The sequence below is a fragment of the Reyranella sp. genome (genome assembly GCF_030651995.1).
In the GTDB taxonomy this organism is placed as follows: Bacteria; Pseudomonadota; Alphaproteobacteria; order Reyranellales; family Reyranellaceae; genus Reyranella.
Genome location: NZ_JAUSBN010000055.1, coordinates 1 through 54777, shown reverse-complemented (window position 1 = coordinate 54777; position 54777 = coordinate 1). Strand labels below are relative to the sequence as shown.

At 65.9% G+C, this 54777-nt stretch carries 56 protein-coding genes (1 of these 56 only partly in view); 34 read left to right on the top strand and 22 right to left on the bottom strand.

What is annotated here, in order from left to right:
• Window positions 1–629 carry the 3' portion of a polysaccharide deacetylase family protein gene (locus tag Q7V45_RS17065; protein ID WP_304854186.1) on the top strand. 286 nt of this gene lie to the left of the window's left edge, so 629 of the gene's 915 nt are visible here — the last part of the coding sequence; its start codon lies off the left edge, out of view; its stop codon occupies window positions 627–629.
• Between the two features lie 15 nt (window positions 630–644).
• Complete coding sequence (locus Q7V45_RS17060) at window positions 645–1883, top strand: adenylate/guanylate cyclase domain-containing protein (protein WP_304854184.1); 1239 nt, start codon at window positions 645–647, stop codon at window positions 1881–1883.
• 135 nt (window positions 1884–2018) lie between these two features.
• Here Q7V45_RS17060 and Q7V45_RS17055 read toward each other — a convergent pair whose 3' ends face one another.
• The 3 genes from Q7V45_RS17055 to Q7V45_RS17045 are packed head-to-tail and all read right to left on the bottom strand — an operon-like array spanning window position 2019 to window position 6130.
• Window positions 2019–3182, bottom strand: coding sequence for a serine hydrolase (locus Q7V45_RS17055; RefSeq protein ID WP_304854183.1), 1164 nt, complete (start codon window positions 3180–3182; stop codon window positions 2019–2021).
• Complete coding sequence (locus tag Q7V45_RS17050) at window positions 3179–5263, bottom strand: S9 family peptidase (RefSeq protein WP_304854182.1); 2085 nt, start codon at window positions 5261–5263, stop codon at window positions 3179–3181. Before Q7V45_RS17050 ends, Q7V45_RS17055 begins: the two co-directional genes overlap by 4 nt.
• A gap of 18 nt (window positions 5264–5281) precedes the next feature.
• Complete coding sequence (locus tag Q7V45_RS17045; protein ID WP_304854180.1) at window positions 5282–6130, bottom strand: HpcH/HpaI aldolase/citrate lyase family protein; 849 nt, start codon at window positions 6128–6130, stop codon at window positions 5282–5284.
• Window positions 6131–6242: 112 nt separating this feature from the next.
• Here Q7V45_RS17045 and Q7V45_RS17040 point away from each other — a divergent pair, with 112 nt between their 5' ends.
• On the top strand, window positions 6243–7157 hold the full coding sequence (locus Q7V45_RS17040) for a D-2-hydroxyacid dehydrogenase (RefSeq protein WP_304854178.1): 915 nt from the start codon (window positions 6243–6245) through the stop codon (window positions 7155–7157).
• A 21-nt stretch (window positions 7158–7178) separates the two neighbouring features.
• On the opposite strand, the gene Q7V45_RS17035 is transcribed toward Q7V45_RS17040, so the two are convergent.
• Window positions 7179–9353, bottom strand: coding sequence for a DUF6600 domain-containing protein (locus tag Q7V45_RS17035; protein ID WP_304854177.1), 2175 nt, complete (start codon window positions 9351–9353; stop codon window positions 7179–7181).
• A gap of 85 nt (window positions 9354–9438) precedes the next feature.
• Here Q7V45_RS17035 and Q7V45_RS17030 point away from each other — a divergent pair, with 85 nt between their 5' ends.
• Window positions 9439–10020 (top strand): hypothetical protein, encoded by a 582-nt coding sequence (locus Q7V45_RS17030; RefSeq protein WP_304854176.1) that lies wholly within the window; start codon window positions 9439–9441, stop codon window positions 10018–10020.
• A gap of 167 nt (window positions 10021–10187) precedes the next feature.
• On the opposite strand, the gene Q7V45_RS17025 is transcribed toward Q7V45_RS17030, so the two are convergent.
• Window positions 10188–11207 carry an LLM class flavin-dependent oxidoreductase gene (locus tag Q7V45_RS17025; protein WP_304854175.1) on the bottom strand — a complete coding sequence of 340 codons (1020 nt, stop codon included), beginning with the start codon at window positions 11205–11207 and terminating at the stop codon, window positions 10188–10190.
• Between the two features lie 23 nt (window positions 11208–11230).
• Window positions 11231–12082 carry an amino acid ABC transporter substrate-binding protein gene (locus Q7V45_RS17020; protein ID WP_304854174.1) on the bottom strand — a complete coding sequence of 284 codons (852 nt, stop codon included), beginning with the start codon at window positions 12080–12082 and terminating at the stop codon, window positions 11231–11233.
• Window positions 12083–12163: 81 nt separating this feature from the next.
• Here Q7V45_RS17020 and Q7V45_RS17015 point away from each other — a divergent pair, with 81 nt between their 5' ends.
• Both Q7V45_RS17015 and Q7V45_RS17010 read left to right on the top strand, forming a co-directional pair.
• Window positions 12164–12619 (top strand): VOC family protein, encoded by a 456-nt coding sequence (locus Q7V45_RS17015; protein WP_304854173.1) that lies wholly within the window; start codon window positions 12164–12166, stop codon window positions 12617–12619.
• Window positions 12620–12691: 72 nt separating this feature from the next.
• Entirely contained in the window at window positions 12692–14188 is a 1497-nt protein-coding gene (locus Q7V45_RS17010; RefSeq protein ID WP_304854172.1) for an aldehyde dehydrogenase family protein, read from the top strand.
• 113 nt (window positions 14189–14301) lie between these two features.
• Here the strand turns inward: Q7V45_RS17010 and Q7V45_RS17005 are convergent, their stop codons facing one another.
• Genes Q7V45_RS17005 through Q7V45_RS16995 form a run of 3 tightly spaced genes read right to left on the bottom strand, consistent with a single transcriptional unit; the run spans window position 14302 to window position 16827 of the window.
• Window positions 14302–15723 carry an amidase gene (locus Q7V45_RS17005; RefSeq protein ID WP_304854171.1) on the bottom strand — a complete coding sequence of 474 codons (1422 nt, stop codon included), beginning with the start codon at window positions 15721–15723 and terminating at the stop codon, window positions 14302–14304.
• Entirely contained in the window at window positions 15720–15920 is a 201-nt protein-coding gene (locus Q7V45_RS17000) for a hypothetical protein (protein WP_304854170.1), read from the bottom strand. Before Q7V45_RS17000 ends, Q7V45_RS17005 begins: the two co-directional genes overlap by 4 nt.
• A 10-nt stretch (window positions 15921–15930) precedes the next feature.
• Window positions 15931–16827 (bottom strand): thioesterase family protein, encoded by an 897-nt coding sequence (locus Q7V45_RS16995; RefSeq protein ID WP_304854168.1) that lies wholly within the window; start codon window positions 16825–16827, stop codon window positions 15931–15933.
• Between the two features lie 183 nt (window positions 16828–17010).
• Here Q7V45_RS16995 and Q7V45_RS16990 point away from each other — a divergent pair, with 183 nt between their 5' ends.
• The 5 genes from Q7V45_RS16990 (at window position 17011) to Q7V45_RS16970 (ending at window position 21075) form a co-directional block, all read left to right on the top strand.
• Entirely contained in the window at window positions 17011–17310 is a 300-nt protein-coding gene (locus Q7V45_RS16990; RefSeq protein ID WP_304854167.1) for an HU family DNA-binding protein, read from the top strand.
• Window positions 17311–17481: 171 nt separating this feature from the next.
• A complete protein-coding gene (locus tag Q7V45_RS16985) occupies window positions 17482–18270 on the top strand; it encodes a YdcF family protein (RefSeq protein ID WP_304854166.1) in 789 nt (262 codons plus the stop codon).
• Window positions 18267–19286 carry an ABC transporter substrate-binding protein gene (locus Q7V45_RS16980; protein ID WP_304854165.1) on the top strand — a complete coding sequence of 340 codons (1020 nt, stop codon included), beginning with the start codon at window positions 18267–18269 and terminating at the stop codon, window positions 19284–19286. The genes Q7V45_RS16985 and Q7V45_RS16980 overlap by 4 nt, the downstream gene beginning before the upstream one ends.
• A gap of 20 nt (window positions 19287–19306) precedes the next feature.
• Entirely contained in the window at window positions 19307–20467 is a 1161-nt protein-coding gene (locus tag Q7V45_RS16975; RefSeq protein WP_304854164.1) for an acyl-CoA dehydrogenase family protein, read from the top strand.
• Window positions 20468–20526: 59 nt separating this feature from the next.
• The gene (locus Q7V45_RS16970) at window positions 20527–21075 is read left to right on the top strand and encodes a hypothetical protein (protein WP_304854163.1); all 549 of its coding nucleotides are present in this window, start codon (window positions 20527–20529) and stop codon (window positions 21073–21075) included.
• On the opposite strand, the gene Q7V45_RS16965 is transcribed toward Q7V45_RS16970, so the two are convergent.
• The gene (locus Q7V45_RS16965; RefSeq protein WP_304854161.1) at window positions 21072–21425 is read right to left on the bottom strand and encodes a helix-turn-helix domain-containing protein; all 354 of its coding nucleotides are present in this window, start codon (window positions 21423–21425) and stop codon (window positions 21072–21074) included. The genes Q7V45_RS16970 and Q7V45_RS16965 overlap by 4 nt on opposite strands.
• Before the next feature lie 106 nt (window positions 21426–21531).
• Here Q7V45_RS16965 and Q7V45_RS16960 point away from each other — a divergent pair, with 106 nt between their 5' ends.
• Window positions 21532–22392, top strand: a complete 861-nt coding sequence (locus Q7V45_RS16960) for an NAD(P)H-binding protein (protein ID WP_304854159.1) — start codon at window positions 21532–21534, stop codon at window positions 22390–22392.
• An 87-nt stretch (window positions 22393–22479) separates the two neighbouring features.
• Here the strand turns inward: Q7V45_RS16960 and Q7V45_RS16955 are convergent, their stop codons facing one another.
• Together Q7V45_RS16955 and Q7V45_RS16950 are read right to left on the bottom strand one after the other, a co-directional pair.
• Window positions 22480–22941 (bottom strand): isoprenylcysteine carboxylmethyltransferase family protein, encoded by a 462-nt coding sequence (locus tag Q7V45_RS16955; protein ID WP_304854158.1) that lies wholly within the window; start codon window positions 22939–22941, stop codon window positions 22480–22482.
• Window positions 22942–23008: 67 nt separating this feature from the next.
• Complete coding sequence (locus tag Q7V45_RS16950; protein ID WP_304854156.1) at window positions 23009–23695, bottom strand: DJ-1/PfpI family protein; 687 nt, start codon at window positions 23693–23695, stop codon at window positions 23009–23011.
• A 163-nt stretch (window positions 23696–23858) separates the two neighbouring features.
• On the opposite strand from Q7V45_RS16950, the gene Q7V45_RS16945 reads away from it, so the two are divergent.
• From Q7V45_RS16945 to Q7V45_RS16925, 5 genes are all read left to right on the top strand, one after another.
• Window positions 23859–24812 carry a GlxA family transcriptional regulator gene (locus Q7V45_RS16945; protein WP_304854154.1) on the top strand — a complete coding sequence of 318 codons (954 nt, stop codon included), beginning with the start codon at window positions 23859–23861 and terminating at the stop codon, window positions 24810–24812.
• 109 nt (window positions 24813–24921) lie between these two features.
• The gene (locus Q7V45_RS16940) at window positions 24922–25680 is read left to right on the top strand and encodes a response regulator (protein ID WP_304854347.1); all 759 of its coding nucleotides are present in this window, start codon (window positions 24922–24924) and stop codon (window positions 25678–25680) included.
• A 13-nt stretch (window positions 25681–25693) separates the two neighbouring features.
• Window positions 25694–27052 carry an ATP-binding protein gene (locus tag Q7V45_RS16935; RefSeq protein WP_304854152.1) on the top strand — a complete coding sequence of 453 codons (1359 nt, stop codon included), beginning with the start codon at window positions 25694–25696 and terminating at the stop codon, window positions 27050–27052.
• A gap of 75 nt (window positions 27053–27127) precedes the next feature.
• Window positions 27128–27970 (top strand): MipA/OmpV family protein, encoded by an 843-nt coding sequence (locus tag Q7V45_RS16930; RefSeq protein WP_304854150.1) that lies wholly within the window; start codon window positions 27128–27130, stop codon window positions 27968–27970.
• A gap of 35 nt (window positions 27971–28005) precedes the next feature.
• Window positions 28006–28743, top strand: a complete 738-nt coding sequence (locus Q7V45_RS16925; protein ID WP_304854148.1) for a VacJ family lipoprotein — start codon at window positions 28006–28008, stop codon at window positions 28741–28743.
• A gap of 24 nt (window positions 28744–28767) precedes the next feature.
• Here Q7V45_RS16925 and Q7V45_RS16920 read toward each other — a convergent pair whose 3' ends face one another.
• The 3 genes from Q7V45_RS16920 to Q7V45_RS16910 are packed head-to-tail and all read right to left on the bottom strand — an operon-like array spanning window position 28768 to window position 32276.
• Entirely contained in the window at window positions 28768–30156 is a 1389-nt protein-coding gene (locus Q7V45_RS16920; protein WP_304854146.1) for an MFS transporter, read from the bottom strand.
• 3 nt (window positions 30157–30159) lie between these two features.
• Window positions 30160–31035, bottom strand: a complete 876-nt coding sequence (locus tag Q7V45_RS16915; protein ID WP_304854144.1) for a TauD/TfdA family dioxygenase — start codon at window positions 31033–31035, stop codon at window positions 30160–30162.
• 11 nt (window positions 31036–31046) lie between these two features.
• Window positions 31047–32276: a serine hydrolase gene (locus Q7V45_RS16910; protein ID WP_304854142.1), complete on the bottom strand. Its 1230-nt coding sequence runs from the start codon at window positions 32274–32276 to the stop codon at window positions 31047–31049.
• Between the two features lie 75 nt (window positions 32277–32351).
• Between Q7V45_RS16910 and Q7V45_RS16905 the strand changes: the two genes are divergently transcribed.
• From Q7V45_RS16905 to Q7V45_RS16895, 3 genes are all read left to right on the top strand, one after another.
• Window positions 32352–33251 carry an SDR family NAD(P)-dependent oxidoreductase gene (locus tag Q7V45_RS16905; protein WP_304854140.1) on the top strand — a complete coding sequence of 300 codons (900 nt, stop codon included), beginning with the start codon at window positions 32352–32354 and terminating at the stop codon, window positions 33249–33251.
• A 26-nt stretch (window positions 33252–33277) separates the two neighbouring features.
• Window positions 33278–34252, top strand: coding sequence for a tripartite tricarboxylate transporter substrate binding protein (locus Q7V45_RS16900; protein WP_304854138.1), 975 nt, complete (start codon window positions 33278–33280; stop codon window positions 34250–34252).
• Between the two features lie 453 nt (window positions 34253–34705).
• Window positions 34706–35200: a hypothetical protein gene (locus Q7V45_RS16895; protein WP_304854136.1), complete on the top strand. Its 495-nt coding sequence runs from the start codon at window positions 34706–34708 to the stop codon at window positions 35198–35200.
• Between the two features lie 13 nt (window positions 35201–35213).
• Here Q7V45_RS16895 and Q7V45_RS16890 read toward each other — a convergent pair whose 3' ends face one another.
• Complete coding sequence (locus Q7V45_RS16890) at window positions 35214–36635, bottom strand: amidase family protein (protein WP_304854134.1); 1422 nt, start codon at window positions 36633–36635, stop codon at window positions 35214–35216.
• Between the two features lie 108 nt (window positions 36636–36743).
• Between Q7V45_RS16890 and Q7V45_RS16885 the strand changes: the two genes are divergently transcribed.
• From Q7V45_RS16885 to Q7V45_RS16860, 6 genes are all read left to right on the top strand, one after another.
• Complete coding sequence (locus tag Q7V45_RS16885; protein ID WP_304854132.1) at window positions 36744–37052, top strand: hypothetical protein; 309 nt, start codon at window positions 36744–36746, stop codon at window positions 37050–37052.
• Window positions 37053–37124: 72 nt separating this feature from the next.
• The gene (locus Q7V45_RS16880) at window positions 37125–38012 is read left to right on the top strand and encodes an MBL fold metallo-hydrolase (RefSeq protein ID WP_304854131.1); all 888 of its coding nucleotides are present in this window, start codon (window positions 37125–37127) and stop codon (window positions 38010–38012) included.
• A gap of 11 nt (window positions 38013–38023) precedes the next feature.
• Entirely contained in the window at window positions 38024–38350 is a 327-nt protein-coding gene (locus Q7V45_RS16875) for an NIPSNAP family protein (RefSeq protein ID WP_295139782.1), read from the top strand.
• A gap of 153 nt (window positions 38351–38503) precedes the next feature.
• On the top strand, window positions 38504–39478 hold the full coding sequence (locus Q7V45_RS16870) for a tripartite tricarboxylate transporter substrate binding protein (RefSeq protein ID WP_304854128.1): 975 nt from the start codon (window positions 38504–38506) through the stop codon (window positions 39476–39478).
• A 2-nt stretch (window positions 39479–39480) separates the two neighbouring features.
• Window positions 39481–40290 (top strand): alpha/beta fold hydrolase, encoded by an 810-nt coding sequence (locus Q7V45_RS16865; protein WP_304854126.1) that lies wholly within the window; start codon window positions 39481–39483, stop codon window positions 40288–40290.
• Between the two features lie 37 nt (window positions 40291–40327).
• Window positions 40328–41689 carry an ABC transporter substrate-binding protein gene (locus Q7V45_RS16860; RefSeq protein ID WP_304854125.1) on the top strand — a complete coding sequence of 454 codons (1362 nt, stop codon included), beginning with the start codon at window positions 40328–40330 and terminating at the stop codon, window positions 41687–41689.
• Between the two features lie 34 nt (window positions 41690–41723).
• Here the strand turns inward: Q7V45_RS16860 and Q7V45_RS16855 are convergent, their stop codons facing one another.
• Window positions 41724–42623 carry a LysR family transcriptional regulator gene (locus tag Q7V45_RS16855; RefSeq protein ID WP_304854124.1) on the bottom strand — a complete coding sequence of 300 codons (900 nt, stop codon included), beginning with the start codon at window positions 42621–42623 and terminating at the stop codon, window positions 41724–41726.
• Window positions 42624–42741: 118 nt separating this feature from the next.
• Here Q7V45_RS16855 and Q7V45_RS16850 point away from each other — a divergent pair, with 118 nt between their 5' ends.
• Together Q7V45_RS16850 and Q7V45_RS16845 are read left to right on the top strand one after the other, a co-directional pair.
• Window positions 42742–43722 carry a tripartite tricarboxylate transporter substrate binding protein gene (locus Q7V45_RS16850; protein WP_304854123.1) on the top strand — a complete coding sequence of 327 codons (981 nt, stop codon included), beginning with the start codon at window positions 42742–42744 and terminating at the stop codon, window positions 43720–43722.
• 16 nt (window positions 43723–43738) lie between these two features.
• Window positions 43739–44623, top strand: coding sequence for a TauD/TfdA family dioxygenase (locus Q7V45_RS16845; protein ID WP_304854122.1), 885 nt, complete (start codon window positions 43739–43741; stop codon window positions 44621–44623).
• Window positions 44624–44629: 6 nt separating this feature from the next.
• On the opposite strand, the gene Q7V45_RS16840 is transcribed toward Q7V45_RS16845, so the two are convergent.
• The 4 genes from Q7V45_RS16840 to Q7V45_RS16825 all read right to left on the bottom strand — a co-directional run bounded on the left by Q7V45_RS16840 (window position 44630) and on the right by Q7V45_RS16825 (window position 48252).
• Window positions 44630–45304, bottom strand: coding sequence for an MFS transporter (locus Q7V45_RS16840; RefSeq protein WP_304854121.1), 675 nt, complete (start codon window positions 45302–45304; stop codon window positions 44630–44632).
• A complete protein-coding gene (locus tag Q7V45_RS16835; protein WP_304854119.1) occupies window positions 45283–45516 on the bottom strand; it encodes a hypothetical protein in 234 nt (77 codons plus the stop codon). Before Q7V45_RS16835 ends, Q7V45_RS16840 begins: the two co-directional genes overlap by 22 nt.
• A gap of 71 nt (window positions 45517–45587) precedes the next feature.
• Window positions 45588–46877, bottom strand: a complete 1290-nt coding sequence (locus Q7V45_RS16830) for an MFS transporter (RefSeq protein WP_304854117.1) — start codon at window positions 46875–46877, stop codon at window positions 45588–45590.
• A 148-nt stretch (window positions 46878–47025) separates the two neighbouring features.
• Window positions 47026–48252, bottom strand: coding sequence for an ABC transporter substrate-binding protein (locus tag Q7V45_RS16825; RefSeq protein ID WP_370692616.1), 1227 nt, complete (start codon window positions 48250–48252; stop codon window positions 47026–47028).
• A gap of 124 nt (window positions 48253–48376) precedes the next feature.
• On the opposite strand from Q7V45_RS16825, the gene Q7V45_RS16820 reads away from it, so the two are divergent.
• The 6 genes from Q7V45_RS16820 (at window position 48377) to Q7V45_RS16795 (ending at window position 54595) form a co-directional block, all read left to right on the top strand.
• Window positions 48377–49135, top strand: a complete 759-nt coding sequence (locus Q7V45_RS16820; RefSeq protein ID WP_304854115.1) for an ABC transporter ATP-binding protein — start codon at window positions 48377–48379, stop codon at window positions 49133–49135.
• Window positions 49128–49832 (top strand): ABC transporter ATP-binding protein, encoded by a 705-nt coding sequence (locus tag Q7V45_RS16815; protein WP_304854113.1) that lies wholly within the window; start codon window positions 49128–49130, stop codon window positions 49830–49832. Before Q7V45_RS16820 ends, Q7V45_RS16815 begins: the two co-directional genes overlap by 8 nt.
• A gap of 6 nt (window positions 49833–49838) precedes the next feature.
• Window positions 49839–50720, top strand: coding sequence for a branched-chain amino acid ABC transporter permease (locus Q7V45_RS16810; RefSeq protein WP_304854111.1), 882 nt, complete (start codon window positions 49839–49841; stop codon window positions 50718–50720).
• Window positions 50717–51646 (top strand): branched-chain amino acid ABC transporter permease, encoded by a 930-nt coding sequence (locus Q7V45_RS16805; protein ID WP_304854109.1) that lies wholly within the window; start codon window positions 50717–50719, stop codon window positions 51644–51646. The genes Q7V45_RS16810 and Q7V45_RS16805 overlap by 4 nt, the downstream gene beginning before the upstream one ends.
• A gap of 75 nt (window positions 51647–51721) precedes the next feature.
• Window positions 51722–52456, top strand: coding sequence for an RraA family protein (locus tag Q7V45_RS16800; protein WP_304854107.1), 735 nt, complete (start codon window positions 51722–51724; stop codon window positions 52454–52456).
• Window positions 52457–52468: 12 nt separating this feature from the next.
• On the top strand, window positions 52469–54595 hold the full coding sequence (locus Q7V45_RS16795; protein WP_304854105.1) for an adenylate/guanylate cyclase domain-containing protein: 2127 nt from the start codon (window positions 52469–52471) through the stop codon (window positions 54593–54595).
• Window positions 54596–54599: 4 nt separating this feature from the next.
• Here Q7V45_RS16795 and Q7V45_RS27060 read toward each other — a convergent pair whose 3' ends face one another.
• Window positions 54600–54773: a MarC family protein gene (locus Q7V45_RS27060; protein WP_370692621.1), complete on the bottom strand. Its 174-nt coding sequence runs from the start codon at window positions 54771–54773 to the stop codon at window positions 54600–54602.
• Between the last annotated feature and the right edge of the window lie 4 nt (window positions 54774–54777).

Genomic DNA, 54777 nt, shown 5'->3' with positions numbered 1-54777 from the left:
CGGTATTCGACTATGCGCCGCAGATCGTCGACGCGCTGAAGGCCCGTGGCGACGAGTTCATCGGCCATGGCCGCACCAACGCCGAGCGCCATGGCGGCATGTGGGAGGCCGACGAGAAGCGCTTCCTCCAGGAGATCAGCGATTCGATCGAGAAGGCCTCGGGCAAGCGGCCGCGCGGCTGGATGGCGCCGTGGATGGCCTCGACCCGCGTCACGCCCGATCTGCTGAAGGAGACCGGCTACGACTTCCTGATGGACTGGCCCAACGACGACCAGCCGATCTGGATGAAGACGCGCTCGGGCCCGCTGATGAGCGTGCCGTATCCGATCGAGGTCAATGACAGCCCGCAGGTGCTGGTGCGTCATCACAGCGGCGAAGAGTTCCGCGATATGATCATCGGCCAGTTCGAGGAGTTGCTGCGCCAGTCGGCGAAGCAGCCGCTGGTCTGCGGCATCGCGCTCCACACGATGATCGTGGGCCAGCCCTACCGGCTGCGGGCACTGCGCGAGGCGCTGCAGCACATCGCGCACCATCCGCAGAAGGACAAGGTCTGGTTCACGCGACCCAGCGACATCTACGATCATTGCGCCGCGCTGCCGGCTGGGACGATGACGCCGCCACCGGCGTGACGCCGCGGTGAAACCGTGACGCCGATCCAGCCTGCAGGCTGGCTGTCGCAGGCCGGCCTGCGCAACATGCCGCTTGAGGAGCTGGTCGACGGCTTCGGCCGGCGTCTCAACGAGGCCGGCCTTCGGGTCGAGCGCATGTTCGTGGGCATGAACACGCTGCATCCCATGGTGCGCGCGCGCAGCCTGATCTGGAACTCGAGCGAAGGTGTCACCCGGCATTTCGAGTTCGGCCACGCCGATATCGATTCAGCGCAGATCCAGCAGAGCCCGTTTGCCGCGATGCTGCGCGATGGCATCGCCGAGCTGCGACAGCCTCTCTATGGCGCCGATGATCTGCCCGACATCCCCGTGTTCGACGAGCTGCGCGGCGCTGGCATGACCGAGTGGATGGGCTGGGTGCAGCCCTTCGGCGAGTTGACGCCGCAGGTCGGCAGCCCGACGGCGGCCGATCATGCCGAGCGGCTCTGGCTCGCGGTTTCGGCCGCAACCGACCGCCCGGGCGGCTTTTCCGACGAAGACGTCGCGCTCCTGCGCGAGGTGCTGCCGGTCTTCGCCCTTGCCGTGAAGGCTACCAGCCTGCGAGGTATCGGCCACGGGTTGCTGGCCGCCTATCTCGGCAACGACCCGGCGAGCCGCGTTCTGGCCGGCACCGTGCTGCGCGGCGAGGTGCAGAGCGTCGAGGCCGTGGTGCTCTTCACCGACCTCCGGGGCTTCACGGCGCTCGCCGACACGATGCCCGGTCGCGAGCTGATCGCGCTGCTCGACGACTACTTCAACTGCATGGTCCAGCCGATCGTTGCACGCGACGGCGAGGTGCTGAAGTTCATGGGCGACGGCATGCTGGCGGCTTTTGCAGTGGTTCTCGACGACCGCGCCAAGGTCTGTGCCGCGGCGCTTGCGGCCGCGGAGGAAGTGCTTGCCCGCGTCGACGCGCTGAACGGGGAGCGGCGAAACGCCGGACAACCCTCGACGTCGCTCGACATCTCCCTGCATACCGGCCGTGTCATGTACGGCAATGTCGGCTCCGATACGCGGCTCGATTTCACGGTGATCGGTCCCGCGGTCAACGAGGCCTCGCGCATCGAGGCGCTGTGCGAGCCGCTCGGCCAGGCGCTGCTGATGTCGCAGGCCTTCGCCGAAGCGGCGACCGCGAGCCGCGACCGGCTGGTGTCGCTCGGCCGCCACCGCCTGCGCGGTGTCCGCGAGGAGACGGAGCTGTTTGGTCTCGCCGGTAGCGGGATGACGGCTGATTAAAGTATTTCGTCGTCTCGACCGGAGCGCGTAGCGCGTAGTGGAGAGACCTTCTCCCCACCAATTGCCGGCAATTGGTTGAGCGAAGGTCTCTCCACTCCGCACCTTCGGTGCTCCGGTCTAGACGACGGGATTTTTCTAACGCCCGTAAACCGCGCTCTCGAAGGCGTAGAAGAGCGGCAGAGACTTCACGTCGGCAAAAGGAAGGATCTGGGTCATGTAGACGCCGCCCAGGCGCTTCCGGCGGTCGATCCAGTAATAGGTGTTGGGCAGGCCGGCCCAGGAGAGGCTCCCGGGCGAGCGGCCGGTCGGTGCCTCTTCGTCGTTGATCATGAAGCTCAGGCCCCACTTCTTCGTGACGCCGGGGAAGAATTCGGCATCGTTGGACAAAGCCGGCATCACCGTCTCGAGCAGGCACACCGTCGAATCGCCCATCGCGTTGGCGGCCATTGCGTCGACCGTCCCGGGCGTCATCACCAGCTCGCCGCTCGCCGACCTGCCGTCGTCCAGCACCATGCGCACGAACTTCAGGTAGTCGTTGGCCGTCGAGTAGAGGCCGCCACCGCCCGCCTCGAACTCGGGCTCCTGCGGGACCTCCCGCTTCAGGTCGGCGACCAGGCTGCCGTCGGCCTTGCGGTGATGGATCCTGGCCATGCGGGCGCGCATCGCCGGCGTGAGGTGGAAGCCGGTGCTGTCCATGCCGAGCGGTCCAAACAAGTCGTCGTGCATCACCCGGCCGAGCTTCCGTCCCGTGACGGCCTCGACCATCTTGCCGGCCCAGTCGATGCCGATTCCGTATTGCCAGCGCGCCCCGGGCTCGAACAGCAGGGGTGTCGTCAGCGACTTGTCGAGGCCGCTGCCAATGGTCGGCACGTCCATGGCCTCGCGATACCGCAGGATCTCGGGATTCCAGATGTCGTATCCGAAGCCCGCCGTATGTGTCAGCAGATGGCGCAGGGTGATGTCGCGCACGGGCTGGCGCAGGCGCGGCTTGCCTTCCGCGTCGAAGCCTTCCAGCACCTGGACCTCGCCCAAGTACGGAAGCACATCCTTTGCCGGCGCATCGAGCTTCAGCGTTCCCCGTTCGACCTGCTGCATCGCGACCGCCCCGGTCACTGCCTTGGTCATGGAAGCGATCCACACGACGGTGTCGGGTGTCATGTCGGCATCCTGGCCCAGGATCGTCTTGCCGAAGCCGCCCTCGTAGTTCGTGCCGTTTACGTCGGTCGCGACCGCGGTGACGCCGGGCACGTCGCCCCGCTGAACGGCCCCCCTCAGCAGCGTGTCGATGCGTGTCTTCATGGAGCAGCTCCCGCAAGTCCCACCGTGTCCAGGGCGAAGGCGTAGGCGATCGCCACTTCATCTAGCCGTGAGAAGCGGCCCGACGATCCGCCGTGGCCGGCGCCCATGTTGGTACGCAGGATCACCGGGCCGCCCGAACTCATGGTGGCGCGCAGCCGTGCCACCCATTTGGCGGGCTCCCAGTAGGTCACCCTCGGATCGGTCAGGCCCGCCATCGCCAGGATCGCCGGATAGCGCTGCGCCGTTACGTTGTCGTAGGGCGAGTAGGAGCGGATGTAGTTGAAGGCCGCCGCGTCGGTGATCGGATTGCCCCATTCGGGCCATTCCGGCGGCGTGAGCGGCAGCTTGTCGTCGAGCATGGTCGCGAGCACGTCGACGAAGGGCACCTCCGCGATGATGCCGGCGAACAGCTCGGGCGCCCGATTGGCAACCGCACCCATCAGCATGCCGCCGGCGCTGCCGCCATGGCCCACAACGCGCCCGGCCGACGTGTACCCGGCCTCGATCAAGGCGCGACCGGCCGCGACGAAATCGTCGAACGTGTTGGTCTTCTTCTCGCGCTTGCCGTCGAGATACCACGACCATCCCTGGTCGGAGCCGCCGCGGATGTGGGCGATGGCATAGACGAAGCCGCGGTCGACCAGCGACAGGCGGTTGGCCGAGAAGGAGGCCGGCATCGACATGCCGTAGGATCCGTAGCCGTAGAGCAGCAGCGGGGCGCGGCCGTCGCGCACCAGGTCGCGGCGGTGCAGGAGCGAAACCCGCACCTCGGCACCGTCGTGAGCGGTCGCCGTGATGCGTGTCGTGACGTAGTCGGCTGGGTCGTGGCCGGAGGGAATCACCTGGCGTTTGCGCAGGGTCCGCTCCCGCGTCGCCATATCGTAGTCGTAGACCTCCGACGGCGTGGTCATCGACGAATAGACAAAGCGCAGGGTGGTGGTGTCGAATTCGTAGCCGCCAACCATGTCGAGCGCATAGGCGGTCTCGTCGAAGGCGATCGCGTGTTCTTCTCCGGTCGCAAGTTCGCGGATCACGATCGAGGGCAGGGCATTGGCGCGCTCCAGCCGCGCGAGATGGCCGGCGAAGAGCTCGATGTCGAGGATGTAGGTGCCCGGTCGATGCGGCACCAGCTCGCGCCAGTTCGCGCGTCCCGGTGCTGCGAGCGGCGCGGTCGCGACCCTGAAATCGATGGCGTCGCCCTCGTTGGTGAGGAAGAACAGCTCGTCGCCGCGATCGGCCACGCTGTAGCGCACGCCCTTTTCACGCGGCGCGACCAGCCGCGGCGTGGCATCGGGTGAGGAGAGATCGATCAGCCATTGCTCGGTCGTATCGTGGTCACCGCCCGAGACGACGCAGAAGCGGCCGCTGGCGCTTTCGCCGATGCGGGTGAACCAGCCGGCATCCTTTTCCTCGTAGACCAGTACGTCGTCGGCCTGCGCCGTGCCCAGCCGGTGCCGGTAGACCTTCAACGGACGATGGTTCTCGTCGACCCGGACATAGAAGAAGAACGAGCCGTCGCGTCCCCAGACGACGCTGCCGCTCGTCTCGCTCAGAGTGTCGGGCAGGTCCTCTCCCGTATCCCAGCGCCGGACGCGCAGGGTGTAGAACTCCGAGCCGAGCAGGTCGGCGCTCCACGCCTCCAGGCGATGGTCCGGCGAATGCCGCGTGCCGCCGAACTTGAAATAGGTCGACTGTTTTGCGAGCGCATCGCCGTCGAGGATCGTTTGCATGTCGCCGCCGTCGCGCGGCGTGCGCCCCATCTGCTGGTGCTGGCCGCCCTCTCGGAACTTCCAGAGATAGGCGAAAGGACCATCGGGCGTCGGCACGCCGGAATCGTCCTCCTTGATGCGGCCGCGCATCTCGGCGACCAGCGCCTTCTGCAGCGCCTGCGTGGGGCCGAGCCTTTCCTCGGCATAGGCATTCTCGGCCTCGAGGTAGGCGCGGATGTCGGGATCGAGCAGCGACGGGTCGCGCAGCACCTCCTGCCACTTCTCGTCCTTCAGCCACGCATAGTCGTCGGTGACCGTGACGCCGTGCAGGGTGCGCCGCGACGGTCGTCGCGGCGCGATCGGTGGCTTCATGCGGTACTCACACAGGAGTTAGTAGTTGCCGGCCTTCGCGGGCGCCTTGGCCGGCGCTTCGGTCTTGCCACCCAGCAAGCCACGCATCTCGGCGCCCTTGGTGTCCCACCAGTCGGCGAGGATGCGGACATCCCAGCCGATGCAGAAATGCTTCACGCCCATGTCGAGATACTTGGCCGCCTGGCTGGGATCGCGCAGCTCGACGCGGGGATGCAGGCCCTTCTTCAGCGCCGTCTCGATCGTTTTCTTCTCGGCCGCCACCACGTCGGGGTGGTTGGCCTGCCCGGTCAGGCCGATGCTCATCGAGAAATCGGAGGCACCGAACTGCACCATGTCGAGGCCCGGCACGTCGAGGATGGCGTCGAGATCGTCCACGCAGGACTTCTTCTCGACCATGATGGCGATCACGACCTCGTTCAGCGCATCGACATAGGCCGGCGAGCCGCCCGTGCGGACCGTGCCGACGTCGCGGCGCATGCCGACGCCCAGCCGGCCGCGGCCGCGTGCCCCCTGGGCCATCGTTGTCTCGGCACGCACCGCGTCGACCGCGGCCTTGGCGTCCTCGACCGAACGGATGTCGGCGAACAGCACGCTCTGGAAGCCCGAGCCGATCGCCCGCATGGCCTGGTGCGTGTACTGGGTCTGCTCGACTTTGATCATGCCCGACATGCCCATCAGCTCGAACGAGCGGCCGAGATTGTCGAGGTCGTGCATGGTGAAGGGCGCGTACTCGGCGGTGAATTCCACATAGTCGTACTGTTTGGAATGGCCGATCAGCTCGACCAGGGTCGGCCAGGCCGAGAGGATGTGCGTGCCGAGCGTCGGCTTGCCCTCGTTCAGACGTTCACGAAGCGGATTGCGGCTCATCTTGTTCCCCCAGGGTCGTCGTTCGCGCTAGTGTGGCACCTAGTGCAGGGGGAGTTCCATGTTTCCGACACGAGATAGGCTGACAATCTGCTTCGCGCATGCGGCATACCAGATGAAGGCGCGGTTCGACGCCCGGAATACCGGCATCAACAGCTTCCAGGTCCGCAGCTATGACGAGTTCGTGCAGCGGATCGGCGAGGCCGATGTCGTCTCGGTCTCGGGCATGTGGAAGAACGACATCGTTCCCCATGCCACGAGGCTCAAGTTCGTCCAGTCGATCAGCTCCGGCATGGACCAGTATTCCAAGGAATTGCTGGGCGCCAAGGGCATCCGCCTGGCGAGCGCGGCCGGCGTGAACGCCCGCGCCGTGGCCGAACATGCGTTGGCGCTGATCCTCGCCGTCTACCGCCGCCTGCCCGAGGCCCGCGACAACCAGCACAAGAAGGTGTGGCGCGGCATGCTGGGCGACCTCACCCAGCGCGAGGACGAACTGGGCGGCAAGACGCTCCTGGTCGTCGGCATGGGCCGCATCGGCAGCCATCTCGCCAAGCTCGCCAAGGCCTTCGACATGAAGGTGATCGGCATCCGCCGCGACCCAAAGGCCGGCACCAATGGCGCCGACGAGATCCATGGCATGGGCGATCTGGTGAAGCTGGTCCCGCAGGCCGACATCGTGGCGCTGACCTGCGCGCTCACGCCAGAGACCACCGGTCTGATGAGTGCGGCGGCTTTCGCGGCGATGAAGCCTTCGTCGGTTTTCGTGAACGTCGCGCGTGGCAAGGTCGCGGATGAGGCGGCGCTGGTCGCCACCATGGAAGGCAACAAGATCTGGGCGGCGGCGCTCGACGTCACCGCGGAGGAGCCGCTGACGGCGGCATCGCCGCTCTGGACGATGCCCAATGTCTTCATCACGCCGCACACCGCCGGCGAGACACGCGCCTACGAAGACAACGTCATCGACATCCTGATCGAGAACCTCGACCGCCTGTGGCGGGGCGAGGCGACGCTCCGCAACCAGGTTCTGTAGGCCTCGGCCCCTGAAGGACGACTACTTCTTGTCGTCCTTCTTGTTATCGTTGTCATTGCGCGGAGGCTGCTGCTGTTGTTGCGGCTCGGCGCTCGGCTGGGGGGCCGGAGCGGGGGTGGCCTGACGCGGCGCTTCCTGGCTGGGTGCAGCCTCGGGCTTCGCGGCACGCTGCGGAGCAGCCTCTCGGGGCTCCTCCTGGCGCGGCTGCGAAGTTGAGGCGGGCTGCTGCTGCTGAGCAGGCTTGGCCTGTTTCGGCTCGTCCTGCTTCGGCTGCGGCGCGGCGTTCGGCTTCTGCTGATCCGGAGTCGCCTGCTTGCGCTCGTCCTGACGCGATTGCGGCTCGCCCGGTTTCCCCGAAGAGGGGGCCGCCTGCTTCGGCTCGTCCTGCTTCGTGTCATCGCGCTTGGCCGGTGACGGGTCGGGAGAGGCAACGGCGGGCTTGGGCGGCGCAGGTGTTGCCTGCTTCTGCGGCGGGGCGGCCGGCTTACCCGGCTCCTGCTTCGCCTGCTCCGGCCTCGTCTTGTCCGTCTCCTTGAGCACCGGCGGGGCTGCACCCTGACGTGGCTGCAGGGGCGGCGTGGCGGGCTTGGCCGTCCTGGGGACAGCCTTATCGCCGGTCGTCATCGTTGCCTTGCTGTCGGTCGAGGCGATCTTGGGGCCCGGCGCGGCTGCCTTCTTCTCGGTTTCCTCAGCCTCGGGCCTGGCGAGGGTCTGCATGTCCCCGACGGCGGTCTTCGACGCCGCGCCGTCCCCCGCCTTGGTCCTTGCTTCTGCCTGGCCCTTCGCCTCGGGCGACGACTTGTCGTCCGCCGGCTTCGCGGTTGTCTTGGCACCGGCCGCGCCGGCGATGGACGCGGTCGGGGCGGGTGGTGCGGAGACAGGCGCGACGGCGGCCTTCGCGATCTGGTCGGCCGTGACCTTCATGGCGGCGCGCTGGACCGGCTGCGAGCGCACGAAGGCCTGCGAGGGCACGACGGTTGCGAAACGCTGGTTGGCCAGGACGGAGTTCTGGCCCGCGACGTAGGCCTCGCGGCGTTGCGCGCGCTGCCAGCGATCCTCCAGATCGCGGTCCTGGATACGCGCCGCGCGGTTGATGCGCTGGTAATAGTCGCGATTCGTGGAATAGGGCGGGACATAGGCTTCGCGCGGTCCCAGCGGGAACCATCCGACCGGTCCGCTATCGCGGCCCTGGCTGCCGAGCTGCGCCGCCAGCTCCAGGCCGCCCACAAAGGCGACCAGCGCCGGCGCGTAGACCGGCCGTTGCTCGCGCTGCGGCGGCACCCAGACCCAGCGATTGTTGCTGTTGGCCCAGCGGCCGTAGTGATAGGGCGCGAAGCCCCAGGGCTGCTCGTCGATCCAGGTCCAGCCCCACGGCTTCACATAGGACCAGTGGCCGGTGCGATACGGGGCCCAGCCGGCCGGCGTCGAACGCGGCACCCAGACCTGGCCGTAGCTGCCATCGTTGACCCAGTCGCCGTAGCCGTTGAGGTCCTCGTAGCCGGTCATGCCGACGGGCAGGTACTCAGGCTGCTGATCGTAGACCACCTGCTTGTCGCGGACAGCCCACGAGGCGGCAGGGGCCGGTGGGGCGGCACGCACGGTCTTGAGCTGCATCGAAGTGCCGTCGCCGTAGACTTCGCCGACTTCACCCGGCCGCACGGCCAGAGTCTGACCGTTCAGGCCCTGGATCTGCGCCGCGCCGACACGCACACCGAGGCGCGTCGGGTCCTCCTGCGAGCCGGCCTCGACATAGTAGTCGCCCTGCTGCTGCAGTGTGATCGTGCCTCGCGGGGTCACGATCTCATAGGGCTGCGTGGAGTCCATCTGGGTGGTCGTCTTCACGTCGACCCGGCCCTGCGCCAGCTGCAGTCGCACCACGCTGTCGTCGATCTGCGACATGTCGAGTTCGGTGGAGCCGTCCATGCGGATGCGCGTGCCGGCCAGCGAGACTTCGCTGCGTGAATTGGGCTCGGTCCAGAGGGCGTCGCCCGTCGTCAGGGGCGTGTTGACGACGGCCTTCGTCCAGCCGTTGTCCTCGTTATCGTGGAACGAAACGGTACCCTCCACGAAGGCGAGACGGCCCACGCGGCCCGGCGGGTCATTCTGCATCTGCGCGAAGACGGTGCAGGTGATCAGGGAAGCTCCGACGAAACCCGCCAGAAGCTTCATCGTCGTGCGTCCAAACACTTCGCCCATACGGGACCTCCTGCTAGGCTGGGTCTCGTGAACGCCCAGCCGACATCCCGGTTGCGCGCCTCGAGCGAAACATGGGGGAGAGAAGATGAGCGCCGCCGACCCGCACCGCGTCGTCCTGACCGGCGAGAACCCGTTCCTTCGCCTCAGCGAGAAGGACGGCGATCCCAATTCAACGGACGCCAGCTACTGGCGGATCCTCTTCTGCCCGGCCGGGCCGGGGCACGTGCTCTATCTCAAGAGCGAGCTGACGCACGGCCACTGGCGGATCTATTCCGACAATATCGCCATGGCGCGCTGGCTGCAGCAGACCGTGCAGGGGATGCTCAATCCCGAGCTGAAGGACTTGTCGATCCCGGTGATCGATGCCGACTTCAGCAAGTCCGGCGACCCTCGCTACTTCTGGACCGAGTATGTGTCGGCGGCCGACGCCGAGATCGCGCTCACCTGGCACGATATCGGCGATCCGCTGCTGATCCACACCGAGCCCAACAAGGAGCCGAACCCGCGCCCCTACGGTGTCTGCACCGTGCTCGTGCCGGCGCTCTCCGGCCGCCTGACGCTGAACGGCCAGCAGGCCCGCGGCAAGCCGTGGCCGCGCGAACGCGAGGGCCGTCCCTTCAGCACCTCTGCGCTGGCCTTCTCCGAAAGCTGGACGGAACAGCGGTAGCGTCTTTCAAGGACGTTCCATCTAACAATATCAACCTCATGCTGAGGAGTGCTCCGCAGGAGCGCGTCTCGAAGCATGGGCACGAGCACCGTGCCTGTTGCCTATCCTTCGAGACGGCCCTTCGGGCCTCCTCAGGATGAGGTCTTGTGGTCTGAAAGAACTGTCGCCTACGGCGCGAAGCCGTAGGCCTTGGCGAGTTCGGTGTAGCTGTCACGGCGGACCTGCTCGTCGTGGGTCCAGGTGACGACGGCCATCTCGTCGACGCCGACGCGCTCCTTCAATTCGGTGATGCGGGCCGCGACTTCGGGGCCGGTGCCGACGAAGGAATCCTTGCGGAACTGTTCGATCTTCGCCGTCTCGTAGGCGGTGAGCGGCGCCTGCGCCGCCTCGTCGGGCGGCAGCAACGGACCCAGGATGTTCTTGTCGCGGTTGATGCGGCTCAGCGCCCGCGACGTGAAGTGATATTGCGCCTTCTCCATCGTCTCGGCGGCCAGCGCCCAGACGCAGAGGGCGGAATGGGGCTCGGGATGGCGCGCGCTGGGGCGATAGGTCCGCTTGTAGAGGTCGATGGCGCGCTCGCCGCCGGCCCCGTCGCTGAAGAACCAGGCATAGCAATAGGGCAGGCCGAACAGGGCCGCGACCTGCGCGCCATAATCGGAGCTGCCCAGGATCCAGACCTCGGGCGCGGTCGGGCTCTGGGGAAAGGCCTTCACCGTTCCGAAGGGATGGCGCTCGATCAGCGGCTCGTTGTTCACCCAGGCGATGAGGTCGCGCACGTCGGCGGGGAAGTGCTCGGGCCGTTCGTTGGCCGCGGGATTGAGCGCGAAGGCGGTGCGGCCGTCGGATCCCGGCGCACGGCCGAGGCCCATGTCGATGCGCCCCGGCGCCAGGGCCTCGAGCACGCGGAAGACCTCGGCGACTTTGAACGGCGAATAGTGCGGCAGCATGATTCCCGCGCTGCCGATCCGGATGCGCTCGGTGGTGGCGGCGATCGCCGCCATCACGATCTCGGGCGCGGTTCCGACGATGGTCGGATGGTTGTGATGCTCCGACACCCAGAAGCGCTCGTAGCCCAGCGCCTCGCAGTGCTTGGCGAGCGACACGGTGTTTCGGATCGACTGGTCCTGCGGCCGACCAGAGACGGCGATCGACTGGTCGAGGACGGAAAGGCGGAAGGGACGCGACATGGGAGTGAGATGGGCCCTTTGGGTCACTCCGGCAAGGTCGCGATCATGTAGAGCGTCTGCAGTTGCTGTGTCGGCCGTGCGTTCTTGCCGAACACGTCGCCGAAGATCGTGGCGATCTGTCCCGACCTGTAGATGTGGCTGAGCGCCCGATCGACGGCGAGGCGGAACGGGCCTTCGCCGAGCTTCATGGCCAGGGCGAAGGGCTCGAGGCTGAGATAGGTGTTGGCCAGCAGGATCTTTGCCGCGTCCTTGTGGTCCTTGATCATCGCGGTGAGCATCGCGCCACCGGCGAAGTAGGCCGAGATCTCGCCCTTCTCCAGCGCCGTCATGGCCGCGGTGAAGTCGGTGAAAGGGACGATCGTAGCGTTGACGTGAATGGAGGCCAGTGCCTTGCGCAGCTCCGCCTCGGTCAGCGTGCCGGCAACCGCGCCGACCTTCTTGCCGGCGAGTTCCTGCAGGTCGCGCGGCCCGTCGTTGCGGATGGCGAAGCTGGTGCCGTCGACGAAGGTCGTGATGGAGAAATCGACCACGGCGCGGCGGTCGAGCGTCTCGGTGAGCGAATCGCAGAGCAGGTCGATCTTGCCCTGCTTGATCATGTCGAGCCGATTTTCGGTGGTGACCGGCACGAATTCGACCTTGAGGCCAGGCAGCTTGAGTTGCTGGGCGATGTCCCTGGCCACCGCCTCGCAGAGCTGGACCATGAACCCGGCAGGCCGGCCATTCGGTCCCTTGTAGGCGAAGGGAGGGGCGTTCTCGCGGAAGCCGCCGCGGATCACCCCGTTCTTGGCGATGTCGTCCAGGGTGCCGGCCCAGGCGCTGCCGGCGACCAGGAGGCTCAGGGTCAGCGGTGCAAGACCCTTCAGGAATCGCTTCATCTCGTCCCTCTTCGAATGACGACGAAACAATCCGATATTCGGTACGTTGTGGCCACTGGAAATCCAGAGGATGCCGACGCAATGGCCCGTTCCAAGATGTCTGCTCCTGTCTCCCGCGTCGTGGGTATCGACCACATCTCCATCCGGGTCAGGGACTATGAGAAGTCGAAGGCCTTCTATGGTGGGCTGTTCGCGTTCCTGGGCTTCGAAATCTCGGACGAGTATCCGTCGACCATCGGTTGGACCAACGGCAAGACGCGTTACTGGATTGCGCCAGCCGAGGGGCGAAAGACCTATCGCGTCGGCGATGTCGGTTTCCATCATTATGCATTCCAGCTGCGCAGCCGGCGCGACGTCGACGCGCTGCAGGGCTACCTGGAAGGGCAGGGCGCACGCATCGTCGATCCGGCCGCCGAGTACTACGAGGACTACTACGCCGTCTTCTTCCTCGATCCCGACGGGATGAAGCTCGAAGGGATGAAATACGGCGAGCTGACCGCGAAGCGAAAGCGCAAACCCTCCAAGAAGAAGGGCTAGGAGCGGGTCGTTCTGCTTGTAGCGCCGCGTCCTGCGGGCCAAACTCCCGCCCTCAAAATCCGGAGAAAGCCCATGGATACCGTGACCCCCACCAAGCTGTCGCCCGCATCGGGCACCTACCAGCCCAAGGGCCAGCTGATCGGCGGCAAGTGGATCGGCAGCGTGTCCGGCAAGGTCATCACGATCGAGAACCCCGGCAAGAAGACGTCGATCGCCCAGGTGCCGCACGCCGGCGCCGCGGACGTCGAGCTGGCCGTGACCGCTGCCGAGAAGGCGTTTCCGTCCTGGAAGAACGTCGTACCGCGCGAGCGCGGCAAGCTCCTGCTCAAGATCGCCGAGGCGATGGAAGCGCGCGTCGAGGAGATGGCGCGCACGATCGCCATGGAGACCGGTAACGCGCTGCGCACCCAGGCGCGCGGCGAGGCCAAGCTGGCGGCCGACATCTTCCGCTATTTCGGTGGCCTCGCGTCGGAGCTGAAGGGCGAGACCGTGCCGCTGGGCGAGAGCGTGCTGTCCTACACGCGCCGCGAGCCGCTCGGTATCGTGGGGGCCATCATCCCGTGGAACGCGCCGGTCATGCTGGGCGCCCTCAAGATCGCGCCCGCGCTCTGCGCCGGCAACGTGCTGGTGATGAAGGCGGCCGAGGACGCGCCGCTCGCGGTGCTGATGATGGCGGACATCACGAACGAGTTCGTGCCGCCCGGCGTGCTGAACGTGATTACCGGATACGGCGAGGAATGCGGCGGCGCGCTCGCCAACCATCCGAAGATCCGCAAACTCTCCTTCACCGGCTCGACCGAGGTCGGCAAGGTGATCATGCGCGCCGCGGCTGAGCGTATCGTGCCGGTGTCGCTCGAACTGGGCGGCAAGAGCCCCTCGATCGTCTACCCCGATGCCGACGAGGATTGGGCGGTCGACGGCATCATCAATGCCATGCGCTTCACGCGCCAGAGCCAGAGCTGCACCGCCGGCTCGCGCATGTTCCTGCATGAAGACATCTTCGACAGCTTCCTCGCGAAGCTCGAGAAGAAGGTCACGGCGCTCAAGATCGGCGATCCGCTCGACGAGGCGAGCGACATCGGCTCGATCATCAACAACAAGCAGTACACCAAGGTCTGCAAGTACGTGCAGGACGGGCTCGACCGCTCCGACGCCAGGCTGGTGTTCGGTGGCCTGCCACCCAAGACCGGCCCGTTGAGCGAAGGCTACTTCACCATGCCGACCGTGTTCGCCGACCGCTCCAATGATTGGCGCTTGGCGCGTGAGGAGATCTTCGGGCCGGTGCTGGTGGCGATCCGCTGGAGCGACGAGGCCGAGGCGATCCGCATGGCCAACGAGAGTCACTACGGCCTCGCGGCCTATGTCTGGACGCACAATATCGGCAAGGGCCTGCGCGCCGCGCATGCGATCGAATCGGGCTGGGTGCAGGTCAACCAGGGCGGCGGCCAGACTCCCGGCATGTCGTATGGCGGCTACAAGCAGAGCGGTCTCGGCCGCGAATTCTCGCTCGAGGGCATGCTCGACAGCTTCACCCAGCGCAAGAGCGTGACGGTCAATCTCGCGGTCTGAGGGGTTGAGCAAAGGTCCCTCGCTGCCGCTCGGGATGACAATTTTGTTGTGATTGGCGCACCGCGCCAATTCCTCCAACGGTGTCATCCCGAGCGAAGCGAGGGACCTTTTTCTTATTGCGGCACTCGCGTGTGAAAGTCGGTCGCGCCCTGATAGGCGTGACCGATGCGGTAGAGCATCGCCTCGTCGAACGGCCGGCCGACGAGCTGCAGGCCGATCGGCGCGCCGTTCGTGTCGAAGCCGCACGGCACCGACAGTGCGGGGATGCCGAGCGTGTTGAAGGGCCGCGTGAGGCCGGTGAAGCCCGCCACCATCTTCAGCACCGCCGGACCGCCCTTGGTCTCGGTGTCCGTTTCCTCGATCGTCGGCAGCGGGAAGGGGATGGCCGGCAGCAGCACCGCATCGACTCCGTCCATCGCCGTCGACAGAAACTCCGTCACGAAATGCGCGCGCAGCCGCAGCGCGTCGATATACTGCGTCGCCGGAATGAAGAAGCCCGCTTCCATGCGCGTGCGCACCTGGTTGGCGTAGAGCTCGGGTGTCTTCTCCATCCATGGCCGGTGCATGGCGGCGGCCTCGCATTTCACCATCACCTCGGCGGCGCGGTAGAGCGCGGTGAAGTCGGGCAGGGTGACGGTCGAGACCTTCGCACCCAGTCGGCCGAGCGCATCGGCGGCGGTCTGGATTGCAGCGCCGATCTGCGGGTCCAGCGGCGCGAGCCCGTCCTTTGGTAAAGCAAGCCCGATCCGCAGTCCGGCGACGCCGTCGTCGAGCAGCGCCTCGTAGTCGGGCACGGGCTTGTCGCTGGTCGTGGAATCGTCGGGATCGTGACCGGCGATCACCGAGAGCATGCGGGCATTATCGCGCACGGTGCGGGTCAGCGGGCCGACATGGTCAAGGCTCCAGGAGCGCGCGACGGCGCCGGCGCGGCTGACGCGGCCGTAGGTCGCCTTCATCCCGACCACGCCGCAGGCCGCGGCGGGAAGGCGGATCGAGCCGCCGGTATCCGAGCCCAGCGCGCCGTAGACCATGCGCGCCGCCACCGAGGCGCCCGAGCCGCTCGAGCTGCCGCCGGTGACGCGGCTCTGGTCCCAGGGATTGCGGCAATGGCCGTGATGCACGTTGTGGCCCGTCGGGCCGGCGGCGAACTCCGCCATGTTGAGAAAGCCCAGCTCGACCACGCCGGCGGCATCGAGCTTGTCCAGCACCGTTGCCGTCACCGGCGCCACCCAGTCGCGGCGGATCGCACTGCCGCCGGTCGAGACCTCGCCCTTGCGGTAGTACATGTCCTTGTGCGCCATCGGCACGCCGTGCAGCGGCCCGCGACGCCTGCCGGCGGAGAGTTCGGCATCCATCGCCTTCGCCTGCGCCAGCGCCTTCTCCCGGTAGACGCGCAGGAAGGCGTTGGTGCGCGGCTGCCAGGCCGCGATGCGCGCGAGACAGGCTTCGGTCGCCGCCACCGACGTGGTGCGTCCCTCGGCGATCGCATCGGCAATCGCGGTGAGATCGTCCAGAGCGAGATCTTCGTTCTTCATGAGCGGGATTCCTTCGCCATGATGCTGGCGAAGGCCGCCGGATCGTCGTCGAAGGTGAGCCGCTGGGCGGCCGCCTTGCGCACGGCCTCGTTCAGGATCTCGACCTCGGCTGCCAGCTCGGCCAGTCGCTTCTCGTCGTACTTGAGGCCCTGAAGGCCCGCGGCGATGCCGGCGGCCGTCTTCGTCTTCTCGTCCATTGCCTACTCCTCAGAGCCTGAGACGACGTGCCTCCATGCGCGCACGATCGTCGGGCGGGAACGTCATGATCTTGCGGACTTTCTGGTCGAACTTCATGCCGACGGCCTCGGCGCAAGCAGCAAGCGTGCCGGTCTCTGCCTCGAACAGGAAATGCGTGAAGGTGATCGTCTTGTCGGTGAAGGTGGCGAGCCCGCTCATCACCACGGCGAGGTCGCCGGCCTGCAGCGGACGGCGATAGTGGTTCAGCATCTCGACCACGACCGAGCCTTCCTGCCGTTCCTGCATCGCGGCGCGGTCGAAGCCGAGATGGTTCCACAGGACCGGCGCGCCATCGGAGTAGCGGCCGAAATAATGGCGCGGCAGGAAGTCGCCGCGCTCGTCGCATTCGTCGGGCGTGATCTGCGTGCGGCCGACGTCGATCAGGCCGACCGACGCCGCCTGGGCGAGATGCAGGTCGGGCAGGGAAAGCTTGCCGACGCTGCGCGGCCGGGCCGTCTCGGGCAATGCGACGCAGGCCGCTTCGGCCCGGGCGCGAAAATCGGCGGGCCAGGCCCCGTCGCAGACGATGCGGCGGCGAACGGTGGCGGCAACCTCCTTCTTCGCTGGATTGCGCACCTCGTGATAGGCGACCAGATCCCGCTCGCCGACCTCGACTGGAGCGGAGTGGACCTCGACCGGTTCGACCACGCGGAACTCGCGCAGGTAGCGAACATGGTCGTCGCCTGCTCGCGTCACGACCCCTGCCGCGCGCTGGGCCCGCGGGCCGAAGCCCAGCTGCGCCAGCAAGCTGGCCGAGGCCTCGTGGGCAAATTCGGTGTAGAATTGAACGTTGAGATGGTTGTTTTCGTCGCACTGCCAGGTATTCACGGCGGTGCTGAAAGTCGGGATCAGGCGGGGGCTCGACACGCTAAACGCTCTCTGCAATCTGTGGATGACTACCTCTGATGGCCTAAAAAGCCCCAAAAATCGACATTTTCCGTGCATTCCGGACTTGCGGGGGATCGATTCGTGGATAACCTTGGCCCCGTCAACGGTGCCCTGGGGCTTCAGGAACGTTGGCGAACCAAAAATGTAAGGGACCCCTCAACCATGGCTACCAAACCCACCACTGTTCCCACCGTACCGCTTTCCAAGGTCGCCGCAGAGCTGGCCGAGAAGACGGGCATGACCAAGAAGGACGCGACCGGTGCTCTCGACGAGTTCGTCGGACTGGTCGTTCGCCATCTGAAGAAGGGCAACAAGGTCCGCATCACGGGCCTCGGCATCCTTCAGGTCAAGGCCCGTCCGGCGCGCATGGGCCGCAACCCCGCCACCGGCGAAGCGATCAAGATCAAGGCGTCCAAGAAGGTCACCTTCCGCGTGGCGAAGGATCTCAAGGAAGCGATCTAAGTCGTTTACGACAGGTCAAGATTGGGCGGGTTCCGGCGCAGGCCGGACCCGCCCTTCTTTTTGTCTCGCTTCGGCGCGGCTGCCGTCACCGCACAGCGACATCTTCGCAATCCTTTGAGCGGGCCTGCCGGCGGTTTGCTCTAGTATAATCGGAGCGCGACGCAGACCGGCATGAACACCTTCGTCATCCTGAAGATCCTCGCCACCCTGATGCTGCCGCCGGCCTCGCTGTCGATCGGCGTCGTGCTGTGGCTGCTGCTGCGCCTGGTGGGATGGCGCCGCCTTGCCGCCGTACCGTTCGGTCTCGCGCTCCTCCAGATTCTCGTCCTGTCCTTCCCGCCGGTGACGGGGCTGCTCAACCGGCAGATCGAGGAGAAGGCCCGCGAACTCGTCGCCGGCAATCAGCCGTGCTGCTACGACGCCATCGTCGTGCTGGGCGGCAGCATCGCGCCCGCCGCCCCGCCCTATACGATGGAGCCCGAACTGAACGACGCGTCCGATCGCCTCTGGCAGGCAGCCCGCATGTTCAAGTCGGGCGCTGCGCCCAAGATCATCGTGAGCGGTGGATCGTTCATCCAACAGCAGGGCGGGCCGGCAACAACCGAGGCCGAAGCAATGCGGCGCTTCCTGCTCGACCTGGGCGTTCCCAGCGATGCCATCGTCTCCGAGGGCAAGGCGCTGAACACGATCGAGAACATCCGCAACGTACGGGAATTCGTGAAGGAGGGAAGAGTGGCGATCATCACGTCGGCCTTCCATGTACCGCGGGCAGCCAAGCTGGCCAGGCGGGGCGGCCTCAACTTCGCGATCTTCGGAGTCGACTGGAGCGTGCCCAACGGCGCGATCGCGTGGTGGGAGGCCTGGCTGCCTTCCGTCGAAGCGCTCGGTGAGTCCAACCTGGCGATCAAGGAGCTGGTCGCGCTCAACTTCGACCGCCGCGGAGACGGTCTCGCACCATGACCGCCTATCGCCTCAGCCGCCGCGCCGCGCTCGGCCTCGCTGCCGCGCCGCTCCTGCTGCCGCTCGCACGTCCGACCCACGCGCAGACGCTCGACAGACTCGTCTTCCAGACCGACTGGCGCGCCCAGGCCGAACATGGCGGCTACTACCAGGCGGTCGCCGCCGGCCTCTATCGCAAGGCCGGCATCGAGTGCGACATCCGCCAGGGCGGACCGAGCCTGAACATCGGGCAGTTGTTGCTGACGGGCCGTGTCGACATGACCATGTCGAACAGCTTCGAGGCGTTCACCTACGTGCGAGAGAGCGCACCCTTCTTCACCATCGCCTCGATCTTCCAGAAGGACCCGCAGGTCCTGATCGGCCATCCCGATACCGGCTTCGACGGCTTCGAGGACCTCAAGGGCCGCACCCTGTTGATCGGCAGCGGTGGGCGCGTCACCTACTGGCCGTATCTCCGCAAGAAGTTCGGGCTGCGCGACGAGCAGCTCAGGCCCTACACGTTCAACATGGCGCCGTTCCTCGCCGACAGGAATGTCGTGCAGCAGGGCTTCATCTCGTCGGAGCCCTATTCGATCTCGAAGGTGATCGGCCGCATGCCGCCCTACCTGCTGCTCGCCGATGCAGGCTTCAGCGCCTACCAGACCACCATCGCGATCTCGCGCAAGCTCGCCGGCGAGAAGCGCGACCTCATCCAGCGGTTCGTGGACGCGACGCTCGAAGGCTGGGCTCAGTATCTCAAGGGCGGCCCCGCCATCGAGGCCGGCAATGCACTCATCAAGAAGGCCAATCCGGAACAGACCGACGATCGTATCCAGTACGCGATCGAGGTGATGAAAGAGCGTGGCATCGTGATGTCGGGGGATGCACTGCAGGGCGGAATCGGTGCGATGACGGATGCGCGCTGGCAGGGCTTCTATCAGTCGATGGTCGATGTCGGCGTGTTGCCGGGAGGGCTCGACGTGGCCCGGGCCTACACGCTCGAGTTCGTCAACAAGGGTATCGGAAAGCCGACGTAATCGAATCAGGAGGAGCTGCTATGTACCAGGTCAACGAAGAACATCAGATGCTGCGCGATCTCGTGAAGAAGTTCGTGCGCAACGAACTGATGCCGCTCGAGAAGAACGTGCTCGACCGGTTCGCGTCGGGCCAGCAGGCGTCGCTGTCCGACGACGAGAACGCCAGGCTCTTCAAGCAGTGCAAGGACCTGGGCCTGTGGGCACTCGACGTGCCCGAGGAAGTCGGCGGCGCCAACCTGCCTTCCGTGGCGCTGGTCGGCGTCAACGAGGAGCTGGGCTATACCTGCGTGCCCTTCACCTTCCCGCCCGACTCGCCCAACCTGCACATGCTGCTGGCGACCGCGAGCCCGGAGCAGCGCAAGAAGTACCTCGAACCCTATGCTGCTGGCGAGACCAGCTCGGCGATCGCCATCTCCGAGCCCGGCGCGGGCGGCGACCCCGCCGGCATGAAGACGCGGGCGGTGAAGGACGGCAACGACTGGGTGATCAACGGCCGCAAGATCTGGATCAGCCGCATCGCCAAGGCCGACTTCACCATCGCCATGGCGGTGACCGATCCCAACCTCGGCGCCCGCGGCGGCATCACCGCCTTCCTGATCGACAAGGGCACGCCCGGCCTCGTCGTGGCGCGCGCCATCCCGATGCTGGCCGGGCAGCGGACCTACGAGGTCGTGTTCGAGGATTGCCGCGTGCCGGAGACGCAGGTGCTGGGCCGCATCGGTGCGGGCTTCGCGCCCATGCAGATGCGCCTCACGATTCGCCGCCTGCAGATGGGCTCCTGGTGTGTCGGCATGGCGCAGCGCGCGCTCGACATGCTGGTCGACCATGCCAACCAGCGCGTGACCTTCGGTGAGAAGCTCGCCGACCGCCAGGCCATCCAGTGGTGGGTGGCCGACGCTGCGATGAAGCTGCATGCCTGCCGCCTGATGGTGATGGATGCCGCGGTGAAGCAGGACGAGGGCCGCGACGTGCGCATGGAGGCGTCGATGATCAAGGTCTATGCGACCGAGATGGCGAGCGAGGTGATCGACCATGCCCAGCAGGCGTTCGGCGCCATGGGCGTGACGCAGGAGCTGCCGCTGTCGATCATGGCGCAGAAGGTCCGCACCATGCGGGTCTACGAGGGTCCCTCGGAAGTGCATCGCATGGTGATCGCCCGCCGTATCTTCGGCGGACGTTGACAGGAAGAGGCGGGCAGGCGGATCATTTCCGCCTGCCATTGTCTCGAGGGAGCCGCCGCATGACCTATACGCTCGATACGTTCGTCAAGGACGCGCAGGCCGCGCTCAAGACGCACGAGGGACCGGCCGGCCGCGAACGGGTTCGCGTGCTGCTGGAGAAGCTGCTGGCCAACCCGTCCTTCGTCGACGAAGCCGTGGGACCCGCCGCGCCGCTCGGCACGCGCAAGCTCCATGAGGACAAGGACCTCGGCTTCGTCGTGCTGGCGCACTGCAATCCCAAGCCGCACAAGAGCCCGCCGCACGATCACGGCGCCTCGTGGGCGGTCTATGGTCAGGCGGTGAAGTACACCGACATGAGCGAATACAAGCGCGTCGACGGCGGCACGGACGCGGGCGATGCGAAGCTCGAGAAGGTCAAGACCTATAGACTCGAGCCCGGCCATGCGGGCGTCTACGATGTCGGAGCGATCCACGCCATCGACTATCCCGACGGCAGCCGCTTCGTGCGCGTGACGGGGCGCGATCTCGATTACGTGCGTCGTCTCAAGTTCGACATGGCGGCCGGCAAGGCCATCACCATCGAAAGCGCAACGGCCGGCGCGAACTAGCGCGCCTGCGCGCGAGCTTCGGCCTGTGCGCGCCGCCGTGGGCGGTGCGCCGCGCCCCATTCCTCCATCGCATCGAGGATGGGGCCGAGGCTCAAGCCCTTCTTCGTGAACGAATACTCGACGTGCGGCGGCACGGTGTTGAGCACCTTGCGCGACACGATTCCGTCCTCCTCCAGTGCGCGAAGCTGCAAGGTCAGCATGCGCTGCGTGATGCCCGGAACGAGGCGCCGCAGCTCGTTGAAGCGCCGCGGCCCGTCCTTCAGATGATACAGGATCGTGGACTTCCAGCGGCCGCCGATCACTTCGACCGTCGCCGTCACCGGACACCAGGGAGCCTTCGTCTCGGCCATCGCGTGCGCCTCCAAACCCATGACTGATACCTAGTATAAAAAATGTGCGTACTTATGGAAAGCGTACTGGAATGTTAGGTGCAACCTCACAACCTTGGAGGTCGCAATGTTCGTCATCATGGGAGTCACCGGTCAGGTCGGTGGTGCAGCGCTCGAATCCCTGAAGCACCAGGGTGTTCCGGTACGCGCGGTGTCCCGCGATCCGGCGCGCGCGGCGGGGCTTGGTGTCGAGACCGTGCGCGCGGACGCCTCGGACACGGCCAGCCTCGCTGCGGCATTCGAGGGCGCGGAGGCCGCTTTCGTGATGCTGGTCCCGCCGAAGCAGTCGGAAGACGTGCTGGCGGGTTCGCGCGCCGCGGCGCGTTCGATCGCCGCCGCGGTGCGCACGGCACGTGTGCCGCATGTCGTGGCACTTTCGTCGGTCGGCGCGCATCTCAGCGAGGGCAACGGCATCGTGCGTGTGCTGCATGACTTCGAGGCGGCCCTTGCCGGGGTCGCGCCCTCCCTTGTGTTCCTGCGGCCGGGCGAATTCCTCGAGAACTGGGCGGCCATGGTGCCGGTGGCGCGCGACGCGGGCGTGCTCCCGACGGGCAAGCTCCCCCTCGACAAGCGCAACGAGGCCGTGTCGGCGCTGGATGTCGGCCGCGTCGCGGCGGATCTGCTGTTCGAGCCGCGACCGGGCACGCGCATCGTCGATCTCGATGGGCCCGCTCGCTACTCGGCGCTCGATGCGGCGGAGATCCTGTCGCGGCTGCTCGGCAAGCCGGTGACCGCGGTGCCGTCGTCACGCGAGGACTGGGTGGCCGGGCTGGTGGCGGCGGGTCTGGGTGCCGACTATGCCGAGAAGCTCGCGGACCTCGACGAGGCAATCAATGCCGGTCGCCTGGACTTTCCGCCGGGCGGCGAGATGCGGCGGGGGACCGTGACGCTCGAGGCCGTGCTGCAGCGTCTGGCGGCTGGAGGGTGATCGATCGAGTTTGGAGTCTTGAGCAGGACGTTGCGGAAGACGAGGTCGCAGATGCCATTCCGGGCGGCTCTGCAGCCTCGGCCCGCATCAGATCCAGCGCCGGGTCCGACGCCTGTAGGCGTCGAACTCCGGGCCGAACTTGGTGGCGAGCACCCGCTCTTCGGGCAAGATCTGGAAGCGTGTGACGTAAAGAGCGAACAGCAGCGGGCCCGGCAGGGCCGCTGCGTTCGCCAGATGGGCGGCCCATCCTGCCAGGACGAGGAAGAGGCCGAGATACATCGGATTTCGAGTGAAGCGGAAAATTCCTGTCGCGACGAGCGACGAGGTAGCCTCCGGTCTGTGCGGATTGACGGTCGTTCGGGCGCGCCAGAACGACCAGGCGCCGGCCGCGGAAATTGCAATTCCTGAAACGGCCAACACGATCAAGACCGCTCGCCGCGCCGGCAACGCGAACGAGAGGCTGTCCAAGCCGTAGGCGACCAACCACATGACACCGGCGACGAGCAAAGCGGCGGCTGGCGGCGGAACCTTCAGTTCAAGCTTGTTCACCGTCGAAACCCAGGTCTGGCGGAGTGGCCGTGCAGCGGTTCAGCCCTTCCCCTGAGCGGCGGCTTGCTCAAGCGAGCTTGGCCGCAGCCTCATCGTTTGCCTGCTGGCGCTTCAGCAGCATGCCGTGGATGCGTTCCTTCAGACGCTGCACACGCTCGGGTCCGGCCTTCTCGGGGCTGCCGGAATCGAAGGGCGGCTGCGGATCGTATTCGAGCGTGAGCTGAATCGACTTGGCGACTTCCTCGCCGGCCAGTTCAGCCACCAGGGTGAGCCCGAAGTCGATGCCGGCCGTGACGCCGCCGCCCGATATGCGATTGCGGTCGCGCACGACGCGCTCGGCCACCGGAATTGCACCGAAGGCCGGCAGGAATTCGCGTGACGACCAATGGCAGGCGGACTTGTAGCCCTTGAGGAGGCCGGCGGCGCCGAGCACCAGTGAGCCCGTGCAGACCGAGGTGACGTAGCGCGCGCCTTCCGCCTGCTTGCGCAGGAAGGCGAGCGTCTCCTCGTCGGTCATCAGCGGGACCTGGCCGCCGCCGCCCGGCACGCAGATCACGTCGAGCTGCGGGCAGTCGGCGAAGGTGGTCGTCGGGACGATCGAGAAGCCGGAGTCGGTCCGCACGGGATCGAGCGTCTTCCAGATCATGTGAAGCTTCGCATTGGGCACGCGACACAGCACCTGGGCGGGGCCGGTCGCGTCGAGCTGGGTGACGTCGGGAAAGAGCAGGATGCCGATGTGGACCGTGTCTGCCATGGGAATTCCTTTCACGAACTCAAGAGAGGTGTCATCCCGAGCGCAGCGAGGGACCTTTGCACGGTGGAAGTAAAGGTCCCTCGCTGCGCTCGGGATGACAATGTGCGTGTATAGCCTCATCGAGCGTCTGGCAGAAATGACAAATAGAGGCTAATTTCTGCCAATGCCAAAGCCCCGCCGCATCGCCCTCCTGGCCTATGAAGGCTGCCAGCTCCTCGATGTCACCGGGCCCGCCGCCGTGTTCGGCGCAGCCAACGAGGGACGTGAACGCCCCGCCTATGACGTGCAGATCGTCTCGCCCGACGGCGGCCCGGTTACGTCCAACTGCGGCGTCGCGCTGGTGAGCCGCCGGTTCGGCGGGCAGTACGACACGCTGCTGGTGGTGGGCGGATCGCGAGGGCTCAAGGCCGTGATGGCGCGCGAGGACGTGCGGCGCTGGTTGCGCAGGGTGGCACCCCGGACACGGCGCTTCGGTTCGGTGTGCACCGGCGCCTTCGTGCTGGCGGCCGCCGGATTGCTCGACGGAAGGAGGGTGGCCACGCACTGGGCGAGCTGCCAGCGGCTGGCCGACAAGTTCCCGGCACTGACCGTGGATGCCGATGCGCTCTATGTCGTCGACGGCAAGGTCTGGACCTCGGCCGGCGTGACGACCGGCATCGACATGGCGCTGGCCCTGGTCGAGGCCGATCTCGGCGCAGCGACGGCCAATCTGATTGCGCGGCACTTCGTGCTCTACGCACGGCGGCCCGGCTACCAGTCCCAGTTCAGCCCGTTGCTGCAGGCGCAGTCCGAGGCCGATGTCCCGTTCGCGAGGCTGATCGACTGGATGCAGGCCCATCTCGACGAGCCGCTCGACGTGCCGACGCTGGCCGCGCGCGCGGGCCTGTCGGAGCGCAGCTTCTATCGCAAGTTCGTCGAGGCGACCGGCAAGACACCGGCGCACTTCGTGGAGGCGCTGCGGCTCGACGCGGCGCGCACGCTATTGGCCAAGGGCCTGCCGCTCAAGACGATCGCGGGCCGCGTGGGCCTGCGCTCCTCGGCACGACTCTGCCAGGCCTTCGAGCGCCGCTTCGGCATGGCGCCGTCGCTGTTCCGCGAGATGCACGCGACGGGCTAGCTTGTTCAAGTCCCCATGGCGGTGAGTGTCAATTGTGATCGCGTCTTCTTAACAAACGGAAACAACTCGGACAGTGACCCCGTCGTACGATAAGGGGAAAGATGGTGAGATGCCCGGAGTTGCCGAAATCACGTTACCCCACCCCATGAACGTCGACGGAAGGCCTAGTGTCCTGTTGGTGGAGGACGACGCGGAAATCTCGCGGATGCTGGTGGAGGTACTTGCCGAGAACGGCTTTACGGCTTTGTCAGTGGCGTCGGCCGCTGAGATGGAGGCGTCGATGGCCGCCACGCCCGTCGACCTCGTCGTGCTCGACATCATGCTGCCGGGCGAGGACGGGCTCAGCATCTGCCGCCGGCTGCGGGCGGCGTCGACCATTCCGATCATCATGCTGACGGCGCGAGGCGCGGATGTCGATCGCATTGTTGGCCTCGAGATCGGCGCCGACGACTACGTCACCAAGCCGTTCAATTCCCGCGAGCTGGTTGCCCGAATCCGCGCACTCCTTCGACGCGCGCAAGGGGGACATGACGGCTCGCGTCCGCGCCTGCGGCGGCTGGTCTTCTACGGATGGCGCCTCGATCTCGCGACACGTCAGTTGCGAAATCCCGACGACGTCCAAGTCGCGACGACGACGGTCGAATTCGACCTGCTGGCCGCTCTTTGCCAGAATCCGGGCCGGGTAATGTCGCGCGACCAGCTCGTCGAGATGACGCACGGCCGTCTGGCGGGGCCGCTCGAACGCAGCATCGACGTTCATATCAGCCGCATCCGGCAGAAGATCGAGCCGGATCCGCGAGAGCCGACCTTCATCAAGACGGTGCGGCTGGGTGGCTACCTCTTCACCCCGCCGGTCAGCGAGGCCTGAAAGGCGACGCTCGATGCGAATCCTCGATCGTTTGATCCCCCGCAGCATTACCGGCCAGATCACGGGCATCGTGGCTATCTCCACGATCCTGGCGACCCTCATCGTGATGACCGTCATAGTCCTCTTCGTCGAGGAGAATCCACGATACAGCGCGACGACCATGGCGACTCAGATTGGCACGATAACGCGGCTCGCCCAGGCATCTAAGAGCGACGACGATGTCGCCGCGATCCTCACCGCTGCCCGGGATATCGGCATCAAGGTGAGGCGCGTCCCTCTGAGCGACCTGCAGATCTCCCGACAAGACTGCTGCCTGTCGGCTCCGGTCATGCTTCTGATACGCAGGCTGCATCTGGGTTGGGGTGTCGAAGCTCTGGAAGTCGTTCCTTCTCTGGGCGGCGATCCCGACCAGCTCGTCGTTCGACTCAACGAGCGTGATGCGCTCCTGTTCGAGGTGTTGGTCGGCCTGAGCTTTTGGACGATCGTCCTGGCCCCTTCCGCTCTCATGCTGATCATCATGTTGCTCTTCGTGGCGCTTCTATCGATCTATGCCGTACGATGGATCATCTCGCCGCTGTCCGCCATGGCGACGGCCGCGCAGTCCTTCGGGCGATCCCCGGAAGACAGGCGGATCGTGCGCCGCCGTGGACCCAGGGAGATCGTCCAGGTCGCCGATGCGCTCGATGATATGCGCACGCGAATTCGTGCCCTGCTCGACGAGCGCACACGCATGCTGGCCGCCATCAGCCATGACCTTCGTACTCCGTTGACCCGGCTCCGGCTGCGCGCGGAAAGGGTCGCCGATCCGGTGCATCGGGAAGGGCAGCTCCATGAGATCGCGCGGATCACGCACATGCTCGACGAGACGCTCAATTACCTGCGCGACGACGTTCGTTCTGAAGGGCTATCGCGTGTCGACCTGCCGAGCCTGCTCCAGACTGTTTGTGCCGAATTCGCCGATGTTGGCCACAACGTCACATACGTTGGGCCGCCGCGGCACACCTATCGATGCCGGCCGAACGTGCTGGTGCGTGCGATCTCCAACATCGTGGACAATGCGACCAAGCATGGCGCTGTCGTCACGGTGTCGCTTCGTCTCCTGGAGGGGCACGATGTGGAGATCGATGTTGGTGACGATGGGCCGGGAATTCCGCCGGTGCTGCGCAAGAAGGCTTTCGACCCGTTCTTCAAGGTAGACGCTGCGCGCGGCGGCGTTGCGCGCAGCGGCTTTGGCCTCGGTCTCTCGATTGCTCGTGATGTCGTCAGGAGTCACGGCGGCGAGATCGAACTTCTCGACCGCGCACCCCATGGCCTGATCGTTCGTGCGAGGCTGCCCGGCAAGCCGGCAGTCGGTGGCGGTAACATCTCTTAACATCACTTAAAACAGCGCGACGCCGCCTGCTCCTATGGTCGAGGTCTTCCTCACTGAACCAGGCAGGTTTGATCGATGCATCTCCTTTCCGAGGCCCTTGAGCGCCGGCACTGGTCCTTGTCCCTCGCCTTCTGGCTCATCGCCGCTTCTCTGGTGCTGTCGCCCGTTGCCCACGGGCAGCCAGCCAGCGACCCGTTTGCCGGCAACGGCAAATCGAGTGTCTGGTCCGTGACCCTCGGTGCAGGTGCACTGGTCCGGCCGACTTTCGAAGGCAGCGACCGCTACTTCGTCTCGCCCGTACCGCTCGTGAGCGTCATCTACAATGACATGATCTCGCTCGATACGTCGGGACTGAACGCCTACTGGCGCAAGGATGGCCTGCAGATCGGCGGCGGCCTGACCTACAGTCTCGGTCGCTTGCAGGGCAGCAACAACGTCTTCACCCAGGGCGACGAGCGGTTGAATGGGCTCGGCAACATTCCAGCCGCCGCGGGGCTACGCGCCTTTGCGAACTACAAGCTGGGTCCCGTCGTGTTGGGGACCACGCTGACCAAATACCTCGCTGAGGGCAACAACGGCCTCTTGATCGACGGCCTGATCGCGATGCCGGTTCGGCTGGGGGACCATACGACGGTCACGGGGCGACTGTTCGCCACCTGGGCCGACCAGAGTTACATGCAGACCTGGTTCGGCGTCACGCCCGGGCAGTCGATTACCTCCGGCTACGCCATCTACCAGGCGGAGTCGGGCATCAAGAATGTCGGGCTGGGCGTCAACCTGCGGCATCGGCTCGGCGCGAACTGGATACTCTCCGCCGATGCCGGCCTGGTCTGGCTCACCGGGTCTGCCGACTATAGCCCGATCACGGTATCCAACGTGAACATGAACATCCTGGCTATGGTCGGATATCGCTTCTGACAACATTGCGCCTGTGCCCTGAAATGGAGATCGAGATGTCCATTGCCACGACCGCGAAGCGCCTGCTGGGCGCAGCTATCTGTGCCGGCTCAGCCATCACCCTCGGCGCGTGCGCCCATCCGCCGGCCGAGCCCGAGGCACGCGCCGAATACAGGCGGATCAACGATCCGGCCGAGCCGACCAATCGTGTCGTCTTCGCAGGAAACAAGTTCGTGGACGACAATGCGCTGCAACCCGTCGCTCGCGCCTACCAGGAACATATGCCGAGTGTTGCGCAGAATGGGATCCACAACCTCGTCGGAAACCTGCGCCAGCCGGCCGTCGCCATAAACGACCTGCTCCAGGGGAATCTCGGCCGTAGCTGGAACACCGTCCAGCGCTTTGCGATCAATACGACGGTCGGCGGCGGCGGGCTGTTCGATGTGGCGACGGACTGGAATCGACCGGGTCACCGCGCTGATTTCGGTCAGACGCTCGGCGTGTGGGGCGTCGGCCCCGGGCCGAGCGTTCAACTGCCCCTGTTGGGTCCCTCGAGTGTCCGCGACACGGTCGGAACGGTTGTCGACGTGGTTGCCAATCCCACGAACTTCATTCCCGGAGGCGCGATCATCGGCGCGGCCGCCGGAGCAGCCGGTATGGTCGATGGCCGAGCCCGCGCGTTGAGCGCGACCGAATCGCTGGAGAAGCAATCGCTCGATTACTATGCAGCGTCGCGAAGTGCGGCGGCACAGCTTCGAGAGGCGCTCGTCGAGGAGGGAAAGGCCGGGAAGTAGGCGCCTATCTCACGTCGGATGACATCAATGCCTTAGGCGCAGGCTGCTCAGCACGAGGGCGGTTAGGGCGAAGCCGGCACCCAGCCAGATTGCCGCCCGCGCCGCGTCAGCCGCGCCGCCGCCGGAAAAGTCGAACAGACCGAAGACCAGGGCGACCAGTGCGGCGCCCATCGTCTGGCCAAGCGTCCGCGCGGTGGCGATGATGCCGCCGGCGCTGCCGCTGCGGTCGCGCGGCACGGCGTTCATGATCAGCCGGTTATTGGGGGCGGCGAAGAGTCCGAAGCCCGCGCCGCACAGGACCAGTCGCCACATGATGTTGAACGCCGAGGGATCTGGCGGCAGCAGCGCGGTCAGGATCATGCCGGAGGCCATGCAGGTCAGGCCGATCGTGCCTAGCGCGCCGGCATGGTGGCGGTCGGCCAGCCGGCCGGCGATTGGCGCGACGCCGGCCAGGGCGAGCGGCCACGCCGTCAGCAGCAGGCCGGTCGCGGTGGCGTCGCGTCCCAGCACCGTATGGAAGAAGAAGGGCAGGCTGACGAAGGCCAGGCCTTGTGCGGCAAAGGTGCAGGTTGAGGCCGAGATCGAGAGCGAGAAGATCGGCCGGGCAAACATGTCGATCGGCATCATCGGGTCCGCCAGCTTGCGCTGGCGCCAGACGAACAACGTACCGAACAGCACCGCACCCAGCAGCTCGGCCACGATCACAGGCACGGGATGGCCGTGGCCCACGCCGTCGACGCCGAAGATCAGCAGGCCGAACGTGCCGCCGGACAGTACCGCCGAGAGCACGTCGAAAGGTCGCTTGGCATGGGTCGTCACGGGCAGGAAGCGGCCCGCAAGGAAGAAGGACAGCACACCCAGTGGAATGTAGACGGCAAACAGAATCGGCCAGCTCGTGATGGCGAGCAGCGCGGCGCCGAGGCTGGGCCCGGCGGCCAGCGAGGTCGCCACGACGGTGGTGTTGAAGCCGAGGCCGCGGCCGAGCGCGGCACGCGGATAGATCGATCGAACCAGGGCGGGCTGGATGGCCATGATGGCCGCGCCTCCCAGCCCCTGCAGCGTGCGCGCGGCGATCAGCCAGGAAAGCGAGGGCGCCAGCACGCAGCCGATCGAGGCCAGCGAGAAGACGACCAAGCCCCAGCGATAGACGGTGCGATAGCCTACGATGTCGCCCAGCGCCGCCACCGGCAGCAGCATGATCATCAAGGCGATCTGATAGGCGTTGACGATCCAGATCGAGCTTTCCGCCGTGATCGCGAGGTCGTTCGCGATGTAGGGCAAAGCGAGATTGGTCATCGAATTGCTGAGCACCGCCATCGACAGGCCGATGGTGATGGTCGCCACGGCGGCGAGCCGGCGTGGCCCTGACGGCATGCCGTCGGGGGCCGGGCCGGCTGAAGCAGGTTTGGCCATCTGTTACTGGGGAACCGTCAGTTCGTCGCCGCCGATGGTAGTGCGCTGCATCAGGCGCTTGTGCTTGGTCGCGTCATAGTAGGTCGCGCGATGCAGGACGGCGCGATTGTCCCAGACGATCACGTCGCCCTCGCGCCAGGCGTGCGACATCATGAACTCCGGCTGTTCCGCGCGCTGCGCCAGTTCCCACAGGATCGCCTTCGACATCGGCTCCGGCCAGTCGAGGATCCGGCCGGCATGGGCGCCGATATAGAGCGCGCGGCGGCCGTTGATGGGGTTGTCGCGGAACATGCGCTGCTTGACCGGCGGCAGCTCCGACAGCGACTTGGCGCTCAGGATGCCCTTCTGCACCCGGTCGCGCGAGTGGGAGAGCGCATGCTCGGCCACGAGCGGATGGATCGTCGCCTGGAGGGCGGGCGGCAGTGCGTCCCAGGCCGCCCGCATGTTCAGGAACTCGGTGTTGCCGCCCTCGGGCGGACAGATCCGCGCCGTCAGGATAGAGCAGAGCGACGGGATGCGCTTGAAGGACGAGTCAGAGTGCCAGAAGTAGTTGGCCTTCTGGTAGATCATGCGCATGTCATCCGGCGGGATCGGCTCGCCCGTCATGATGTCGAGGTTGGACTGGCGAGCGAACTTGGTGCCGGCGGCGGGATTGGAGCTGAGCGTCGTCTCCAGCGGGCCGAAATTCTCACTGAAGGCGATCTGCGTGTCGTCGTCCATCACCTGATCGCGGAACAGGAGCACGGAATGCTCCTCGAACGCGGCGCGGATCGGCCCGAACTCGCGCGCCGAAAGGGGCCGCGTGATGTCGATGCCGGTGATCTCCGCGCCGAACAGCGGATGGATCTTGTGGACTTCGATGCTGCCGGTGTTGCGCATGGTATTGGCCCTCAGTCGATGATCGCCTGGTAGGTGAGCACGCGGAGCTCACGCCGGATCGGGTAGGTCGAGGACGGCATGAGCTGCGTCAGCAGCACCACGGCCATGTCCTCGACCGGGTCGATCCAGAACGCGGTGGAGGCGGCGCCGCCCCAGGCATACTCGCCGGGGGTTCCGGCGATGTAAGCCTTGGCCGGATCGATCATCACCGAGAAGCCGAGGCCGAAGCCGATGCCGGTGTAGGTCGACTCGGAGAAGCGCGGCGTGCCCATGTCGGCCATGTCGCCCTTGAGGTGGTTCATGGTCATCAGCTCGACCGTCTTGCGGCCGAGCAGGCGCACGCCGTCGAGTTCGCCCTTGTTCAGCATGAATTTGCAGAAGCGCAGGTAGTCCGACGCGGTCGAGACGAGGCCGCCGCCGCCCGAGTTCACCTTGCGCGGCGCGAGGTAGCGGCTCTTGGCCGGATCGTCGATCAGGTCGAGCCTGCCGCCGGGACCGGCGCTGTAGTTGGCGGCGAAGCGGTCGTGCTTGGCGGCCGGCACGTGAAAGTCGGTGTCGACCATGCCGAGCGGGTCGATGACCTTGTCCTTCAGGTACTTTTCGAACGGCTGGCCGGAAATCACCTCGACCAGGTAGCCCAGCACGTCGGTCGAAACCGAGTAGTTCCAGGCCTTGCCCGGCTGGGCGATCAGCGGCAGCTGTGCCAGCCGCTCGACGACCTGCTTCAGGCTGGTGTCGGCCGTCTGGAAGTCGACACCGTCCTGCTTGGCGCGATAGGCGGCATCGACCGGGTTGCTCTCCATGAAACCGTAGGTCAGGCCCGACGTGTGGGTGAGCAGGTCGCGGAAGTTGATCTCACGCTCGGCCGGCACGGTCTCGATCTTGCCGCGGCTGCCGCCCACCATGACGCGCGGGTTGGCGAAGGCGGGAATGAACCTCGAGATCGGGTCGTCGAGCTGAAAGCGGCCCTCCTCGTACAGCATCATGATCGCCGTCGAGGTCAGTGGCTTGGTCATGGAATAGATGCGGAAGATGGTGTCGGCCCGCATCGGCTTGTTGCGGGCCACGTCGGACTTGCCCACGACCTCGGCGAAGGCCAGCTCACCCCTGCGCATGACGCAGGTGACCATGCCGGCCAGCTTCCCGCTATCGACCCATCCATTCATCCAGGTACGCACGCGGTCGAGCCGCGCTGCGGAAAGCCCGACCTGTTCGGGGGTGACGAGCGGCAGCGTGTCCATGGCGATCCTCCTGTAAGCCCCGCTAGACTAGCCCAAGACGACAGGTTTCAGACACGCAAAAGACGGGAGGGAGCAATGGCAAGATTGTGCGAGGGACGGGTGGCGATCGTGACAGGTGGCGCCCGCGGCGTCGGCCGGGAGCATTGCCTGATGCTGGCGGAGCACGGCGCCAAGGTGGTCGTGAACGACCTGGGCGGCGACCGGTCCGGCAAGGGCAACGACGTGGGCCCCGCCCAGCAGGTCGTGGACGAGATCAAGGCGATGGGCGGCGAGGCCGTGGCCAACGGCGACGACGTCTCCGACTGGAATGGCGCCAAGCACATGATCGAGCAGGCGGTCGAGGCGTTCGGCAAGCTCGACGCCATCGTGCTCAACGCCGGCATCCTGCGCGATCGCATGCTCGTGAACATGAGTGAGGACGAGTGGGACGCGGTCATCAAGGTTCATCTCAAGGGCACCTTCGCGCCGGCACGTCACGCCGCTGCCTACTGGCGCGACCAGGCCAAGCTCAAGGGCGGCCCGGTCGATGGGCGTATCATCACGACCACGTCGGTATCGGGAATCTACGGCAATATCGGCCAGACCAACTACGGGGCGGCCAAGGCCGGCATCGCCTCCTTCACCATCATCGCCGCGCGCGAACTCGGCCGCTATGGCGTCACCGTGAACTCGATCTCGCCGTCGGCGTTCACGCGCATGACCGAGGACCTGCGCGAGTATTCGGAAGAGGACAAGAAGCGCCGCGACCCCAAGTGGATCGCCCCGGTCGCGACCTGGCTGGTCAGCGAGGACAGCCGCGAGGTCACGGGCCGCGTGTTCCAGGCCGGAAACGGCATATTCGCCGTCGCCGAGGGCTGGCATAAGGGCCCGACGGTCGACCAGATCATGGATCCGGTGCAGGCCGGCAAGGTGCTGGGCGAGATCGCCCGGAAGGCGCGCAAGAACGCCGGCATGAACGGTCTCGATCTGGACTGAAATCAAACAGGGAAAGAGGAAACAGAATGTTGAAGATCAATCGCCGAACGGCTCTCGCGGCGACGGCCGCGGCTGCGCTGGTTCCGGGCGCCGCACGCGCCCAGGCCTGGCCGAACAAGCAGATCCGCTGGGTCGTGCCCTATACGGCCGGTGGCCTGACCGACGTGACGACACGGCTCACGCTCGAGAAGATGAACGTCGGGCAGACCTTCGTGGTCGACAACAAGCCGGGCGCCAACTCGCTGATCGGGGCGGAGATCGTCGCGAACGCGGCTCCCGACGGCTACACCTTCCTGACGGTGATTGCCGCCCATGCCGCCAACAAGACGCTCTATGCCGGCAAGCTGAAATTCGATCCGGTGAAGGGCTTTGCGCCGGTGTCGCTGGTCGGCGTCGCGCCGCTCATCATCACGGTGACCAACGACCTGCCGGTGAAGAACGTCGGCGAGCTGATCGCCTACGCCAAGAAGAACCCGGGCAAGATCTCGTTCGGTTCGTCGGGTGTCGGCGCTGCGGCCCACCTCACCAGCGAGCTGATGAAGCAGGTCGCGGGCATCGACATGGTGCACGTGCCCTACAAGGGCACCGCGCCGGCGCTGGCCGACCTCGCCTCGGGCAACATCCAGATGCTGATCGATGCGCCGATCGGCGTGATGACCCAGGTGCGTGCCGGCAAGATCCGAGCGCTCGCCATGCTGTCGAAGAACCGCGTGCCGGGCGTCGAGGAGATCCCGACCATCGTCGAATCGGGCGGACCGCTGATCGAATCATCGACTTGGGTGATGTTTCTCGCGCCGGCGGGCACGCCCAAGGAGATCGTCGACAAGGTATCGGCCGAGGTCTCGAAGGCCGTGCGGGACGAGGCGCTGCGGAAGCGTCTCGCCGAGCAGGCCGTGATCCCCGTCGGTGCGACGCCGGAGGATACCGGCAAGTTTCTGCAGAACGAGATCGACAAGTGGGAGAAGGTGATCACCGCCGCCGGGGTCAAACCCGACGCCTGATCTACCGTCCACGAGTTGGAGCAGCGGCGCCGGCGAACCCGGCGCCGCTGTCGTTCGGCTCGTCGTCGGCAATCCGTCGGCGGTGAAGCAGTCGGTGCTGGGTCGGCGCTCTCGAGGCAGCGAAAGTTGGTGCCCTGCACGCCGCCTGCGCCGGCAATCAGAAGCGTCCGGCCGCGAGTCGGGCGGCGTCTGCCGGGCCTGCGACGACGTGGCCGAAAGGGCGACTGCAAGCGGCGGCGCTGCCATCGCGCCATCCCCTGACTGGGGCGGCATGTCGTTTTTCCCCGTATTTTCAACTATTCGATGGCTTCATCGTCGCCTTCAGGGCTCGGGAGGCCCGGTCGGTTTCGCATGCGCTGAAGTCGCATGGGTATGAAACCGACAGTGTCTGTGCAGCCTCGGCGCTTTACTCGTTCCGTGCCGTGTCGTTTGCTCTCTCCCATGATTGCGACTTTGAGCCTGGCGAACGGCCTTACGCTTCTGTTCGCTGCCCTTTGCCTCTGGACGATGGCCCTGCAGTCGCGCGGCGGCGTTACGACCCTGGGTCGGGTGGCCTTGCCCGGAGGCTTCGCGGTGTTGGCCACTTTGATGCTGCTTGCCGGCGTCTTCGAGACGAGCATTCTGTTCGACATCCTGTGGGTCGTGGCCTTTGCATTGGGATCGATGATCGGCCGTGTTCGCGGCTGGATGCTCAGCGTGCAGTCGAACCGCAAAGCCGGACTCGTCTCGCTGCCCGCAACTGTCGACGGCCTGGTCGCGGCGCTCATTCTCGCCGCGCTGTCCGGAATCGACTTCACCTCTGCGATGCTTGGTGAGGCCCTGATCGAGCCGGGCTACATCGCTGCCGCCAGCGCACTGTGCGCCGGCTTCCTCGGCTACCGGATGCTCGTCATCGCATTGCGCGTCGTTCGGCCGGCGCCGCCCGGCAACGTGTCGCGCGCGGCCTGAGGGCGCTCCGCCGTCACAACGCCTTCAAAGAGTCCAGCACGCGGGGCTGCGGCCAGGTCCAGCCGCTTGCGCTCTCGTAGGCTCGCATCGCCCGCAGGACGCTCGCGTCGGCGCGCGGCGCCCCGATGATCTGAAGGCCGATCGGCAGCCCCGCCCTGGTCAGGCCCGCGGGCATCGAGGCGGCGGGCTGGCCGGTGAGGTTGCAGGGCAGCGTGTAGGGCGCGCCCTTGGTCCAGCGCGGAAACGCCTCGGAGTTGTAGAGCGTCTCCACCGGCGGTCCGGCCGTCGGCGCGACCGGCGCGAGCAGCAGATCGAAGTTGCGATGCCAGAGCGCGAGGTCGCGCGCCAGCTTGCTCCGCGCCTCGAAGGCTTTGGCATAATCGGCGAGCGTGATCGCCAGACCCTTTTCCATGAGCGCGCGCAGCCCCGGGTCGAGCTTGGTGTGAAGCTGGCTCGGAATCTGCCGGAAGCGCGTGGCGAAGGCGCCGATCCACAGCGGCTCGAAATGCTGCTGCAGCGGTTCGAACATCGGACCGACTTCCTCGACATGCGCGCCGAGATCCTCGAAGCGCCGCGCCGCGGCGGCGACGAGCTCGCGCACCTCCGGATCGGCTTTCACATGGCCGAGGTCGAGGCTGAGCCCGATTTTCCAGCCGCGCACGCCGGCATCGAGGCCGACCGTGTAGTCGCGCGCCTCGTCAGGCAGGGAACGCCAGTCGCGCGGGTCGGGCCCTGCCGTGAGGTTCAGCGCCATCGCCGTGTCGAGCACCGTGCGTGCCAGCACGCCCTGGCTGATGACGTCGGCGAAGGGGGCATCGGCCGGGTATTGCGGGATGCGACCGTAGGAGGGCTTCAGTCCTACCAGGCCGGTGTGCGCCGCAGGGATGCGGATCGAGCCGCCGCCATCGTTGCCATGGTTGAAGGGGTTGATGCCTGCCGCCGTCAGCGCCGAGGCGCCGCCTGAGGAACCGCCGGGCGAGTGGGCGATGTTCCAGGGGTTGCGGGTCGTGCCCTGCAACGGGGAGTCGGTGAGCGCCTTCCAGCCGAACTCGGGGGTTGTGCTCTTCCCAAGAATAATCATCCCGGCCGCAAGAAACCTGTCGGTGACGGCGGCGTTTTCGCTGGCTGGAGTCTCGTCGGTCGAGTGCGAGCCATAACGGGTCGGCCAGCCCTTTACGTTCGTCGTATCCTTGATCGTCGTCGGAATGCCGTCGAATGGTGACAGCGGTTGGCCCCTTTGCCAGCGCGATTCTGCAGCTCTTGCAGCAGCCTGTGCGCCTTCGGCATCGATCAGGACCAGCGCGTTGATATGAGGTTGCAGCGCCGATGCACGCTTCAACATGGCATCGACGATATCGACGGGGGAAGCTTCACCTCGTGCCAGAAGTTTTGAGAGTTCCGATGCGGAAAGCCAGTCGAATGCAGAGTCAGACATGCGCAATTGGTCGGTTCTCGACGGAGGTTGGATGTTTCAGAGTGCTCGGGACATATCAGTGTCGACTCTGATTTCTCCCAAGTCGAGAGCGTATTGGAGAGAACCACGATGGAAACCGTTACCGCACTTGTTGCTGCCGGCGCCGCTTTCGGACTGAGCTACCTCATCGGTCGTTCGCTGACTGCTTCCTTTCTCTTGGTCGCTCTCGGGGGCCTGCTCTCGGGTGCCGGCTTCGCCATTCTCTTCTTCGTGTCGACCGTGACGGTTGGCCATTTCGTGCCCCAGCTGTTTGAGCCTTGGCTACTCGGCGTCCATTTCATTGCGTTGATGGCCGTGGCGCCGCTCGGTGGTGCCGTCATCGCGGCGCTGACGCACCGGCATATCGAGCGTGTCGACGCGGCGCGTCTGCCGTTCTAGAGGCGAAACGAGCGTCTTTCCCGCAACTGCCTTGCAACGCTAGTCTCCCCTTCAAACAGGGGAGGGCTGGGAATGGTCGAAGTAAAGCTGGGCGCCGGCACGGTCGTGCGCATCGAAGAGAGCTACGAGCCGAACTTCGACGCCAAGGCTTTCTTCCCCGACTGGAATCCCGCCGTCGTCGAGCGTCACCGAGACTGGCTTATGCCGGCGCACTATGACGAGGCGTCGGGCTCCTTGAAGCTCAGCGTCCACAGCTGGCTGCTGAAGATCGGCGGCCAGACCATCCTGATCGACACCTGCGTCGGCAACCACAAGTCGCGTCCGCATCGCCCGAAGTGGCACCTGATGGAGACGAAGTATCTCGAGCGGCTGAAGGCGGCCGGCGTCGAGCCCGACCAGATCGACATGGTGATGTGCACGCATCTCCACGTCGACCATGTCGGCTGGAACACGCGCCTTGAGAACGGCCGGTGGGTGCCGACGTTCAGGAATGCGAAGTACGTGTTCAGCCGGGCCGATTACGATCACTACCTCAAGCTCGACAGCGATCCTGCGACCGGCCCGGTCAATGCAGGCTCCTTCCGCGACTCGGTGCTGCCGGTGGTCGAGGCCGGGCTCACGCAGATGATCGATGGCGCGGCCCAGCTCGACGAGAATCTCAGGGTCGAACCGGCTCCGGGACATACGCCGGGCACGATCGCCATCAAGTTCGAATCGCGCGGCGAGAAGGCGTTGTTCTGCGGCGACATCCTTCATCACGCGCTGCAGGTCTATCATCCCGAATGGAACAGCTTCGCCTGTGCCGACGCCGTGGGCGCCCGCAAGAGCCGGCGCGCGGCGCTGGAACATTGCGCCGGCAGCGGCGCCCGGCTGATGCCGTGCCATTTCGGGTCGCCGTTCAGCTGCCACATCGACCACAAGGACGATGGGTTCGTGCCGCGCTTCGGCGGGCAATTCTAGGGAGAGAGATCATGATCTATGAAATGCGGGTCTACAGGTGCGTGCCCGGCCGTCTGCCGGCGCTGCTCAACCGGTTCAACACCATCACGCTCAAGATCTGGGAGCGGCACGGCATCAAGCAGGCCGGTTTCTTCACCACCTTGATCGGCGAGTCGAACCAGGAGCTGACCTATTTCCTCGCCTGGGAATCGCTGGCCGATCGCGAGAAGAAGTGGAACGCCTTTGCGGCCGATCCGGAATGGCTGGCCAAGCGCGCCGAGACCGAGAAGGACGGCGCCATCGTCGAGAACGTCTCGGTACAGATGCTGACGCCGACGGGCTTCTCGTCCGTCCAGTAGAGTACGCTCGCCCTGGGGCCCGCTCCCTTCGTGGGGCGGGCCCGATTGGCAAAGCCGCACGCCCCGACTTCGTGCCGGGAGGATCGTGGCTGAGGGGTTGCTTATGCGGGAAGTGTGCTAGGCTTTTCGTAACACAGGGAGGAAAATGAAAAAATGCAACGTAGAACTTTCGCGACCGCGGGTACGGCGGCACTGGTCGGGTCGCTGGCCGGGTGGCCGGCCCTTGCGCAGAAGATCAGCGGCGACGTGCGTTTTCTCTGCGGCTTCGCGCCGGGCGGTACGGCCGATCTTCTGTGCCGCATCGTGGCCGAGGCTGTGACCCCTGAAGTCGGGCAAAAGGTGATCGTCGACACCAAGACCGGCGCCAGCGGTTTCATCGCCAACGAGATCGTTGCCAATGCCCCGCCGGACGGTCGTACGATCGGACTCGCCGCCATGGCGGCCATGTGCGTTTCGCCGGTGATGCCGGGGCAGAAGCTGCCGATCAACGTCGACACCGACCTGACGCCGATCGCCAACATCGCCGGTGTCACCAACATGCTGGTGGTCGGCAAGCACATGAAGTATCGCACGGTTCCCGAGATCATCGATTTTGCGAAGAAGAACCCGGGCAAGCTCACCTATGCTTCGGCAGGCAACGGGACATCGCAGCATCTCGCTGCCGAACTCTTCAAGAAGATGGCCGGCGTCAACATCCTTCATGTGCCTTATCGCGGCGGCGCACCGGCCATCCAGGACATGATCTCCGGCAACTGCGACATGATGTTCGGCAACATGCCGGAGTTCCTGGGACAGATTAACGGAGGCGGTCTGATTCCCGTCGCTTTCGGCTCGCCCAAGCCTTCGCCGATGTTTCCCAACCTGCCGTTGATGTCGTCGTTCCTGCCGGGCTTCCAGGTGGTCAACTGGTTCGGGGTGTTCGGCTCGAAGGGGCTGCCGGCCGACCTGGTCGACTTCTGGAACAAGGCTCTCCGGGCGGCCGTCGCCAAGCCGGACGTCCAGAAGCGCTTCGCCGAGAGCGGCATGGATACGATCATCGGGTCGCCGGCCGAGTTCAAGGCGACCATCATGGCCGATCGCAAGAAATGGGAAGAGGTCATCAAGGCCGCCGGCATGCGCGCCGACTGACGATGCCTCTCGCCGCCACTCCGTACGGGACCCTTCACTACGACGTCGCGGATCTCGTGGCGCCGTGGCAACCGGCACGGCTGCCGATCCTGTTCCATCACGGGATCGGCGCCAGTGCCGGAATCTGGGCGGGGTGGCAGCCCGCACTGGCCGATGCCTACCGGCTACTCACCTTCGATATGCGCGGCTACGGGCGCTCGAACATTCCGGCGACCGACTTCAAGTGGTCGCTGGACCTGCTGGTCGACGATCTGTTCGCCATTGCCGATGCGGCCGGTCTGGCGCGTTTCCATCTCGTGGGCGAGTCGATCGGCGGGACGGTGGCGCTGGCGGCGGCGCTCGCCCGGCCGGCGAGAATCGCCACCCTCACCGTCAGCAACGGCGCTCATGTCGGGGCCTCGATCCAGAGGGTCGAGGCGTGGCGGCGCCAGCTCGATGAAGGCGGCTCGAAGGGCTGGTCCGACGCCTTCCTGCGCGACCGCTTTCATGACGACGCGCTGTCAGCCGAGCGCCGCGCGTGGTTCGCCACGGAACAGGAGAAGTGGCCGAGGGACTCCATTCTGAATGCGCTGGGCGTGCTCATCGGCACCGACCTCACGCCGCGGCTGGCCGACATAGAGTGTCCGACCCTGCTGCTGCATCCCGACGGGAGTCCTTTCATCCCCGTGAGCATCATGGCCGAACTGCACAGGGGGCTGTCGGACGGCGAGCTGAATGTCTTCGGCAGGTCACGCCATGGCCTGCCCTTCTCGCATGCTGCGCAATGCGCGCAGGCCTTGCGGACTTTTCTCGACTCGCGCCAGGCGGACTGATACCCGGATCGTCAGGCAGCCTTGAAGCGAGGAAGCAATGAGACGGATTCTGGCTGGCGCCGCGGCGTTGGCGATCGCCTTCTCGGCCGTCCCGGGCTTCGCCCAGGAGAAGCTCGCCGTCTGGTGGGTCAAGGGTTTCTACAAGGCCGAGGACGAGGCGCTGTTCGCCGCGATCACGAAGTTCGAGGCCAGGACCGGCGTGAAGGTCGACGTCTCCCAGTACGCGGCGGAGGACATGATCCCGAAGACGGTCGCCGCCCTCGACACCGGTTCGCCGCCTGACATTGCCTATTCATACGACGTCCGGATCGCGGCCAAGTGGGCCTTCGACGGCAAGCTCGAAGACATCTCCGACGTCATCGAGCCGATGAAGGACCGGTTCCTGCCGGCCACCATAGAGACCGCGTACCTCTACGACGGCAAGGCCAGCAAGAAGGCCTTCTATGGTTTCGTGCTGAAGCAGCAGGCGCTGCACGTCGCGTACTGGAAGGATATGCTGGCGACGGCGGGCTACAAGGAAAACGACATTCCCGGGACCTGGAAGGATTATTGGTCCTTCTGGTGCGACAAGGTCCAGCCGGCCTATCGCAAGGCGACCAGCAGCCGCGTCTATGGCATCGGGAGGCCGATGGGCGTCGACTCGACCGACTCGTTCCAGTCGTTCATGAGCTGGGTCGACGCCTACAACGTGAAGCTGGTCGACGAGTCGGGCAAGCTACTGGTCGACGATCCCAAGGTGCGGGACGGGTTGATCTCCGCCCTGCGCGACTACACCTACGTCTATGCCAGGGGCTGCTCGTCGCCTTCGTCAACGGGCTGGAAGGACGGCGACGGCGCCGTGGCCTTCAACGATCGCACGACGATCATGACTCACGACTATTCGATCGCGATCGCGGCCAAGTGGCTCGACGATGCCAACAACCCGCGGCTCACGCCGGCAGAGCGCGCTGCCGGCCGCAAGGCCTACGACGAGCTGATCGCGACGGCGGGTCTCCCCACGAAACCCGATGGCACCCCGATGGTCTATCGCACCATCGTCAAGGTGGGGGTGATCTTCCGGGAATCGAAGAACAAGAAGCGTGCCCGCGAATTCCTGCGGTTCCTGCTCGAGGAGGAGAATCTTCGCCCCTACGTCGAGGCCGGCCTGGGCCGCGGGTTCCCGGTGACCAAGGCCGGCCAGGAGAGTCCGTTCTGGCAGGCCGACAAGCATCGCAGGGCCGTGTATGACCAGTTCAAGACGTCGCCGCAGCCTTCCGAGTTCATGAAGAACTGGAAATTCGCGCGCCTCGACGCCGAGAACGTTTGGGCCAAAGCGATGAACCGCGTGGTGACGGACAAGGTGTCGGTCGAGAAGGCCGTCGACGAGCTGATCGCCCGCATCAAGGAAGTGGCCCGGTAGAGCTGCCTTCGCGGTTGGGCTCTCCGTCCCGTCGTTAGCCCCGCCGCGCGCGGCGGCGGGCCGAGAAGGAGGCCCTGAGCTGGTCGGCGAACTGTTCGACCTCGGCGCACCAGCGCAGGGCGGGATCCCAGATGGCGCTCAGATCCATGCCAAGAACGACGCCGTTTGCGACGATCTTGGCGGTGTGCAGGTCCGTGCGTGTGGTCGCCGGTATGACGGCCGTGCCGAGGCCGGCCCGAGCCAGTGCAAGAATCACGGTTCCCGAACCGCCCTCATGGCGAATGCTGGGAGACAGAGACAGTAACCGCACCGCCGCGTCGAGGGTCAGGCGCGACTGATACTCGCGGTCCAGCGCCAGAAGATCGCGCTCGCACAGCGCCCGGAGATCGATGCCGTTCCTGCGCTCGACGGCGCTGAAGGGCCTGGGCGACGCCGCGAGGATATCGAGACGCGCGATCTGATGATCGACGAGGCCGGCGTCGTAGCGGGGGCGGCCTGTAATGCCCATCGACGCGTCCCCGCTCAGTACGAGATCTTCGACATCGACTCCACTCGCCTCGATGACGCCGATACGGATGTGCGGCTTGGCCCGAGTGAAATCCGCGATGCCCGGCGCCACGACTGTCTCGATCGTGTGCGCCGTCGCCGCGACGGTGATCCGGACGGCGGGCTGCACGCTGTTGGCGCGGGCGGCGGCTTCCAGCCGCGCGATGCTCTCGAGAGCCGACGAGGCCAGCGGCAGCAGATCGTGCGCGTCGGTGGTCGCGGCCATGCCGCGGCCCGACGGCTCGAACAGGGCGAGCCCCAGCCGATGCTGCAGTTCCGTAACGCGGCGGGACAGGGCGGATTGCGAAATGTTGAGGCGTTCGGCCGCCTCCACGAGGGACCCCGACCGATACACGGCCACGAAGGACTCCAGCAGCCGCTTGTCCATTCTTGCGAAATCCTCAGCAATAACTCTGCAAACAATGCACTTCATGCATAGGGTGGATCGGTGCTAGCGCTGCGTCAACCGCACCCGTCGTGGGGCGGATCAGGAAGGGATCTCAGGGATGAAGCGCCGCCACGTCCTGTCGCTCGCGTCTGCCGCCGCCGGATCGATGATCGCCAGCCCGGGCGCGCACGCGCAGGGCGCCTATCCCGACCGGCCGATCACGCTGGTGGTCGCCGCCCCGCCGGGCGGCGGCACCGACATTGTCGGCCGCATGTTCGCCGAACATCTGTCCAAGGAGTTCGGCCAGCAGGTCATCGTCGACAACAAGGGCGGCGGCAACGGCAACATCGCCACGGCGCTCGTCGCGAAGGCCAAGCCGGACGGCTACACGCTGCTGATGCAGTACTCGTCCTTCCATTCGGCCAATCCGGCAATGATCAAGAACCTGAACTGGTCGCCGAAAGACCTGACGGGCGTCGCCATGGGCGCAATCGCGCCGCAGCTCATCGTCATCGCCAAGAAGGTACCGCCCGACAACCTGAAGGACTTCATCGCCTACGCGAAGGCCAATCCCGGCAAGCTGAACTATGCCTCCTTCGGGCCTGGTTCGGTCGCCCATATCGGCGGCGTCATGCTGAACAAGGCGGCCGGCATCGATCTTGTCCATATCCCCTACAAGGGCGCCGGACCGGTGAGCGCCGATCTCGTGGCGGGTCAGGTCGAGCTGGCGGTCATGAGCCCACCCTCGCTCGCGGCGCACATCCGCAACGGCAACGTGAAGGCGCTCGCGCTGGCGAGCGAGGCACGCCTTCCCACGTTCCCCGACATTCCCACGACGGCGGAAGCGGGCCTGCCGGGTTTCATCTTCGATGCCTGGTACGGAATGTTCGCGCCGGCGGGGACCCCGAAGCCGATCATCGACAAGTTGAACGCGGCGATGAGGAAGATCGCCAAGTTCGACGTCGTCGTGGAACGATCGAACCAGCTCGGGATCGTCCTGAAGGACTGGAACGCGGAACAGTTCGACCGGTTCGTCGCCACCGAAGGCGACGTCTGGTCGAAGATCATCAAGGACAACAAGATCACACTCGACGAATAGGGCAACGGAGAGAGTCATGTCAGGTTCACTGAACGCCAATGCTGGCCCGCGTATCCGCTACAAATCGGATGAAAGCGCGCCTTACGAGACGATCACCGTCGACAAGCTGACGCCGATCATCGGCGCGGAACTGGGCGGCGTCGATCTCAGCAAGCCGCTCTCTAACCGCCAGCAGGACGAGATCCATCGCGCGCTGGCCGAGAACCTCGTCATTTTCTTCCGGGACCAGGTGCTCACGCCCGAGCAGCACATGTCGTTCGGCCGCCTGTTCGGCGACCTGCACGTCCATCCAGCGGCGCCGCACGAACCCGGCATGCCGGAATTCATGATCATCCACTCCGACAGGAACAGCCCGCGCGCCAACGGCGAGGGCTGGCACACCGACGTGAGCTGCGAGGTCGAGCCGCCGATGGGCTCCATCCTGCACATCCAGACCTGCCCGCCGCGCGGCGGCGACACGCTGTTCGCCAACATGTATGCCGCCTACGACGCCCTGTCGGACCGCATGAAGGCCTATCTCGACGGCATGATCGCCCTGCACGACGGCGAGCCGGTGTATCGCGGCCTGTTCAAGCCGATCGGGGTGGCCGACAAGCCCGAGTATCCGCGGGCCGAGCATCCGGTGGTGCGCACCCATCCGGTGACCGGCCGGAAGTGCCTCTACGTCAATGCCGGGTTCACCAGCCGCCTGCTCGGCGTGCCGCGCGACGAGGGCGACGCCATCCTGCGCTACCTCTACCAGCACATGGAGAACCCGCTCTTCCAGTGCCGCTTCCGCTGGCGCGAAAACTCGATCGCCTTCTGGGACAATCGCTGCGCCCAGCATCGTGCCATGTGGGACTACTGGCCCCACACGCGCAGCGGCCATCGCGTGACGGTCACGGGCGATCGGCCGTTCTAGTCGCCTTCAGGCCCGTACGGACGGCAGCGGCGGGGCGGCGATGGCGTGCGCCGCCAGTCTCCTTCGGTCGGCCTCGGGACGGATGAAGAGCAGGCCGATGAGGCCGCCGCCGAGAAGCAGCACGCCGAGAATGACGTAGCCCTGTTCGTAGCCGGCAAGGGGCGTCGCGGCGTTCTGGATCATCGACCCCATGATACGGGGGGCGAGGACGCCGGCGAAGGTCACGACCGACGTGGTGATCGCCAGCATCGCGGCACGTTGCGGGTGCGGGGTGAGTTCGCTGATGATCATGGGCAGGACGACGTAGATCGTGCTGCCGATGGCGGAGCCGAACACCAGGAACGCGATCTTGAGACCGTCGTTCGGCATGGCACCGACGAACGGGAGGGCGCACCCGCCGGCGATGATCGTGACACACGGCAGCATGCCGCGGCAGACGCGACTGGAGACACCCTTCCTCTTGAGGCGCTGCGAGAGGTAGCCTCCCGTCAGCACGACAAGGGCGCCGAAGACCCACGGCAGCACGGTGAGATTGCCGCCGAGCTTCTGGCTGAAGCCGAGGCCGGCGACCAGGTACGACGTGAACCAGGTGAGACCCAGCGCCAGGCCCCAGTAGCTGGCGAAGCCCGCGGCACAGACGGCAAGGATGGTGGGGCAGGTCAGCAGGTAGCGATAGGGCACGCGTTCGTTGCCGCCGCTGGTACTGACCGGCGGGCCGACGAGGGTGCCGAGCCGATGTCGCCGAACTGTTCGGGTGTCAGGCCGAGATCCCGCGTGAGGGGAACGGCCGCCAATCCGACGACGACCTTGTCGGCGAAGTTGATCAGCATGAAGAGGAAGAGCAGGGCAGTCATGCCCCAGGTCCCCTTGAGGGGACGGTCCTGGACGGTCACGTGGGTGTTTCTCCCGGTCATCCTGTTGGCCGGCCGCGCACCTCCTTCCGGCAGGCGGTTGCTTCGCAGCGTCAAGCAATGCCGGACGTGCGACGAAGCGCGGCGAGAGCGGCCAGTCTCCGGCGATCGGCTTCAGGCCGGATGAAGATCACGCCGATGAGGCCGCTTGCCAGCAGGAGGCCGCCCAGGATGGTGAAGCCGTTGTCGTAGCCGGTGAGGCGCGTGGCCGCGTCCTGCACCACCACGCCCATCGCGAAGGGTGCAACGACTCCGCCCAGGGTCATGATCGAGTTCACGATGGCCAGCATGGCGGCGCGCTGCGACTGCGGCGTCAGCTCGCTCACCACCAGGGGCACGGCGACGAAGATGGTGCTGCCGATCGCGGTGCCGGCGATCAGGATTGCGAGCTTGAGGTCGGGCGCGGACGTGAAGCCGATGAACGGCAGGATGCAGCCGCCGACCATGACGGCGGCCGAGGCAAGAATGCCGCGGGAGGCCCGGCTCGAGGCGCCGCCGGCCTTCAGCCGCTGCGAGAGCCAGCCGCCGGCGAGCACGACCACCAGGCCGGCGATCCACGGCAGGACGCTGAGATTGCCGCCGAGCGTCTGGGAAAAGCCCAGCCCATCGACGAGGTAAGGCGTGAACCAGGTGAGGCCGAGCGCCAGTCCCCAGTAGCTGGCGAAGCCCGTGCAACAGGCCGCCAGGATGGTGGGGCAGGTAAGGAGGTCGCGATACGGCACGCGGGTCTCGCTGTCGACGCGTTCCGCGACCGGAGGGTCGACCAGCGTGCCTTCGCGGCCGAAGAAGAACCACAGGACGCTCCACAGCAGGCCTGCAATGCCGATCGCGCCGAAGGCCCAGTGCCACGAATGGTGGACGATGATCCAGTTCAGCGCCGGCACGGCCACGACGACGCCGATCGCCGAGCCCTGCGCTACCACGGCGGTGGGGACGGCGCGCAGCGAATCGGGAAACCATTTGTAGAGCGCGTGGGTCGCCACCGGGCTGGCTGGCCCCTCGGCGGCACCCAGCAGGATTCGGCAGGCGATCAGAACCTCGAAGCTCACCAGACCCAGCATCGGGAACTGGAGCAGGGACCAGAAGATCGCCATGGCGAGCAGGGCGTTGCGCGCCGGAAGGCGATTGGCGACGAAGCCGACCAGGACGGCCGAGAAGGGGAAGAGGAAGAAGAACGCCGAGCCGATCAGCCCGAACTGCTCCGGGGTGAGACCGAGGTCCTCCATGATCGGCTTGGCGGCGAGGCCGATCACCATCTTGTCGGCGAAGTTCACGAGCATGAAGAGGAAGATGAGGAACGTGATTCCCCAGGCCCCCTTCAGGGGCCGATCCTGGCCGGCCACGTGACGTTTCTCCCCCTGCTCCTACGGTGCATCAGATGGGATGTGGTCTGGCTCGTCAAGGAATGGCCGTCTGAGCGACTTCGTCCCGTCGGGCATGAAAAAGGGGCGCCCGAGGCGCCCCTTCTCGAAGATCAGTAACTGACAGTGATCAGTTCTTCACGAACGGGCACTTGCCGTCCTTCATCGGACGAAAGGCTTCGTTGCCCGGCACCGTGGCGACCAGCTTGTAGATGTCGTCCTTGCTCTTGGACTCGGCCGGAGTCTTGACCTGGAAGAGGTACATGTCGCGCTCCAGGCGGCCGTCCTCGCGCAGCTTGCCGTTCTTGGTCATGACGTCGTTGACGGGGATCTCCCGCATCTTCGCCATCACCGCCTTCGGGTCGTCTGTGCCGGCAGCCTGCACGGCCTTGAGGTAGTGCAGCGTCGAGCTGTAGACGCCGACCGTCAGCATGCTGGGGATCTTGTCCTTCTTGGCGCGGAAGCGCTTGGTCCAGGCGCGGGTCTCGTCGTTGAGATCCCAGTAGAAGGCCTCGGTGAGGACGAGGCCCTGTGCCACCGGCAGAGTGAGGGCGGCCACGTCGGTCGAGAAGACCAGCAGCCCGGCGAGGCGCTGGCCGGCCTTGGTGATGCCGAATTCGCCGGCCTGCTTGATCGAGTTGATCGTGTCCTGGCCCGCATTGGCGAGGCCGATGACCTTGGCCTTCGAGGCCTGGGCCTGCAGCAGGAAGGACGAGAAGTCCTGCGTGCTGAGCGGATGCCTGACGCCGCCCAGGACCTTGCCGCCGGCGCCGGTCACGACCGCGGTCACGTCGCGCTCGAGCGCATGGCCGAAGGCGTAGTCGGCGGTGAGGAAGTACCAGGAGTCGCCGCCGTCCTTGACGACCGCGCCGCCCGTCACCTTCGCCAGCGCATAGGTGTCGTACACCCAGTGCGCACCGGTCGGCGAGCAGGCGGGGCCGGTCAGGTCGGCCGACGCCGCGCCGGTGTTGATGTCGATCATGCCCTTTTCCTGGGCGATCTTGCGGACGGCCAGCGCCACCGACGAGGTGCCGATCCCGGTGATCATCTTCACGCCGTCGACGTCGTACCACTTGCGCGCGATCGCCGCGCCGACGTCGGGCTTGGTCTGGTGGTCGGCCTGAAGGACCTCGATCGGACGGCCAAGAACCTTCCCGCCAAAATCGTCGATCGCCATCTGGATGGCCTCGACCTCGCCCTGGGTGAGGTCGCCGTAGACGCCCGAGAAGCCTTCCATGACGCCGATCCTCAACGGCTGGGGCGCCTGGGCCTGGGCATAAGTCGCCAGGCCGATGACGGCGAGACCGGCGACGGCGGCCGCCGCTCCGGCCTGCCTGATGCTGGTTGTGAACTTCACGGTCTTGATCCTCCCAATGCTTTTCCCCGTTTCGAGTCTTGGAAATCTATCCGCGTGTCGAAGCCGACGCCAGTGCTGGACAGCGGCGCAAAGCTTCGATTTATTCGCGTGACAGGGAGAGGCGATGGCCAGCGAAGAGATAATTCTCGAGGCAAGCGGACTGACGAAGGAGTTCAAGGGCTTCATCGCGGTCAAGAACGTCAATTTGCGCGTGAAACGCCACACAATTCACGCGTTGATCGGGCCAAATGGCGCGGGCAAGACGACCTGTTTCAACCTCCTGACTCACTTCCTGACCCCGACCGCGGGCCAGATTCACTTCAACGGGCGCAACATCACCGGCAGTTCGCCGGCGGCGATCGCCCGCATGGGGCTCGCCCGCTCGTTCCAGATCTCGGCCGTGTTTCCCCATCTCAGTGTGCGTGAAAACGTCCGCGTCGCCCTGCAGCGCAAGCTCGGGATTTCCTTCCAGTTCTGGCGCTCCGAAAGCGTGCTCGCGCGCCTCGATGCGCGGGCGATGGAACTGGTGGCGGCCGTAGGCCTCGCCGACTTCGCGGAGGCGCAGGCCGTCGATCTTCCCTATGGCCGCAAACGCGCGCTGGAGATCGCCACGACCCTGGCGCTCGAACCCGAGATGATGCTGCTCGACGAGCCGATGGCCGGTCTCGGCCAGGAAGACATCAAGCGCATCGCCGCGCTGATCCGCACCGTCGCCCGGGACCGCACCGTCCTGATGGTCGAGCACAACATGTCCGTCGTCGCCGACCTCTCGGACACGATCACCGTGCTGGCGCGCGGCGAGGTGCTCGCCGAGGGGCCGTATGCCACGGTGTCCAAGCATCCCGCCGTCATCGAGGCTTATGTCGGAACCGGTCATGGCTGAGACATTGTTGAAAGTTGCCGGCCTCCAGGCCTGGTACGGCGAGTCGCACATCCTGCACGGTGTCGACTTCGAGATCCGCCGCGGCGAGCTCGTCACCCTGCTGGGGCGCAACGGCGCCGGCAAGACGACGACCCTGCGCTCGATCATGGGCATCCTGGGCAAGCGCACCGGCTCGATCGCCTTCGACAGCAAGGAAACGATCGGTATGTCGTCGGATCACATCGCGCGGCTGGGTATCGCCTACTGCCCCGAGGAGCGGGGCATTTTCTCCAGCCTGAACGTCGACGAAAACCTGCGCCTGCCGCCGATCGTCAAGCCGGGCGGGCTCAGCATCGAGGAAATCTACAGGCTCTTTCCCAACCTGCTGGAGCGGCGATACAGCCAGGGCACGAAACTGTCGGGCGGCGAGCAGCAGATGCTGGCCATCGGCCGCATCCTGCGCACCGGCGCGGACCTGCTGCTGCTCGACGAGCCGACCGAGGGGTTGGCGCCGGTCATCGTCCAGCGCATCGGCGAGATCATCCGGCAGCTCAAGAGCCGGGGCTTCACCATCCTGCTGGTCGAGCAGAACTTCCATTTCGCCGCGACCGTCGCGGACCGTCACTACGTGATGGAGGACGGCCATGTGGTCGATATGGTTGCTTCGAGCGATGTCCAGCAGAGTATCGGCAAGCTGCAGACCTATCTGGGAGTGTAAGGCCGCATGTTCGAACTCTTAGGCATTCCTCCCCAGGCCCTGTTCGGTCAGCTCTTGCTCGGTCTCATCAACGGCGCCTTCTACGCGATGCTCAGTCTCGGCCTCGCGGTGATCTTCGGCATGCTGAACGTCATCAACTTCACCCATGGCGCGCAGTACATGATGGGCGCCTTCGCGGCCTGGCTGCTGCTGGGCATACTCGGCATACCGTTCTGGGTCTCGCTCGTCGTCGCGCCGGTGATCGTCGGGCTGTTCGGCATCGTCCTCGAGAAGGTCCTGCTGAAACGCATCTACCATCTCGACCATCTCTACGGCTTCCTGCTGACGTTCGGCCTGGCTCTCGTGATCGAAGGCCTGTTCCAGTGGAAGTGGGGCTCGTCGGGCGCGCCCTATCCCAATCCGATTCCGGGCGGCTTCAATCTCGGCTTCATGTTCCTGCCGACCTATCGCGCCTTCGTCGTAGTGGCGGCGCTCGTGATCTGCCTCGCCACCTGGTACGGCATCGAGCGCACCAGGCTCGGCGCCTATCTGCGCGCGGCCACCGAGAACCCGACGCTGGTCCGGGCCTTCGGCATCAACGTGCCGCGGCTGATCACGCTCACCTACGGGCTGGGCGTGGGGCTGGCGGCGCTGGCCGGCGTGTTGGCAGCGCCCATCCAGCAGGTCTCGGCCCTGATGGGCGTCAATCTCGTGCTGGTCGTCTTCGCGGTCGTGGTGATCGGGGGCATGGGCTCGATCATGGGCTCGATCGTGACCGGCTTCGGCCTCGGCCTGATCGAGGGCTTGACCAAGGTGTTCTATCCGCCGGCCTCCAACACGGTGATCTTCGTTGTCATGGCGCTCGTCCTGCTGATCAAGCCGGCCGGCCTGTTCGGGCAGACCAAATGACCACTCAGCGCGTAGGATACGCCCTCCTGATCGTGTTGGCGCTGGTCGCACCGACCTTTGCCTATCCCGTGTTCCTGATGAAGGCGCTGTGCTTCGCGCTGTTTGCCTGCGCCTTCAACCTGCTGCTGGGCTATGCCGGCCTCATGAGCTTCGGCCACGCCATGTTCTTCGGCATGGCGGGCTACTTCTACGGCCATGTCGTGAAGGCCTGGGACATGGCGCCCGAACTCGGCCTGCTGGCCGGCGTGGCCGGCGCCGCGCTGCTGGGGCTCGTGACCGGTGCGCTGGCGATCCGTCGCCAGGGCATCTACTTCGCCATGATCACGCTCGCCTTCGCTCAGATGGTCTACTTCTTCTGCATCCAGGCGCCGTTCACCGGCGGCGAGGATGGCCTGCAGGGCATCCCTCGCAAGGCGCTGCTCGGCGGACTGATCCCGATCAAGGACGACAAGGTCCTGTACTACGTCGTGCTGGCGATCTTCCTGTTCGGTTACGCCACCATCTATCGCGTCATCTATTCGCCGTTTGGACAGGTGCTGAAGGCGATTCGCGACAACGAGCAGCGCGCGCTCTCGCTGGGCTACGAAGCCGACCGCTACAAGCTGCTGGCCTTCGTGCTGTCTGCGGGACTTGCGGGACTGGCGGGGGCCACCAAGGCGATGGTCCAGCAGTTCGCCACTCTGACGGACGTCGCGGCATCGACCTCGGGCGAGGTCGTGCTGATGGCGCTGGTGGGCGGCCTGGGCACGATCATCGGTCCGGTGGTCGGCGCCTTCATCATCATCACGATGCAGAACTACCTCGCCGCGACCGGCGAGTTCGTCCTGGTGATCCAGGGCGCGATCTTCGTGGTCATCGTGCTCGCCTTCCGCAAGGGCGTGGTGGGCGAGCTTGCGGAGTGGTGGAAGCGACGGCGGGCAGGCTGAGCGAGGCGGGCGGGTCTTGCCCGCCGCACCCATTCGCGCGAAGAACGGGCTCGTATCCAGGGGGAAACCATCGACATGACCGAGCTTTCCGAAGACCAGCTGTTCGCCGAGCTGCGCAAGATCGACACGCCGACCATCACCAACGTGGTCGCGACCTATCCGAAGAACCCCCTCTGCCTCGGCCTCTACAATCCCTGGACCGAGAACTGGTACACCGACACGTCGATCCGCTGCATGTACCCGGAGATGGGCGCCATCATCGGCTATGCGGTGACCTGCGTGTACGGCCTGCCCGATCCGAACTTCGCCGGCCGGCTGACCTTCATGGACGTGGTCGATGCGCTCGATGCCATGAAGAAGCCGACCATCCTGGTCATCCAGCAGAAGTGGCCACCCGAGCTGATGAACAAGGCGGGCCTCGCCGGCGAGATGATGACGACCTCGATGCAGGCGGTCGGCTGCGTCGGCCTGATCTCCAACGGCCCCTCGCGCGACGTCGACGCGATCCGCCGCATGAAGTTCCAGATGCTGCTGGGCGGCGTCACGGCCGGCCATGGCGAGATGGCGGTGCAGTCGGTCAACGCGCCGGTGTCGATCGGCGGCATGGACGTGGCGCCCGGCGAGCTGATCCACATGGACGAGAACGGCGCGGTGAAGTTCCCCGCCCAGCACGCCCGCGCGGTGCTGAAGAACGCCCAGGCGATGCTGGCCGATGAGGCCGACAAGCTCGAGAAGATGCGCAAGGCCAAGTCCGCGGCCGAGATCCGCGCGATCAACTCCGGCGGGACCTACGGCGCCAAGAAGGGATAGGGGCGCTCTCCGATGACGGAGATCGTCGCCGAGCCACGGCCCGTACGCTGGGGCCTGGCGGCCAAGCTGTTCGCGATCCTGCTGCTGCTCGGCGCCGTGGCGGTGATGATCACCGGCGTCCTGGGCTACATTCGCGCACGCGAAGCGCTGGAGCGCGCGATCTTCGCCCAGCTCACGGCGGCCCGCGAGACCAAGGCCCATCAGGTCGAGTCCTATTTCCGCACCGTGCGGAACGAAGTGCGCCTGCTCGCGGCCTCGAAGATGGTCGTCGACGCTACGCGCGGTTTCCGAGACGCCGTCGACGAGTTCGACAAGAAGCCGGTGCCTCCCGAGGTGAAGGAGAGCGTGCACGGCTGGTACGATGGCCACTACATCCCGATGGTACGCAGGCTGCTCGGCACGGACGTGCCTGCCAGCGAATTCATGCCCTCCAGCCCGGCCTCGTATTTCCTGCAGGACCTCTACATCGTCAGGAATCCGCATCCCGACGGGCGGCGGGATCTCCTGGACGATGCCGGAGACGGCGGCGCCTACAGCAAGGTCCATGCGGTGTACCATCCGTTGATGCGGACCGCGGCCGCCACGGTGGGTTTCGAGGATTTCATGATCGTCGACCCCCGCACCGGCCGCCTGATCTACACCGTCGACAAGGATGCCGATTTCGCCACGTCGCTGCGCGCCGGTCCCTATCGGCACTCCAACCTGGCCGCTGCGGCTGCCCGCTGCGCCACAGCCCCCGATCCGTCGGCCACGTGCCTCGAGGACTTCTCGCCCTACCTGCCGTCGAACGGCGCTCCCGAGGCCTTCATGACCGCCCCGATCATCGACCAGGGGGTCGTGACGGGTGTGCTGGTCGCGGAGCTTTCGGTCGACGAGATCGATGCCATCATCACCGGTGGTCGACGCTGGCGCAACGAGGGGTTCGGGGCGACCGGCGAGGCCTACCTGGTCGGCCCGGATTTCCTGGTACGGTCGAGCGGCCGCAATTTCTTCGAGAATCCCGCTGCCTATTTTTCCGATCTGAAGGCCGGGGGCGCCTCCGACGAGGACATCGCTGCCATCAAGCGTTACGGTTCGCCCATCCTGCACCAGCATGCGGATACCGCAGCAACGCGTGCCGCGATTGGCGGGGTCGACGGGATCGGTGAAATTCTCGGCTATCGCGGTGTTTCCACGCTCGCGTCCTGGGGGCCTGTCCGGATTACCGGCATCAAATGGGGCCTCGTCGCCAAGATCGACAGTTCGGAAGCGTTCGAGCCGGTGTACCGCCTGGAACGCGACCTGTTGATCGTCGGGGCGATCGCCTTCCTTGTGGTGGTGGTGACGGGGGCCTGGCTCTCACGCTCGCTCCTCGGCCCGTTGCGCGAACTCACCGCCGGCGTGCGCCGTTTCGCGGCGGGCGACCACGACGCGCACGTGACGGTGCGGACGCGCGACGAGATCGGCCAGCTCTGTCTCGCCTTCAACGGAATGATCGACGACATCAACCAGAAGAACGTCGTCATCGAGACCAAGAACCGCGAGAACGAGGAGCTCCTGCTCAACGTGCTGCCGGCCCCGATCGCCAACCGTCTGCGCGGAGGTGAGAAGGGCATCGCCGATGGCTTCGCCGAGGTCACGGTGGCCTTCGCCGATCTGGTGGGATTCACGGCCCTGTCGTCGGAGATGCCGCCGGCCGAGGTGGTCACTCTGCTCAACGGTCTGTTCACGCGCTTCGACGTCGCGGCGAGCGAACTGGGCATCGAGAAGATCAAGACCGTCGGCGATGCCTACATGGCGGTTTGCGGCCTGCCCGTTCCGGTGCCCAACCATGCCGAACGCATGGTGCGCATGGCCATCCGCATGGTGCACATCACGCGTGAGCACGCGATGGAGCACGGCGTGTCGATGAAGCTGCGCGTCGGCATCAACAGCGGCCCGGTCGTGGCCGGTGTCATCGGCAAGAGCAAGTACATCTACGACCTGTGGGGCGACACGGTGAACCTGGCGAGCCGAATGGAATCGGGCGGCATCCCGGATTCGGTGCAGGTCACGCGTCCGGTCTACGAAAAGCTGAAAGACCAGTTCGTCTTCGAATCGCGCGGCGAAATCGAGGTCAAGGGCAAGGGCAACGTCGAGGCCTGGGTCTTGCGCCTCTGACGCTTCAGCCGAGGCCGAAGCTCAGCTTGGTCGCGATCACTAGGCCGGTGACGGCGATGCTGCACAGGATGAGGCCGAACACGCGGGTCACGATCTCGATGCCTGCCTTTCCGAGCAGGCGGAACAAGGTGCCCGCGAGGGCGTAGACGGCGAAGAGCAGGCAGAGGCAGAGCGCCAGGATC

What these genes read in the sequence shown, in the direction of transcription:
- Q7V45_RS16795 (WP_304854105.1), top strand. Translation starts at nt 52,469, where the DNA reads ATGACGGAGATCGTCGCCGAGCCACGGCCCGTACGCTGGGGCCTGGCG.
- Q7V45_RS17045 (WP_304854180.1), bottom strand. Translation starts at nt 6,130, where the DNA reads ATGAGCCGCAATCCGCTTCGTGAACGTCTGAACGAGGGCAAGCCGACG.
- Q7V45_RS16985 (WP_304854166.1), top strand. Translation starts at nt 17,482, where the DNA reads ATGAACACCTTCGTCATCCTGAAGATCCTCGCCACCCTGATGCTGCCG.
- Q7V45_RS16910 (WP_304854142.1), bottom strand. Translation starts at nt 32,276, where the DNA reads ATGGACACGCTGCCGCTCGTCACCCCCGAACAGGTCGGGCTTTCCGCA.
- Q7V45_RS16820 (WP_304854115.1), top strand. Translation starts at nt 48,377, where the DNA reads ATGGCCAGCGAAGAGATAATTCTCGAGGCAAGCGGACTGACGAAGGAG.
- Q7V45_RS17035 (WP_304854177.1), bottom strand. Translation starts at nt 9,353, where the DNA reads ATGGGCGAAGTGTTTGGACGCACGACGATGAAGCTTCTGGCGGGTTTC.
- Q7V45_RS16925 (WP_304854148.1), top strand. Translation starts at nt 28,006, where the DNA reads ATGTCCATTGCCACGACCGCGAAGCGCCTGCTGGGCGCAGCTATCTGT.
- Q7V45_RS16960 (WP_304854159.1), top strand. Translation starts at nt 21,532, where the DNA reads ATGTTCGTCATCATGGGAGTCACCGGTCAGGTCGGTGGTGCAGCGCTC.
- Q7V45_RS16935 (WP_304854152.1), top strand. Translation starts at nt 25,694, where the DNA reads ATGCGAATCCTCGATCGTTTGATCCCCCGCAGCATTACCGGCCAGATC.
- Q7V45_RS16930 (WP_304854150.1), top strand. Translation starts at nt 27,128, where the DNA reads ATGCATCTCCTTTCCGAGGCCCTTGAGCGCCGGCACTGGTCCTTGTCC.
- Q7V45_RS16860 (WP_304854125.1), top strand. Translation starts at nt 40,328, where the DNA reads ATGAGACGGATTCTGGCTGGCGCCGCGGCGTTGGCGATCGCCTTCTCG.
- Q7V45_RS16890 (WP_304854134.1), bottom strand. Translation starts at nt 36,635, where the DNA reads ATGTCTGACTCTGCATTCGACTGGCTTTCCGCATCGGAACTCTCAAAA.
- Q7V45_RS17050 (WP_304854182.1), bottom strand. Translation starts at nt 5,263, where the DNA reads ATGAAGCCACCGATCGCGCCGCGACGACCGTCGCGGCGCACCCTGCAC.
- Q7V45_RS17020 (WP_304854174.1), bottom strand. Translation starts at nt 12,082, where the DNA reads ATGAAGCGATTCCTGAAGGGTCTTGCACCGCTGACCCTGAGCCTCCTG.
- Q7V45_RS16965 (WP_304854161.1), bottom strand. Translation starts at nt 21,425, where the DNA reads ATGGCCGAGACGAAGGCTCCCTGGTGTCCGGTGACGGCGACGGTCGAA.
- Q7V45_RS17015 (WP_304854173.1), top strand. Translation starts at nt 12,164, where the DNA reads ATGGCCCGTTCCAAGATGTCTGCTCCTGTCTCCCGCGTCGTGGGTATC.
- Q7V45_RS16970 (WP_304854163.1), top strand. Translation starts at nt 20,527, where the DNA reads ATGACCTATACGCTCGATACGTTCGTCAAGGACGCGCAGGCCGCGCTC.
- Q7V45_RS16845 (WP_304854122.1), top strand. Translation starts at nt 43,739, where the DNA reads ATGTCAGGTTCACTGAACGCCAATGCTGGCCCGCGTATCCGCTACAAA.
- Q7V45_RS16875 (WP_295139782.1), top strand. Translation starts at nt 38,024, where the DNA reads ATGATCTATGAAATGCGGGTCTACAGGTGCGTGCCCGGCCGTCTGCCG.
- Q7V45_RS16990 (WP_304854167.1), top strand. Translation starts at nt 17,011, where the DNA reads ATGGCTACCAAACCCACCACTGTTCCCACCGTACCGCTTTCCAAGGTC.
- Q7V45_RS17005 (WP_304854171.1), bottom strand. Translation starts at nt 15,723, where the DNA reads ATGAAGAACGAAGATCTCGCTCTGGACGATCTCACCGCGATTGCCGAT.
- Q7V45_RS16905 (WP_304854140.1), top strand. Translation starts at nt 32,352, where the DNA reads ATGGCAAGATTGTGCGAGGGACGGGTGGCGATCGTGACAGGTGGCGCC.
- Q7V45_RS16920 (WP_304854146.1), bottom strand. Translation starts at nt 30,156, where the DNA reads ATGGCCAAACCTGCTTCAGCCGGCCCGGCCCCCGACGGCATGCCGTCA.
- Q7V45_RS16850 (WP_304854123.1), top strand. Translation starts at nt 42,742, where the DNA reads ATGAAGCGCCGCCACGTCCTGTCGCTCGCGTCTGCCGCCGCCGGATCG.
- Q7V45_RS17030 (WP_304854176.1), top strand. Translation starts at nt 9,439, where the DNA reads ATGAGCGCCGCCGACCCGCACCGCGTCGTCCTGACCGGCGAGAACCCG.
- Q7V45_RS17055 (WP_304854183.1), bottom strand. Translation starts at nt 3,182, where the DNA reads ATGAAGACACGCATCGACACGCTGCTGAGGGGGGCCGTTCAGCGGGGC.
- Q7V45_RS16805 (WP_304854109.1), top strand. Translation starts at nt 50,717, where the DNA reads ATGACCACTCAGCGCGTAGGATACGCCCTCCTGATCGTGTTGGCGCTG.
- Q7V45_RS16945 (WP_304854154.1), top strand. Translation starts at nt 23,859, where the DNA reads ATGCCAAAGCCCCGCCGCATCGCCCTCCTGGCCTATGAAGGCTGCCAG.
- Q7V45_RS16915 (WP_304854144.1), bottom strand. Translation starts at nt 31,035, where the DNA reads ATGCGCAACACCGGCAGCATCGAAGTCCACAAGATCCATCCGCTGTTC.
- Q7V45_RS16880 (WP_304854131.1), top strand. Translation starts at nt 37,125, where the DNA reads ATGGTCGAAGTAAAGCTGGGCGCCGGCACGGTCGTGCGCATCGAAGAG.
- Q7V45_RS16980 (WP_304854165.1), top strand. Translation starts at nt 18,267, where the DNA reads ATGACCGCCTATCGCCTCAGCCGCCGCGCCGCGCTCGGCCTCGCTGCC.
- Q7V45_RS16950 (WP_304854156.1), bottom strand. Translation starts at nt 23,695, where the DNA reads ATGGCAGACACGGTCCACATCGGCATCCTGCTCTTTCCCGACGTCACC.
- Q7V45_RS16855 (WP_304854124.1), bottom strand. Translation starts at nt 42,623, where the DNA reads ATGGACAAGCGGCTGCTGGAGTCCTTCGTGGCCGTGTATCGGTCGGGG.
- Q7V45_RS17025 (WP_304854175.1), bottom strand. Translation starts at nt 11,207, where the DNA reads ATGTCGCGTCCCTTCCGCCTTTCCGTCCTCGACCAGTCGATCGCCGTC.
- Q7V45_RS16975 (WP_304854164.1), top strand. Translation starts at nt 19,307, where the DNA reads ATGTACCAGGTCAACGAAGAACATCAGATGCTGCGCGATCTCGTGAAG.
- Q7V45_RS17000 (WP_304854170.1), bottom strand. Translation starts at nt 15,920, where the DNA reads ATGGACGAGAAGACGAAGACGGCCGCCGGCATCGCCGCGGGCCTTCAG.
- Q7V45_RS17010 (WP_304854172.1), top strand. Translation starts at nt 12,692, where the DNA reads ATGGATACCGTGACCCCCACCAAGCTGTCGCCCGCATCGGGCACCTAC.
- Q7V45_RS17040 (WP_304854178.1), top strand. Translation starts at nt 6,243, where the DNA reads ATGAAGGCGCGGTTCGACGCCCGGAATACCGGCATCAACAGCTTCCAG.
- Q7V45_RS16815 (WP_304854113.1), top strand. Translation starts at nt 49,128, where the DNA reads ATGGCTGAGACATTGTTGAAAGTTGCCGGCCTCCAGGCCTGGTACGGC.
- Q7V45_RS16865 (WP_304854126.1), top strand. Translation starts at nt 39,481, where the DNA reads ATGCCTCTCGCCGCCACTCCGTACGGGACCCTTCACTACGACGTCGCG.
- Q7V45_RS16870 (WP_304854128.1), top strand. Translation starts at nt 38,504, where the DNA reads ATGCAACGTAGAACTTTCGCGACCGCGGGTACGGCGGCACTGGTCGGG.
- Q7V45_RS16900 (WP_304854138.1), top strand. Translation starts at nt 33,278, where the DNA reads ATGTTGAAGATCAATCGCCGAACGGCTCTCGCGGCGACGGCCGCGGCT.
- Q7V45_RS16940 (WP_304854347.1), top strand. Translation starts at nt 24,922, where the DNA reads ATGCCCGGAGTTGCCGAAATCACGTTACCCCACCCCATGAACGTCGAC.
- Q7V45_RS16885 (WP_304854132.1), top strand. Translation starts at nt 36,744, where the DNA reads ATGGAAACCGTTACCGCACTTGTTGCTGCCGGCGCCGCTTTCGGACTG.
- Q7V45_RS16800 (WP_304854107.1), top strand. Translation starts at nt 51,722, where the DNA reads ATGACCGAGCTTTCCGAAGACCAGCTGTTCGCCGAGCTGCGCAAGATC.
- Q7V45_RS16810 (WP_304854111.1), top strand. Translation starts at nt 49,839, where the DNA reads ATGTTCGAACTCTTAGGCATTCCTCCCCAGGCCCTGTTCGGTCAGCTC.